Below are 49,409 nucleotides of genomic sequence, written 5' to 3' on the forward strand. Positions count from 1 at the left end.
AACTGTCTGGACAATGCTGTGATAGAAAACTTCTTTGGGCTGCTCAAAAGTGAGCTATTGTATCTGCAGGAATTTCAGTCCATGGAGCACTTCAAACAGGAGCTCATTGAGTATCTGGACTACTACAACAACCGCAGGATTAAGGCAAAGCTAAAGGGCTTGCCGCCTGCAATTCACAGACAGCAAGCCCTTTCGGCTGCTTGAACAATTTTTACTTCAGAATATTGTCTAATTTTTTGGGGTCACTTCATATGGCCGGGGCATTTTTGTTTAGAAAAACGAAACTCCCCTGTTCCCGCAGGAACAGGGGAGTTGTTTTGCAAAAAGGAGGGATTAGAGACCCATTTCCTTCTTGACTTCGGCGAAGCACTGGATGGCGAAATCCAGGTCTTCCTTGGTGTGAGCCGCAGAGATCTGGGTGCGCACACGGGCCTTGCCCTGGGGAACCACAGGATAGCAGAAGCCCACCACATAGACGCCCTTTTCCAGCATCCGGGAAGCAAACTCCTGAGCAACCTTGGCATCATAGAGCATGACAGGCACGATGGGATGGGTGCCTTCGGGGATATCGAAGCCCAGAGTAGCCATCTTCTCGCGGAAGTACTTGGTGTTCTCGTGCACCTTATCCCGCAGAGCGGTGGATTCAGAGAGCATATCGAACACCTTGCAGCTGGCGGCAGCAATGGCCGGAGCCAGGGTGTTGGAGAACAGATAGGGACGGCTGCGCTGACGCAGCAGATCGACGATTTCCTGACGAGCGCTGGTGTAGCCGCCGGAAGCGCCGCCCAGGGCCTTGCCCAGAGTACCGGTGATGATGTCCACGCGGCCCATCACGCCGCAGTATTCGGGAGTACCCTTGCCGTGCTCGCCCATGAAGCCCACAGCGTGGCTGTCGTCCACCATGACCAGAGCGCCGTATTCGTCGGCCAGGTCACAGATGCCCTGCAGGTTGGCGATGAAGCCATCCATGGAGAAGACACCGTCGGTGGCGATCAGTTTGATGCGGCAGTCTTTGGCCTCTTCCAGCTTGGCCTTCAGGTCTTCCATGTTGTTGTTCTTATAGCGCAGTCTCTTGGCTTTGCACAGACGGACGCCGTCGATGATGGAGGCGTGGTTCAGCTCGTCGGAGATGACTGCATCCTCGGCGGTGAGCAGAGTTTCAAACAGGCCGCCGTTGGCGTCGAAGCAGGAAGAATAGAGGATGGTGTCGTCCATACCCAGGAACTTGCTGATCTTGTTTTCCAGTTCCTTGTGCAGTTCCTGTGTGCCGCAGATGAAGCGGACGGAAGACAGGCCGTAGCCCCACTTGTCATAGCTGTCCTTAGCAGCCTGGATCACTTCCGGGTTGTTGGACAGGCCCAGATAGTTGTTGGCGCACATATTCACCACATTGTGAGCCTTGGTGGTATCGATGCGGGCGCTCTGAGGAGTGGTGATAAAGCGTTCGTCCTTATAGGTGCCGGCTTCCCGGATGCCTTCCAGCTCTTTGGCGTAGATCTTCAATGCCTCTTTCATGATATGAGCTTCCTCCTTTTGATAATAAAAACAGATGAAACGGGCTTATTTCTTTGTGGTCCAGTCCAGCACAACCTTACCGGAGTTGCCGGAGATCATGGCTTCGAAGCCCTTTTCGAATTCGGTGTAATGGAAGTGATGGGTGATCACCGGATGGAGATCCAGGCCGCCCTGAACCATGGCGATCATCTTGTTCCAGGTGGCGAAGATCTTGCGGCCATAGATGCCCTGGAGGGTCAGACCCTTGAGGATCACATGGTCCCAGTTGATCTTGGTGTCGGGGCCATGGAGACCCAGCAGGGAGACCTTGCCGCCGTTGCGCATCAGGCTGAGCAGCTGGTTGAGGCCGGGAGCGCTGCCGCTCATTTCCAGACCCACATCAAAGCCTTCCTTGATCTTCAGAGCTTCGAAATAGTCTTCGGGCTTTTCCTTGGCCACATTGACGCAGGCGTCGGCGCCCAGCTTCTTGGCCAGCTCCAGACGATATTCGTTCACATCGGTGATGACAACATTGCGGGCACCGGCGTATTTGCAGATGGCCACAGCCATAATGCCGATGGGGCCGGCACCGGTGATCAGTACATCTTCGCCCACCAGATCCCACATCAGGGCGGTGTGAGTGGCGTTGCCGAAGGCATCGAAGAAGGAGACCAGATCTTCGTCCAGATCCTCATCCACAGGCACTACATTGCTCTCGGGAATGCACAGGTACTCGGCAAAAGCGCCGTCCCGGTTGACGCCCACGCCCTTGGCGGTGGGGCACCACTGGCCATTGCCTTCACGGCAGTTGCGGCAGGTGCCGCAGATGATGTGGCCTTCGCCGGTGACCCGCTGGCCTACCTTGTACTTGGTGGCATTGGGGCCGCATTCGGCGATCTCGCCTACATATTCATGGCCGGTGACCAGGGGAGGATTGAGGTTGGCCTGGCTCCAGGGGTCCCAGTTGTAGATGTGCACATCGGTGCCGCAGATCGCAGTCTTGTGGATCTTGATCAGCACTTCGCCGTTGCCAGGAGTGGGAACGGGCACCTGGGTGAGGGTCAGACCTTTGACGGGGCCGGTCTTGACCAGGGCGTCCATCATTCTTTCAGACATTTCGCTCATCTCCGTATTCATAATAAAATGTGTTTTCATACAAAGGGACAAAGCTGTCCACAAACATTATATCACAGCTTTTTGACTTTTCAATGAGAAAAGACTTTCTTTTTCAAACAAAAATACCGATTTGTCCGCGTATGGAGGACAGTTTGCCGCAGGAGAAGGCCAACTTTGTGCAAAAGGCAAAAAAGGGCCTGCCCCGGTCAATGTCGGGGCAGGCCAACGATCAATTCAGAGGAGGACGGGCGGGATCCACTACCTGGGAAGGATCAAAGAAATATTTGCTGATGCGTTCCGGATGCTTGAGCATGGTGTAACCGTCCAGATTGAGGCGGTTCTGGATCATGCTGTTGCCCTCATAAGAGGTAGCCATATTGGCAGCCACAGGGCAGATGATTTTAAAGCCCTGATCCACCATATACTGATACCGGGGATCACTGGGATCATAGTGGGCGCCGAAAGGAGTGATGAGCACTTGAGTGGGGCCGGTGTAGGTGCCGATCAGTTCACGCCAGCGGGTCAGGTCGCTTTCCAGCTCCTCCATGGTGATGTCGCCTCGCCAGTAGCCGTTGTGGGTGTAGCTATGGCAGCCGATCTCCCAGCCGGTTTCCCGCAGGCGCTGAGCGATTTTCTGCACATCCTCCAGCATCTGCTGACCTTCTTCCGGGGTATACAGCTCCAGGTCGGTGATCCGGTAGCCGAAGGCTCCCTGATAGCCGGTGGGGGCCAGAATGCCCTTGGCTCCCCGGAAGGAGAATTCCGGATGCTCCTTGACAAACTGATCCACAATGGGCTGCACATCGCCGTCGTAAGTGTTGCTCACCGTGCCGTCAGGGGCTTTCACTTCGGTGACCGCATCCCCTTGTTCATTGATCACCAGCCGGGTGGCAAAGCCGTCAGGGGCCATATAATCGTAATAACTCAGATCGTCCACCGACAGGATCAGAGGCTTCTTCCCCTGGGGCAGACAGATGTCCTTCTGAGTCACAGAGCCGTCTTCGTTTACCTGGATCAGCTCATTGATATCATAGAGGACAAAATCATTTTCCAGCAGCAGGGGGAGCATCTTTTTGAATTCGCTGACAGTAGTCATCCACATATTGTAGCCTTCGGCCGGATGGCCTTCGTTGTCAAAGGCCAGCTCCGGATAGATGATCAGGCTGTGGAAAAATACATGATAGGGCATTCCTTCGTATTTCACTAGGGAGTCCTTGTCCTGCTGGCAGGTTTCGATGGCTTGCTTCACATCATCATTCACCAGCTTTTTGTCGGCGTTTTCCAAAAGCTCCAGGGCTTCGTCATAGAAATAGCCCCGGCGCAAAGTATCAGCCTTTTCCAGAAGCTGCTGACGCTGCTCTTCCAGCTGTTGAGAGTTTTCTCCCTGGCCGGGCTTGTGGTCTGAGGCGGGAGTGCCTGGCCGGTCGGTGAAGCAGGTGATAAGGGCAAAAACAGACAGGACAAAAGCGCAGCAGGAAAGAAGAAAGGCTGCGGCGCGGCGATGAGGAGAAGGATGAGATGTCATGGCAAAAGCCTCCTTTGCTGATTCGACAAAAAGATGGTTTTTTCGACGCTCCTATTATAGAATAATAAGGACGAAGATACAACCCCGGGTCAGTTACAAACAGTAAAGGAATGGTTACAAAGAAAGCGATACAGTTCTTTACAATTTGTTTTTTTTTAAGATATTGCATTTTCATAATTTCAATGGATAATAAGAAACAGAGAAGGGCGGTAAGCCTTTGAGAAAGAAAAAGGAGGCAACACTTCTATGAATGAGGATAAAATGAATCGGGAAAATGGGGAGAACACCCAAGACTTCAGTGCGACCCAAAATAGTGGTTGGGGTGAGTCCAGCCAGGAAGAGAAAAAGGATCAAATGGCTCAGTCCATTTCCCAGGCGGCAGAGCAGCAGGCCCAGACAGAGCAGAAGCCCGCTTTCATCAGCGATCAGGCCCAGCCGGTGAATAAGACCAGCGCTCAGGAAACTTCCGGAGGCTGGGGCCAGGCCCAGAATCAGGCAAGTTCCGCAAGTCAGGGCGGCTGGAATCAGAGCACCCAGCAGGGAGACGCCCAAAATACAGGGTCAGCGCCTTCCTATCACAGCTATGGACAGGCCAGAAGCACTTACGATACCCAGGGAATCTATGGCGGAAAACCCCGGCAGCCCCGGGCTCCCAAGGAGCATCGTCCCGGTGGAAAGAAGCGGGTGGCCCGTTTCTTCAAAGGGGTAGGCGCACTGGTACTGGTGGCCGCCGTTTCGGTGGGTTCCACAGTGGGCTATTTGAAATGGATCGGGTATGAGCCTTCCAAGGGCACCAGCTCCAATTCTTCCGGCAATACCACCAGCGGCACCAAGGTGATCTATCAGCCCACTTATTCGGAGGATTCTCTCACCTCCGCTCAGATCTATGAAGAAAATGTCTCCTCGGTGGTGGCCATCACCAGCCAGCTGTCCAACGGCAGCGGCGTGGGCACCGGCATTATTATGAGAGAGGATGGCTATATCATCACCAATGACCATGTGGTGGCCGATGCGCTGAGCATTACGGTGCGCACCTACGATGGCACCGAATACGAGGCCCAGGTGGTGGGCACCGATGAAAAGACTGATATCGCCGTCATCAAAATCGATGCGGACGGTTTGAAAGCCGCCACTTTTGGCGACTCCGACCAGTTGGTAGTGGGTGAGCCGGCCGTGGTCATCGGCAATCCGCTGGGCCTGGAGTTTGCCAACACCATGACTCAGGGCGCCATTTCCTCTACCAGCCGTGATATCCAGATCGGCAATTATATCATGAATGTGATCCAGACCGATGCTTCCATCAATCCGGGCAACTCCGGCGGCCCGCTGTTCAACAGCTTGGGCGAAGTGGTAGGCGTGGTTTCCTCCAAGATCAACACATCGGAAGCGGTGGGCATCGGCTTTGCCATTCCCAGCAACACCGCCCTTAAGGTGGCCAATGACTTTATCGAATATGGCGCTGTACAGGATCGGCCCATGCTGGGTATCACCGTGAAACAAATCAACTCCTATTATGGCCAGATGCAGGGCATTGCAGCCGGATTGTGGGTGGCCGAAGTAGTAGAAGGCGGTGCAGCACAGCAGGCCGGTATCCAGGCCGGAGACTATATCGCTTCCTTCAATGGAGAAGAAGTGACCACCCTGTCCGAACTGAATTATGCCAAGGATCAGTGCAAGGTGGGCGACACCGTTAAGGTAGGCCTTGTCCGAAATGGCAAGGAGATCACAGTGGATCTGGTGCTGAAAGACGCCAATCAGCTGGATACCTGATGAAAACAGAAATCATATCATTCCTCCCTCTGTGATGTGAAATAAAATTCCGTAAAGAAAAGGACGCTGGTTTTCCAGCGTCCTTTTCTGTTGTCCATTTGGGCATGAGGATAGACTTCCTGGATGGTCTGTCTGGCGCTCTATCCCAGGCCTTGTCCATGAATTAAACATGAGATCATGCAAAGATTCTTCTACATCCCAAGAATAGAGAAAAGCCCGGCCATAGCCGGGCTTTTTTAATGTTTGCCGTTGTGCTTTTTCACAATGCAGGTATAGATCAGAAGACCGATGGAGCTGACGAGCACCGTGATGGCAAAGACGATGATGGCCAGCCGGTAATCCTGAAGGCCCATGGCGTTGCCGCCCATGGTGGAGGAGATCACCGAGGGGATCCGGGCGATGGTGGACAGCACCAGAAAGGTTTTCAGCTTCATGGGCGTTAAACCGATAAAATAGGTGATCACATCCTTGGGTGTGCCGGGAATGAGGAAAAGGAAGAAGATCAGAAGTTCCAGTTTACGGCTGTTGTGGATAAATTTCAGCGAATCCATCTTTTCCCGGGAGATAAAGGCTTCCACCATCTTTACACCGAAGCGGCGGGTAAAACCATAAATGATGATGGAGCCCAGTACTGAGCCGGTGAGACAAAGAAGCAGGCCCTCCCAGGCGCCGAAGGTGAAGCCAGCGGCGATCTCCACCACTTCTCCTGGCATGATAGCCACCACCACTTGAAGCACCTGGATGCCGATAAGGGCCAAGCGGCCCAATATCCCTTGGCCTTGAGCCCAAGCCCGGAAACCTTCCGGATCGGAGGCAAAGGTGAGGATACGGCTGCCGAAGGTGAAAGTGATGAAAAGAAACACGCCAATAAGTCCCAGGAGAGAGCAAAGGCTCACTGCTTTACGCCGGCGTCGATAGCTGCGCTCTTCCTGCTCCGGGGTACGATCCGAATGCATGGGAAACACCTCCCTTGGTTGTTGAAAGCAAGTATAACAGCAAAGTGTTGCAAAATTTTCGTAAAAACCTTACAATATCCTTAAAACCCCAGGCGCTGGTGAAAAAATCCCTTTTTTTCAGTATAGCACAAATGGGCGCCGGTGGGAACCGGAAGAGAGGGAGAATAAAGTGACAAGGTATTATTATGGCCAGAACAAAGTGGTGCTGGCCGCGCGGGAACTGTTTGGCTGGCAGGAAGATTATGCCGACGAAAAATACAGCCGCTACACCGGTCTGGAGATCGCTTTGCAGGAAGATGGACGCTTCTCTGTGTGGGGAGATCTGGGCGAAGAGGACGCCGAGCTTTTGCGGGACACCAAACCCGATCACAAAAATCTGCTGCCCCGTGTGCTGGAGTTTGCAGATGAGCGGACCAAAGAATAAAGGAGAGTGAAGACCATGGCGGAAAAACCCACTTACTTGCTCATCGACAGCCAGGTGCTGCCCGATGTGTTTCTGAAAGTGGTGCGGGCCAAGGAAATGCTGGCCCGGGGAAAGGTGAAAAGTGCCGCCATGGCCGCCCGGGCCTGTGGGATATCCCGCAGTGCCTTTTATAAGTATAAAGACAGTGTAGAGCTGTTTGACCGGGGCGGCGGCAGCATGATCACCTTGTATTTTTCCCTGGCCGACGAGCCGGGAGTGCTGTCGGCTGTTCTGGGCTGCGTCTATGACGCCGGAGCCAATATCCTCACCATCAACCAGAACCTCCCGGCTGACGGTGTGGCTCCGGTAACCATCGCTTTGAAGCTGGGGGAGCAGACCACGGCGGCCCAGCTGCAGATCAGCCTATTGGGTATCCCCGGTGTGGTGCGGGTGCGGGAAATCTGAGCCTCTTACGCAAAAAGGACCGCCGGAAGGCAGTCCTTTTTTGCGCATTGTTTGGCAGTTAGCTGTCGTATTTGCAGTTTTTGCTGTTTTCAGCCTTGTTGTTCTCCATCTTGTTGTTCTTGCTGTTCTGGCTGTTCTGGCTGTTTTTGCCGTTCTGGTTCTTCATGCGCTCACCTCATTTCCTGTGCTCCTATTGTGCACCGTCTCCCCTGGTTTTATACATTGATTTTTCACCGGGAAATGTGTTAAAATGAAAAGTAGCGTTTGGCCGCTCTTTTTCGGAAGAGGGCACGAAAAAATGGAATCTATTTGAAGGATATAGGAGGGGACGAAATGTCCGGACATTCCAAATGGCATAATATTGCCAGAAAAAAAGGCGTTGTGGATCAGCAGCGCGCCAAAGTATTCACCAAATTCGCCCGTGAGATGGCGGTGGTCATCCGCAACAGCGGCTCGGCCGACCCCAGCGTCAACGGTAAGCTGCGGGATGTAATCGCCAAGGCCAAGGCCAACAATGTGCCCAATGACAACATCAATCGGGTGCTGCAGAAATATGCTTCCGGCGGCGCCGGTGAGGATTACGAATCCATCACCTACGAAGGCTATGGCCCCAAGGGCATTGCCGTCATCGTGGAGACCCTTACCGACAACCGCAACCGTACCGCCGGTGATATGCGCCATTATTTTGACAAATACGGCGGAAATCTGGGTGCTTCCGGCTGTGTGTCCTGGCAGTTTGACCGCAAGGGTATGCTGGTTGTGGAGCGTCTGGACGATATGGACGAGGATGAAGTGATGATGCAGGCCCTGGAAGCCGGCGCTTCCGATTTCTCCGCTGAGGAGGATGTGTTCGAAATCACCACTACCCCCGACGATCTGGGTTCTGTCCGGGAAAAGCTGGAGGAAAACGGCTTTACATTCCTGGAGGCCGAGGAAGCTATGGTGCCCCAGACTTACATTTCTCTGGATGACGAAGACGACATCAAGAACATGAACAAGCTTCTGGAAATGCTGGAAGATAATGACGATGTGCAGAATGTGTGGCACAACTGGGAGAACCCCACCGAAGCGTAAGAACAAAAAAGAGCTGGGCCTTTGGTCTGATGTTATTAAGTTAAAGCTACAAATGCCTCAACAGTGACAGAGAGACCTCCTATCGCAAGGATAGGAGGTCTCTCTTTTTTGCCTTATTACAAATAGATTTCTTTGAGTTTGGTTATATCCCATATAGCAACGAAGCAGGAAAAAACATACATCGAGTGAAAATAGTCTATCCAATATAATAGTTATCCCTCAGAAAAGCTGTTAGGCCGATCTGGGGGATTATTTTTGAGGAGGGGATGAATTATCGGTACGCCCCAAAATATAGTCAGTGGATGTTTTATATAAGTCAGCGAGAGCAATTAAAATATCAGTGGGGATATCTCTATAGCCTTGTTCATATCGAAAGTACTGAGGTTGTGGCATTTTGAGATATTCAGCAACTTGCCGTTGTGTAAGATCGTGATCTTCACGCAAATCACGTATTCGCTTATAATATGCCATTTTACACCTCTTAATATCCAAATGGATATCTTGACAATACACTAATTTTGTGCGAAAATGGCTATTGATATCCATACGGATATCAGCGCGAGAGGGGGGATTACTATAAAGAAGTTGTTTATGGTTTGTCAGTTGCATCAATGAAGAATAAGATAAATTGAAAAATGTTAAAAAGGAGCTGGAATAATTGTTTGCATCAGAGCAGCATAAGAGTAATAAAAAATGGTGGATTTTAACTCTGATTTTGTTTATTATTATTGCTATAATTACGCAAATAAACAGTAATGAGAGGTATGCACGAACATCTGACGGGAAATGTGATATTTGTGATGAATATGCCTCATGGAAACTTGATGGGCATGAATACTGTGATAAACATGCAGGCAATAAGATGGTTGATGATTTTTACGATACTTATGGCTAATAAACGGAAAGCAGCCTGAGTAAAACAAAAGACCGGCCAACGGCCGGTCTTTTGTTTTACTATTTCCCAAATACTTCTTTGGCCCGAGCCATGTTTTCGGTGACATTTACACCGAAGGGACAACGGCTTTCGCAGGCCCGGCAACTAATGCACTGGGAGGCATGGGCACCCAGCTCTTCATAGTGAGCCTGTACGGTGGGAGGAGGCGTTTGTCCTTCTTCCACCAGATCCAGCAGTTTGTGGACCTGGGCGATATTGATATGGGAGGGGCAGGGCAGACAGTGGTTGCAGTACATACACTTGCCCTTGAGAGAAAATTGGGGCGTGGAGGCCAGGACCACCGAATAGTCCTTTTCTTCCGGGGAAGCTGTTTCATACCGGAGGGCTTCTGTCATTTCTTCCGGTGTGCGCACACCCACCAGTACACTGCCCACCGCCGGACGATCCATGGCATAGTGGATGCATTGGATGGGGGAGAGGGCCACGCCGAAGGGGGAGCGCTGGGCGGTCAGGAGCGCTCCGGCTGCCAGGCTTTTCATCACAGTGATGCCGATGTTTTCCCGCTGGCAGGTTTCATAGAATCTGGCCCGCAGGGGATGCATTCCCAAAAGGGGCTGCTGATAGGTAGCAGGGTCAAAGAGGGGTGCGGTGGAGCCCAGGCCGTCGGGGAGCAGATCGTAGGCCGGGTTGATGCTGAAGAGGATCACATCCACGATGCCGCTTTCGATGGCCCGCAGGCCGATGTGAGGATCGTGGGTGCTGATGCCAATGGTGCGCACCGTGCCTTGTTGTTTCAGCTTCTGAGCATAGTCCGCCGTGCCGCCGGAGAAGATCTGGTCAAATTCCTGGTCGGTGTCCACACAGTGGAACATGCCGATATCGATATAATCGGTATCCAGACGATGAAGCAGATCTTCGAAGAAGAACTGGGTTTCTTTTCGTTCCCGGGTGCGGCCATATTGGCCGTCCTTCCACCGGGCGCCGAAATGGCCCTGGATGAGCACTTTGTCCCGTCGGCCCTTCAAAGCCAGGCCGATATCCCGACGCACATTGGGCTCGGACATGAACACATCCAGAATGTTGACGCCGCCCTCCAAGGCGGTATCCACCACCTGATGAATGGTTTTGGCGTCCAGGCCCTCCAGATGTTCACAACCAAGGCCGATCTCACTGGCTTGCAGCCCGGAGCGGCCCAGAGTTTTATAGATCATATGCGGCCACCTCTTTTCATGGATTTGTCTTTATTGTAGCACGGGGAAAACAGCGGGACAAGGCCTCTTAGGTTTCCGGGGGAAGCTGAGGCGGATAGAGGGCAAAGAGCTCCTCATAGGGATAGTTCCAGGCCAGTTGGCGCATTTCTTCTACAGCCTGGGGAATCTCCTGGGGCGTGAGACCGGAAGAAGAGGCCATTTTTTCGGTGATCCATTGGTTGACCTTGGGAGAATAGTGGATGGGATCGGTGTATTGTTCCAGATCGCAAATCACTTCTTCTTCCGCGCAGGGATAATAGACATGGACATTGTCACACTGGGCCAGGGCCTGCAAGGCCGCTTCCTGGGCGGAAAGAGTTCCTTCCAGCGTGCCCCTGCGGTAAACCCGATCCCAAAAGACAATGCTGTAAGGGGGAATGAAGAAATAAAACTCTGTTTCCGGATGGGCCTGCACATAGGGGAGAATGATCTGAAAATTGGCGGATGTTTCGGCAGAAAAGATGTCCGATCCCATCATAGGGGTGGGTTCTGGCCGGCCGTATACTTTCATCACCGCCTGGGGGCCCCATTCATATCGGTTTTCCCAGGCAAAAAGATCATCCACTGTGGGCACCGGGCCCCAGCGGAAGGCATAGAGCATGGAAACGATCTGCCGGAAAAGCACATCCTTGTTGTACAGATATTCCACATCATCCCAGGGGTTGTCGTTGTAAAGATAGTCGGGGAGAAGCTCGGTGCTTTCCTGGGGGAAAGCGGTGAGCAGATTGGTGTCCAAGCCCCAGAAGACCCGCTGGATCTCGTGATCTTCATAGGCCATATCCAGCGCTTTGATGAATTCGCCGAAGTTCCCGCCAGGGAAGGTGAACTTGGCCGTTTTGCAGGAAAAGGCCTCGTCAAACCAGCTGGCCCGGAAGTTGGCGGTGACAGAGGTTCCGATGAGGATGCTGTCATAATCGAAGTTTTCAGCGATCCCTCCCACCTGATGCCGTTCATCGGTGGTCACCGGGGGCAAAGAGGTCCAGGGAGCGTGATAATGGAACATGGGATCAATGACATAGACCAAGGCCCCGCAGCCCAGAAGAAGCGCAAGAAAAAGACAGAGAAAGGAAATGGAAAATTTGCGATACACCGAAGAGCCTCCTAAAACATCACATACAAAAATCCGCTGACACCGGAAAAGGAGAGAACCGACCAAAACAGCAGCAATACACAGCACACCATCAGGGGCAGACGGGGCCGGAAAGCGGCCAGCCGTTCATGGGTATTTTTCAGCTGGATGGAAGCAAACAGACAAAAGCCGATAAAGAGCAAACAGAGCATCAGGTTCCAGCGCTCCAGTGTGGGCATAAAGGAAAGGCGCAGCCAGAGAAGTTCTGCAAAGTCGAAGTGAGCGGTCAGATTGATGTCGATCACGCCCAGATCCACCCGGAAAAGGTTGCCCAGGAAGGTGAAAGCGGTGTGGAGATCGGGGGCGCGGAAAATCACCCAGGTCAGATTGATGAAGGCAAAGGTGCCCAGAAAGCGGAAGGCCGGGTGAAGTTTTTCCAGAGGTTTTTCAAAAATTCGCTCCACGATCTGAGCAAGCCCGTGGAGAAATCCCCATAGCACAAAGGTCCAGTTGGCGCCGTGCCAGAGGCCGCTGACCAAAAACACCAGAAGGGTATTTCCGTAGGTGCGCAGCCGGCCTTTCCGGCTTCCGCCCAGAGGAATATACAGGTAACGAGTGAAAAAGCGGGTAAGGGTCATGTGCCATCGTTTCCAGAATTCCCGCACGGAGAAAGCCCGATAAGGGGAATCGAAGTTTTGCGGGAGCTGGATATTGAAAAACAGCCCCAGACCGGTGGCCATATCGCAGTAGCCGCTGAAATCGAAATAAAGCTGCAAAGTGTAGCAGAGCATCACGAGAAAGGCGGTGGGGGTGTTCATGCCTTCCACCCAGGTGAACCCCCAATCGGCGGCCTGGCCAAGGGTGTCGGCCAGCAGCACCTTTTTGGCCATGCCAAAGGAAAAGGCCACCAGACCTTTGGAAAAGTTCTCCCACTGAAAAAAACGGTTTTCCCGGCAGCGAAGCTGGGGGACGATTTCGGTGTGCAGGGAGATGGGGCCGCTCATGATATAGGGGAAAAAGCAAAGGGAGCAGGCATAATCCAATGGAGCAAACAAAGGAGCCTCTCCACGGAAACGATCCACCAGGTAGGCAATTTGCTGGAAAGTGAAGAAGCTGAGTCCCAAGGGGGCGATCAGTCGGAGCAAAGGCAGATGCAGTCCGGTGAGGGAGTTGAAAGTCTCCAGGAAAAAATCAAAGTACTTAAATAGAACCAGCAGCCCGATGTGGAAAAGAAGCCCGATGAGCAGCAGCCCTTTTTTGCGGCCCTGTTTCCCCATGGCGGCGGCCAACAGGTAATTAACCACAGCGGAAGAAAACAAGATCAAAAGAAAAGGCAGACCGTGGCTGCCGTAAAACCAAAGGGAGCAAAGGAGCAAAAAAAGCCGGTTTGCAGGGGAGTGAGGCAGCAGCCGGCCCAGAAGAAAATAGCCGACGATGGCCACGGGAAGAAAGAGCAATAGAAAGAAATAGGAATCAAAAAACAAGGGGAGAAGCCTCCTGAATCAGAATAAAAAGGATAAGGCATACCCAAAAAGTATAGCACAGAAGGGAAAAAATGAAAAGGAGCGCCCTTCAGGGCGCTCCAGAAAACGGAGGAGTGTGCAATTTTATTCGGCCCAGCTCATCTGCTCGAAGCGGGTCAGGCCGGCGGGGGTCAGATTGACACCCTGGAGTTTGCTGTTGAAAGCCCGCACATTGCTGCCCTGGTACAGGGGGATCTGGGGGCACAGCTGGTTCAGAGTCTTGTTCAGCTCCACGATGGCGGCGTCACGGGCGTCATCATCAATGGTGGAGGCGATTGCGTCGATCTGAGCATCGATTTCCGGATTGTTGGTACGGGTCTGGTCGGAAGAACCGATGGAATTGCTGTGGAACACACCCTTCAGGAAGGTGACGATATCGGTGGAAGAATAGCCGCCGATGGAAGCGGTGAAGTCGCCTTCGGCCGTTACCGACACATAGGTGGCGGTATCCAGGCTTTCGATTTCGCAGTTGATACCGATTTCCTTCAGGTTGGCCTGGATCACTTCGGCCATACGGCGCTTGCCTTCGTTGGAGCAGAGGATGCTCAGCTCGATGGAGGCCGGGTCCACACCGGACTGCTCCAGCCATTCCTTGGCCTTTTCCACATCAGGGGTGTCGCCGTTTTCTGAGGTCGGCGGACATCATTGATTCCATCGGTGCAAAATGTGTCCCGTTTTTCCTGGAACAGCGGCAGTTCACGGCAAACAGCCCCGGTTCCCTGTGAAAGGAACCGGGGCTGTTTTTGCGTCACTTCATGGAGCGTGCCAGGAAGGCTGCGATCTGTGCACGGGTGCAGGTGGCGTTGGGGTCGAACCGGTTGCCGCCCACGCCCTGGGTGATTCCGCCTTCCACGGCCCAGGCCACGGCCTGCGCGTAGTAGCTGTCGGCGGGAACATCAGCAAAGCTGACCTTATCCGTTGCGGAGGGCTGACCCATGGTGCGCCACAGCATGGTGACCATCTGGGCGCGGGTGATGGTGGCGCTGGGGTTCGTGCCGTCGGAAATACCCTTATCCTTGGACCACAGCTGCGCCTTTTCGTACCAGTTGGCGCCGCCGGAGAGATCCGCGTCATTCTGCCGTGCCAGGATCGTCCACATCTGGGCGCGGGTGGCGGTGGCGTCGGGCGCGTAGATCGTGGCGCTCATGCCGTTCACCAGGCCCCGGGCGCTGACGAAGTCGATCTCGTCCTTGGCCCAATGGTTTTGGGTGTCGATGAAGTTCTTGGCATTATCCACGATTTTCACCGTTGCACTGCCGTCCACGGTGAGCCGGATGCCGTCCTCGGTGGGAATGGAATCCTTCAAAATTTCCTCGGTGCCGTCGGGACGGACAAGCACCGCCACGGTGCCGGCGTTTGCGTTGGAAACGGGAATTTCCACCTCGGTCTTGCCGGAGTTCTGGGGCAGCTCCACCTTGACGGTGGGTGCGGTGCCGGAATTGCGGCTGGCCTCCACCTCAACGGGAGCCTTGACGGCCTTGCCGTTCTTCTTGGCGTTCTCAATGGCCTTGTTGCTGACCTTGGCATTCGCCTCGGTCTGGCCGTTCTTGTCGGTTTTCACCGTGCCGGTGGAGCCGTCGGCGGCCTTATTTTCGGTGACGGAGCTGCCGTCCTTCTTGGTCTCGGTCTTGGAAATGGAGCCGTCCTTGGCGGTGGTGGTCTGGGTCACGGTGCCGTCTTTGCGGGTCTCCGTTTTGGTGGTGGAGCCGTCCGGATTGTTCTTCGTCTCCGTTTTGATGATGGGGTTGCTGTCGTAGCTGCCGGAGCCGCCGGAGGAGGAACCGCCGCCGGTGCTGACGGAGTAGAGAGTGATCGTGCCGTCGGCCGTGGTGTAATTGTCCGCGTCCGCGCCGGTCGGGGTGAAGATCCACTTGTAGGCGATGTTTGCCTTGACCTCGGTGGTGTTATCCAGCTCCCACTTCACCGTGCCGGTGGGCCAACTGGTATTGGGCTTCAGCTCGGCTTCCTTCAGCATCTTCTTCGCGGCGGTGATCTTGGTATAAATAGGCTCGCCGGTGGGCTTCGCCTTATCTATATGTACGGGAATGCTCTGCACCGCTGTGTTGCTGTAACCGCTGTCACCCACGACCTTGTAATAAACGGTATAGTCACCCGCATTTGTTGCCATGGGGATATCCGTGCTGTACTCACCAGTTTCACTCAGACAGTACTTCATGGTGCCGCCTTCCGTGACGGTGCCCCCGGTGATGAGCTTCTGAGCCTGACGGTTGTAGGTCGGGGTTTTGGCCTTGGGCGGGGTGTAGACTGGGTCTTTTAGGGGGGCGGCGACGGCCTTGACGTTGATGGTCAGGGTGATGTCCTTGTAGTTTTGCGTTTTGGCCGTGACCTCCCCAGTGCAGATTGTATTGCCAACCTTGACGCTATCCGCAGGCGCGATGGGCAGGGTCAGCGTACCGTTTAAAATACTCATGTCGCCGCCGTTGTAATTGCCCAAATTGAATGTGCTGCTGTTCGGCTTATATGTTATCTCACCGTATTTGCAGCCGTTAGGCAGCGTCGGCAGCAGATCGTTCAGATTGAGCGTATATGTATCCTTTTTATTGTTCACGACATTCAGGTTGTGGGAAATCGTCCCCTGCGGCGTGGGGGCCTGGGTGATCTTGCCCTGCATGCTGACCTGCGTGGTCAGCTGATTACCGGCGAAGGTGTAATTTCCGTTCTCCGCCAACTTTATGATGATGTCAGCGTTCTGTATGCCGGCATTCGCGTCGGCGTAGGTCACGCTTTCAATCGTGTAGTCTCCACTCTTCAAGGTCACGCTGTTGCTCGACCCATTCGTAACCGTTACGCTGGTGACATCGCTGCTGCTGCCATTGCAGGTCCCATCGTACTCCTTGTCACGGAGGGTCACATCACTGACGGTGACGGTGAGCGGCGTGATTTTCCACTTCTTCTCCACGCTGCCCGTGTATTTGCCCGTACCGGTGATCTTCAGGGTGTAGTCCGTGGCATCGGTGCCGCTGCCGCCGGTGACGGTATAATCCTCGCCCAGCTTCAGCATCTTGTCGTTATATTTCACTTCATACGCTACCGTGATGGGCTTGCCGGTGTATACGAGATCGGCGCTTTTGGACATGAGCGTAATCACTGCTGAGTTCGTCAAATCTATTTTCGGCTTGGCTTTCAGCACCAATTGCGTTTGTTCACTGTTGGCCTTAATCTCATAGCTGTCATTGTCGCTCTTGAAGTAGCTTAGGTAACCGTGAGCATTCTCTGTAGGCGTGGTGATGGCAATGGTAGAATCCTCCGTGGGAGCCATCGCCGAACCCGTAGTCACGCCGATATCGGTGCCGTTGGTCAGTCCACTACCGATGGTGATGGTCTTGCTCGCGAGCAGATAGACATTATCGGTGACTTTGTTTCCCTCGCTTCCACTCGTGTTTTCACTAACAATCGGTTTGCCGGACACGGTGAATGTCCCGTTATCCACAAACACGCCGCCACCGGCGGTGTTGGCTGTGTTGCTTTTGATCTCGCCGCCGTTCATGGTGAACGCGCTGTTGCTGGAGGAGGCGACCTTTGTCACATACACGCCGCCGCCGTTGGTTTTGGCTATGTTGCTTTTGATCTCGCCGCCATTCATGATGAATGTGCCGCCGCTCACATACACCCCGCCGCCGGCATAGGTAGCCGTATTGCCGGTGATCTTGGCGCCGGCGTTCATGGTGAACATGCCGCCATTACCAATATTTACGCCGCCGCCGTTACTTGTAGCCGTGTTTCCGCTGATCTCGCCGCCGCTCATCTCGAATGTGCCGCCGCCCATAGATACGCCGCCCTTGTTGTTAGAGATCGTGCCGCCGGACATCGTGAACTCGCAGTATTGTGTCAGAGTCACACCTGTGCCCGTGTTGTTACTGATGGCACCGCCGTACATATTGAGCTTGGTTGTTTTGCCTACGCTTCCGTTAACCTCCACGCCTATACCGTTGCCGGTGATGGTGCCGCCGTGCATATTGAGCGTATAGCCTTTATATACTTTCACGCCATAATTTTTGCCGCCGGCGATCTGGCCGGCGCTGCCGCAGTCGGTCAGAGTCAGCGTCGATGCAGTATTGGCATAGACCCCAATCACGCAATCAGGAGCCGGGCTTCCGCATGTGATCTGCTTACCGTTCAGGCAGAGCGTGACATCGCCGGTGATCATAATAGGATGCTGAGTAATCTCAATATTACTGCCCAGATAGTAAGTGCCCTCCGGAAGCTGATAGACAGTCTCCTTATCTTCATCTCTGGAACCCCAAACCGCTATAGGTTTAGCTGTCCACGGGTCGTCGCCCTTCTTCAGCGTGCCGTCATCCACCCACAGCTTTGTGGCATCGGTGTGGCTTGGATGGCCCGTGCCATCCGCCGCCTGCGCCCCATCCGCCGCCAGCGCCGCCGTGGGCAGCAGCGTCAGGCACAGGGCCAGCGCCATAAAACAGCTCAAAATTCGTTTTTTCATAGGTCTCCTCATTCACTTCATTCCCTGCCGGGGGCATAGCTCCTGCGCGCAGGGGTATCCCGTAGGGAGTTCTCCCTACGGGTCCGGGGGCGCCCCCGGATCGGTTTGCAGGTTTATGTGCTGAGTATAGCATATTTTTCGCGGTTTGTGCGGTCAACTGCACGAAATGTACTTATTTCGGCCTGAAATGTCACCGGAGCGGCCCCGGCTGACGTTCCGCCTGCGTTTCTGTCCCTTTTCTGTATGATGGAATGATACACCGTACCGCTTTCCTCCCAGCAGCGTCTGACCCACTTTTGACCCAGAACGGAACCGGAGCAGGCAGGGCTGGATGGAAACAATGGAAAAATCCGCCGAACGAATGGCGGTAAAAAGCACAAATCGGAGCCGAAATGATTCCGATTTGCCCTTGAGACAACCTACGGACCAGAAGGCCGGGGGTTCGAATCCCTCACGGCGTACCAATATAGAACTTCTTCCCATCCATACGGGAAAGGGCTTCGGCGTGAACGGCTTCACAGAGCTTCGGGAACTTCTCGGCGGCGGGGTCTTCGGGTTCCTCGGTCTTCACATTCAGGAAGATATACCATACCGCAGCTTGCCGACAATAGAATGAGCTGAGATCCCCAATACTTTATTTGAGGCGGCCAAGCGTTCCGTTTTGCCACCTCTGCTTTGCTATACTCTTTTCCTGCCTATAACTTTTCTTTTAATTTGGGCTTGACTTTTTAGCAGGTTTGGGTCTGTTTTTTAAGAACAATAATTTTTGCAAAATTTTAATATCAAACTTTGTAAAAACATTCTTTTACGGACGAAGCGATAAATATTTCTGGAAAGCTTATGAGAAAGGTCATAGTCAAACCTTTTGTCACAGCATCCGTGCTGTAGACAAGAAGGCACCCTCTTTTCCATAGAATGCTCGAAAAGTGGGTTTCATTCAGTTTACACTTGCGGATAAAATCGGTATAATTACATACAAGCCAAAACCGTTATAGACAAAGAAGTCTGTTGAAGCGCATCGGAGGGTGGAACCATGCCAAAACCGAAATGGAATCTGAATACCATTTACATATCCGAGCGGCTGCAGGAGAGCCTGCGGCCCATCTCCCGCTGCGCCATGACCACGGTGGTGGCGCCCATGGGCTACGGAAAGACCACGGCGGTGAACTGGTATCTGAGTGAGCGCGCCAAAGCGGAGACACTGTGCACCATCCGCATCAGCGTATACTCCGACAATCTTGCCATCTTCTGGAAAAGCGTGCAGGAAGCGTTTTCCCGGGCCGGGTTTGACATTCTGCGGGACTATCCCTGCCCCACAGACGCCGCAGGCGGCGGACTGCTGGTGGACGATCTCTGCCATGCACTGGCGGGCGAAGTCCCATGCTGCATTTTCATCGACGATTTTCACCTGCTGACGGACAAGCGCGCTTCGCTGTTCCTCTGTATGCTGGCAAACCGGCTACCTTCGAATGTGCATCTGATCGTTGCCAGCCGGGACCGTTTCCTGCCCGCCGCGGAGGCGGTGCGTCTGGGGGCAAAAGTCTATCAGATCGGCACGGATCAACTGCGCCTTAACCATACGGAGCTGGCTGTCTATGCCCACCGCTGCGGCACGGAGCTTTCCGACGCGCAGGTGGAACGCCTACTCTATTCCAGTGAGGGCTGGTTCTCCGCCGTATATCTGAATCTGCGGACGCTCTCCGAGCGCGGCGTGCTGCCCAGCCGCCATTCCGATATCTACGCCACCTTTACCGCCGCCATGATCGATCCGCTGCCGAAACAGCAGCGGGAGTTTCTGGCGGTCATGGGGCTTGCCGATGAATTTACCATCGAAATGGCACAGTATGTCACAGGCGATGGGGATGCGGGGCAGATTCTCTCTGCGTTGACGGAGCAGAACGCCTTTGTCACGCGTCTGCCAGACGGCGCGACCTATCGCTTCCACCACATGATGAAGGAGTGCGCCGAGCGCAGCTTTCTGGCGATGCCAGCGGAAACGCAGCAGCGCTATTGGAAGCGCTTCGGCCTGTGGTATGAGCAGCACCGGCAGTATCTCCACGCCCTCGCCGCTTACCGGAAGAGCGGGAATTACGACGCGCTGCTGCGGGTCATCCGCAGCGATGCGGGCATCCTGCTGGCGTCGCTGAAGCCGGAGGATGTGCTGACGGCGCTGGACAACTGCCCCGCCGAAACGCTGAAGGCCTACCCCTTTGCCATTCTGGTGCTGATGCGCCGGATGTTCACCTGGCGGCAGATTCCGAAGATGCTGGAACTGAAAGCGCTGCTGCTGACGGCCATCAGGGAGCATCCGGAGATGTCCGAAGAAGAGCGCGGCAACCTGCTGGGGGAATGCGATCTCATTCTGAGCTTTCTTTGCTACAACGACATCAGCGCCATGAGCCGCCTGCACCGCAGCGCCAGCGCGCAGATGTCCCGTCCCGCCATCAGCATCCAGTCGAGCGGCGGCTGGACCTTCGGCTCACCGTCCGTTCTGATGATGTTCCACCGTGCACCGGGAGGGATGGAAAGCGAGCTTGCGGAGATGGACGAGTGCATGCCCCATTATTACAAGGTCACGAATCACCACGGGCAGGGTGCAGAGACCATCATGCGCGCCGAGGCGCTGTTCTGTCAGGGCCGCTTCACGGATGCCCACATTGAACTGGAGCGGGCCTATGCACAGGTGAAGGACAACGGACAGATCAACATGGCGCTGTGCTGCGATTTTTTGTCGCGGCGGCTCTCACTGTATACCGATGTGGAGCAGCGGTACACCTTCGAGGAGCGGTACGCGGACCTGCTGCGCTATCACGACGCCTCGTGGATCAACCTCTGGAGCGCCGCCAGCGCCTACTACCATGCCCTGCGGGGCGAAACGGACAATGTCCCGGAGATTTTCTCCCAGCACCGTCTCTCTGATATCAATATGCTCGCGCCGGGCAAGCCCATGATGGAGATGATCGAAAATCAGGTGTATCTTGCTCAGGGCGCTTATGCCAAGGTCATCGGACACAGCGCGCAGCTTTTGGCTGTATGCGAGGCCATGCACTATGCACTGGTGGCCCTGCACATTCGCATCCAGACGGCGGCAGCCTATGCACAGCTGGGAAAGAGCGAGGAAGCCTGCACATGGCTGAGACAAGCCCTTTCCAACGCCGCACTGGACGGCCTTGTAATGCCGTTTGTGGAAAATTACGGTTTCCTGAAGCCCCTGCTGGCGCGGGAACTCAAAACTGACCTGATTGCAAAGATCACCGAGCTTGGCGAAGGGGCAGGGGCGCGAAACGCGGCGAGCACCCACCCAGCGGCCTTTGACGCGCTGACGCCGCGGGAATTTGAGATCGTGGAACTGATGGCGCAGCGGCTGAGTAACCGCGAGATCGCGGAAAAGCTCTACCTCTCCGAGGGGAGCGTCAAGCAGTATGTGAATCAGATCTATTCCAAGCTTCATATCGAGGGCGATACCCGAACCAAGCGGAAGCGGCTTGCCACGCTATTCGGGCAAAAGACCTAACCTTTGGTTAATGGTTATCCCATCGCGTCCACCGTACAATATTTGTACGGTGGATTTTTAGTTTTGCGGAAAGGAGGGCACGCACTTGAACCGAAGGTATCTCACAGCCGTCACACCGCTGCCCGACCATGTTTTGCAGGTGGACTTTGTGTCCGGCAGTCGGCTTTTGCTGGACATGAAGCCGCATCTGGACAAGATCCGGTTTCGCCCGCTGGCAGATGCGAGGGTATGGAACAGCGCTGTGACCAACGGCATCTTTGTCCGCTTTGGCGATGTGGAGCTGAGCCACGATGAGATCTTGTCCATGGCGGAACAGGAATGCTGACACAGAAAAGAACAGGAGGAGTCATCTGTATGAAGAAAAACCAAGTCATTTGGCGGCGGAGCATCAGTGGCTTTTTGGCCCTGCTGCTGTGCCTGACCCTGCTGCCCGCAGCGGCGCTGGCGGCGAATACTACAGCACCCCGCATCACCGCCATCGGCGGTCAGGAAAACCTGAGCATCAGTACAAACGATCATGGCAACGGCTGGAGCTATGACGCCGCCAGCAAGACCCTGACGCTGAATGGATATAACGGCGGCAGGATCGAGGTGGTGGGAGACGAAAAACAGAGTTTCACCCTGAAGCTGGTGGGCAGCAATACGATCAAAAACAGCGGCTCCGGCTATGGCCTGACAGTAACCTCCGCGGATGCTTCTTCTCTTGACAATCCGGATAACTACATGAATTTTACCATTACGGGCGATTCAGGTGCCAGCTTGAAGGTCAACGGCATTGACATTGTCAGAAGGGTCAAGCTTGTCATCGGCGGCAGCGCCAATGTTGTGTCGGAGACAACCGCAAAAAACGTCTGTGCGCTGAAGGGCGGCGGCGAGGGCAACTGCTCCGTTACCATTCAGGACAACGCGAACGTGACCCTGAAAAGCGGGATCGAGCAAACGCAGAACACCTTCTGTCTGGTGCCCATTATGGGAAACCTGACCATCGACACCAGCGGTAAGATCATGATCGATGCCAGCAGCACCGGCGGCCCCGCGATCCGGCTGGGAAACGGGAATGTATATACCTATCTGCGTCGTGTAAAGGAAATGACGCTCAAGTGGAATACAGGCGCTAATTACCTGCATAGGCACAATACAACGCCCTGTGTCGAGAATACGGGCACTACGGATACCGGCGAAGCAATCACGATCTACCGCACAGGACCATACGTCTGGGTGTTGTTTAGAAATAACTCCGGTACGCCGAAGTATCTCAATGCCACCGTACCACATTATGACAGAAAGTTTATGAAGGGCGACATGATCACCATCTTCGCAAAGGCACCAGAGGCAGGAAAGCGGTTTACACACTGGACATGGGAATGCGTAGACAAAAGCGGTAACGATATACCCCTGGAATTCCTGAACGGCACCAGTGCCGCCTCTGCCAATGCTGAGATCAAAATTCCGGACCCGGAGAACATCAAGCTTGCCGCCGGTGATCACAACCTCTATTTCACCGCCCACTATGAGGACATCCCCACCACCGGCGTGACGCTGAGCAAAGACACCCTTGCACTGGTGGTCACGGGCAGCAGCGAAACGCTCACCGCAGCAGTCCAACCGGCTAAGGCGTCCCAGAGCGTGACATGGGCCTCCAGCAACACAGCCGTGGCAAAGGTGGACGAGAACGGCACCGTCACCGCCGTGGGCGCCGGCGAAGCGACGATCACGGCTACGGCTGCGGTCGCGGCTGAAGGCGGCGAGAAGCCCTCCGCCAGCTGCACCGTCATGGTGACGGAGCCCACATACACGGTAACGCTGAACCCCAACGAGGGCACGATCGCCGATGGGAAAAATGTGACCGGCTATACCAGAGGCACGGGCGCAAAGTTGCCCACAGCTGCCGACATCACCCGGGAGGGCTATCTTTTCAAGGGCTGGTACGAGGATGCTAATTTTTCCGGTCCTCCGGTGACGGCCATCACTGCCACCGACACGGGTGACAAGACCTTTTACGCCAAGTGGGCGTTGGCGCACACCGTCACCGCCTATGGCCTTTACGGCGGAGTCATAGGGATCACCCCCGGCGAGACCTTTACCGAAAAGTACGCCGCTGGGGATACGGTCGCTCTCCAGATCGGCAAGCGGGACGGCTATACCCTGCGGAGTCTGACGCTGGAGGGGATCAGCGAGGATGCTCTGACCTGGGCTGCAAAAGGCGAAGAGAATCAACAGAGGGGCATCCACTTTGCAATGCCTGAAGGGGATGTGACCGTGACCGTCAACTGGCGGTCCAACTCCAGCGGCTCTTCCTCCAGTTCCGGCAGCAGCTACGCCGTGTCCGCCCCCAGCGCGAAGAACGGCGATGTGACTGTCAGCCCCAAGAATGCCTCCAAGGGCGACCGGGTGACCATCTCCGTCAAGCCTGACAGCGGCTACGAGGTCGGCTCCGTCACCGTGCTGGACAACAAGGGCAATGAGCTGAAACTCACCGACAAGGGTGACGGCAAATATACCTTCACCATGCCCGGCAGCAAGGTCACCGTCACCGCTGAGTTTGTCGAGGAGCAGGCGGCTTCCATCTTTGCGGATGTTCCCGCCGATGTTTATTATGCCAAGGCAGTGGAATGGGCTGCAAAGAAGGGCATCACCAACGGCAAGGCCAACGGTCTGTTCGGTTCCAACGATCCCTGCACCCGTGGCCAGATCGTTACCTTCCTGTGGCGTGCCGCCGGTTCTCCCGCCCCCAAGGGTACAGCCAAGGTTCCCGCCGATGTGCTCCCCGGCAGCTATTGCTATGACGCAGTGGCATGGGCGCTGGAAAACGGCATCACCAATGGTCTGGATGACGGCACCTTCGGCGTCAACAGTACCTGCACCCGCGGCCAGAGCGTGACGTTCCTGTATCGCGCCATGGGCACCGCTCCCACCACGGTGAACGGCTTCACCGATGTGGCGGCCGGCGATTTCTACGCCGAGGCTGTGGCCTGGGCCGTGGAAAACGGCGTGACCGACGGCACATCTGCCTCCACATTCAGCCCCAACAATGGGTGTACGAGAGCGCAGATTGTCACCTTCCTGTTCCGCACCATGAACTGACCCACCTGATTGTTCTTTCTCATTCCTAACTCTCGGTTAGAGCGGGCTGGCCAGTGCCATGAATGAACCCTGATATTGCAAATAACGCGTTTATCCATCAAAGAGCGCCTGCAGTAGGTATCTATCGGACATGTGTATCAGAAAATTTTATCCCCTATAACACACACGGGGCGCACCGCATTGGTGTGCCCCGTGTGTGTTTGTATTGCTTAGAGTGCTGCATTTCTTTTTTGTAGGAATCCCGAAAATGCTAATGGCAGAGGTGGCTTGCGCTATGAAAAATTCCACTCACACAATGCCATATCTGCACCCATCTACCCGATGGATACTGATCATTTTTTCTCGCTCCGGCAGAAACAGCGCATATAGTCCTCATGCTCTGCTGGTTCTGATTTTCTGCACAATCTGTTCTCCGGTCAGCTCACTGATGCGGTGGATATTTTGGCAAAAGGGCTTCAGGCTGAAATCCATACCCGCGTTTCCCTGGACCAGCAGGATGCCTGTGATCGTGAAGCGGCGGGCAGATTGTTCCTCCCGCAATTCGGAGATATACTCCGGCGGCAAGTTAGCAAAATGGCACTGCATTACGAAAGACAGAGAGCGACCATTTTTTATTTGTAATTACAAATCCTCTCTGACCCACTTTTGACCCAGAATAGGATCGGGGCGGGCAGGGCTGGACGGAAAAACGGAAAATCCAACCAGCAAACAGCATCAAACAGCTTAAAACGGAGCCGTTTCGGCTCCGTTTTTTCTTCGAGACAACCTACGGACCAGGAGGCCGGGGGTTCGAATCCCTCACGGCGTACCAAGATGTGTTGATGAAAGATGCAGCACGGAAAACGCCGCACGAAAGTGCGGCGTTTTCACATATTTCCACCCACTCTCCGGCACAAAAAGTTCTGAAAATCGAAATTTCCCGCTTTTCAAATTTTTGCGGCGAGAGGCGACATAAAAAGATGCAGGAACGCGTTTTCGGAAAGTTCGGGTGACTCGAACCACCAGGCTGATAAAAGAGAGAAAAACAAGGCATCAAGCCGTCATTTGCTTCCCCACGGGGGATGCAAATGGCGGCTTTTTCGTTTTTCGGCGCCATTGGTGCTTTCGCTTCGTTTGTCTATCATTCCTTGGTGGTGTTGGTAATAGCTTTCACTGAAACTTTCGGGTATGCTTGCGTTGCAAAAAAACGAAGGAGGTATCCGAGAATGGCAACCACCAAAAACTTGTGCGCTCAGATCCCCATTGACCTGCATGAGCGGGTCAGCGAAGAACGAGAATGGCTGGGTCAGACCACCAGCGAGTACATCGCCAACCTCATCCAAGACTATTACAACATAATGGAAAAACAGAAAGGCGGCATTCAAATGACTGAAAAAGGCAGAACGATGGCATTCCAGATTCCCGAAGAACTCTTCCAGCGCATCAAGCGTCACCTGGAGCGCGAGACGCTCCGCACCGGCAAAAAGCTCACTCAGCGAGACTTCGTGCTGAACCTGATCACGCAGGCACTGGACGAAGCAGATGCAGAGAGCGCTGCAGAGCAGGGCGCCCCCGCACAGCCCCCTGTCGCGCCCTGTGTGACCGAGGAAGCCGCTTCTGCGGACATGGGCACCCCCAACGAGAATAACGCCGTGTAAGCCAGCACAAACGCCAAAACAAAAGAACACACTTTAGAAGAAAGCCGGTCATGGCATCCGAACAGTTCGGGTGCCATGACCGGCTTTTTGCATTTTGCGAGAAAGGAGGAACTCACCGTGGCAAGCGAGATCAAAAGTCGCTTTACAGACACCGAAATGCAGATTGCCAGGGAAACCGACCTGCCGGATCTGCTGACCCATCTGGGCTATCAGGTTAAGCGCATTGGCCAGTATCACACCGCCGCAGAAATGGACAGCCTGCGGATCAAGGACCGGCGCACCTGGTTCCGCTACTCTCAAGGCATCGGCGGCGATGCGATCACATTCCTGCAGCAGTTCTGCGATAAAACTTTTCCGGAGGCAGTAGAGTACCTGCTGACCTTTCAAGGCAAGGCCAGAGACGCTCCTGTCAAAACAAAACCAGTCACCAAGCAGGACGAGCCGCCAAAAGAGTTTGCATTGCCACCGCGCAATGTAGATGACCGCCGCGTATTCGCTTACCTGCGCAAGCGCGGCATCGCTCCGCAGGTGATCCTGCAATTTTTGAACAGCGGCCTGCTGTACGAGGACGCCGAGTATCACAATTGTGTTTTTGTTGGGAAGGATGCGACCGGACAAGCCAAGTATGCCGGACTGCGCGGAACCTACGACCAGAACGGAAAAGGCTTCCGTGGAGATGTGACAGGCAGCGATAAACGCGTCGGCTTCGCGCTCCCGTATGACCGCAGCTCAGATCAGGTTTTCGTATTCGAGGCGCCCATCGACTTGATGAGCTATCTCACACTCCACCGGAACACACAGAACGCGCTGGCCCTCTGCGGCCTTTATGACGGCGCGCTGCAAGCCTATCTTCGGAACAATCCCCAGATCAAGCGGATCGTTCTTTGTTTGGATATGGATACACCGGGGCAAGAAACGGCGGAACAGCTCCGGAAAAAATACGCGGAAATGGGATATGAGATATCACAAGAGAAGCCCCGCATCGGAAAGGACTGGAACGAGTACCTGCAAAAAAGGAAAGTGCTGGAAAGGGGGCGGTGAACTAAGTAACATCAACTGCGATCCCAGCATCTCTATACCCAAAAATTTTAAGGAGGAATTCAGCACTTGAACAAAAATCATACACTTTCGCGCCGAGCTATTGCCATGCTGTTGGCACTGGTAATGTGCCTCGGCATGATCCCCAGCGCCTTTGCCGCACAGCAGAACAGCTACCATGACCCCGCGGAACACTGGCAGCAGGCGGTTGGTCGCACCAATGAACTGGACGCCAACAGCGTTGTTACCTATGAGACTTTCCAGTGCGGCGAATGCCGCAAAGCGACATCCTTTGCCGTGTTCCGTGTCCCTGAATATACCAGAGACGGCAAGACTGCGCTGAGCCGCAATGTGAAATACTCGGACGGTACCATGGTGGATGGCGTCGGTAAGGGTTCCGTGTTGGACGGCACCCCCGGCAGGGACGCCTATTATACCGGCTACCATTACACCAAAGCAGTCTGCGAAACCTGCGGCAGCATCAACACCAATATGGGTAAGAGCGAGTACGGCTATCCGCAGCGGAAACATCATGCCGTTCGTCCGTCTGTGTATATAAGTACTTTAGCAGCAGGAGAATGCGTCGCTGATTTTCGTTTTTTGCCATCGTTCGCTTAATCCACCAATCCGTATTTGACCTTGATGCGGTCGAGCTTTTCCAGCATGGGTTCCCCGGCAAACCAGAGGAAGATCCATGTGGCCGCGGCCTGAATGCAGTCCATGGGGAAGCCGGAGATATAGTAGCTCAGGATGATCTTTCCGTTTAAGTCGCTGGACCACATGAGGGCGGAGGCGGGGTTCATAATGCCGCCGTAAATCACAATGGCCGCCAGCGCACCGAACACACACAGGGAGAGCCGGGACCGGCGCAGCAGCCCCTTCCGGAACAAAACCCCCGCCAGGAAGCCGATGATGCCCATGCAGAACATCTGCCACGGCGTCCACGGTCCCTGAGAGAACATGACATTGGAGGCCAGCATGATCATGGCCCCCACCAGAAAGCCCGTCTCCCCGCCGAAGGCCACTCCGGCGATGATGGTGATGGCCATAATCGGCTTGAACTGGGGCAGCATGAAGAACACTGCCCGTCCGGCCACGCCCAGAGCGCACAGCACCGCGATGATGACCAGTTCCCGGGCCTGGGGCTTCCGCCCTTCAAATACCAGGAAGAAGGGCAGCATGGTCTCCAACAAAATCAGGAGAGAGATGAAATAGTACTTCTTCCCGCCCAGATAGTAGATGCCGATAAACAGCGTCAGGGGGATGAGCAGCAGGATCATCACGGCAGCCGCTGCCGTGCGCTTCCGCAGCTTTCGCTGCTCCTTCGGCGTCTGCACCAGATAGCCCGGACGATTGGACTTGCGGCTGACGGCAGCGGCCAAAACGAGCAGCGCTGCGATAAATCCGCCGTACAGCAGAAGCTGGGCGGTGCTCATACCCGTCAAACCATCCGGCGAAATGATGGAGGAAAGGTCGGTAATGCCGATGGCGTACAGGAACAGCACCACAGCTACGGCACCGGAGGCGGCGGCCAGTGCCTTCCGCCACAGGGGCAGCTTGGGTGGCTTCCAGTCCGCCGAATTCTCCTGCGGCTCCGGCAGAGGCGGAATGTTCTCCGGCAGGGCCGGTTCCGGCGGCAGGACGCCGCCGCAGGCGGAGATCACATCCTCCGCCGTCACCGCCTCCGGACTCAGGCTGCGGGCCATGCGGTTGGCGGAGGTGGTATAGAAGTTATTCCCGGAGAAGAAAACCCGGGGGGGCGCCTCTGTGACGATATTCCCGTCAAAAAACAGGGCGCAGCGGTGGGCATACCGGGCGCAGAATTCAATGTCATGGCTGACCATGAGAATGGTCACGCCCCGGCGGAGCAGGGTCTCCAGAATGCCCGCGATGGTCCGCTTGAACTCCGCGTCCAGCCCCTTGGTGGGCTCGTCCATCAGCAGAATGTCCGGCTTTAGCAGCAGCACCTTCGCCAGCGCCGCCCGCTGCTGTTCACCGCCGGAAAGGTCATAGGGGTGCCGGTCCAGCAGATTTTCCAGCTGGCACAGGGCGGTCACATAGGCCACCAGCCCGTCCCGCTCCGCCCGGTTCTTTTTCTTCCCCTTCAAAATTTCATAAAGGTCCTCCCGGACGGTTTTTTTCACAAACAGCGCCTGGGGGTTCTGGGGCAGCACCCCCACGCTGCCGTGAAGCCGGATGTCCCCGCGATAGGGCTTGCACAGGCCGGACAGCAGCTTCAGCGTGGTGGTCTTGCCGGTGCCGTTTCCGCCCAGCAGGGCGAGGAATTCCCCTTTCCGGACTTTCAGGGAAAGCCCCTTCACCACATCCGGCAGGTCCTTTTCGTACTTAAACCAGAGGTCAGAAGCCTCAATGACCGCCTCCTCCGGGTAGGTATGCTTCGGCTCCGGAGGCAGGGCATTCAGGGGATGCTCTGCGGCATAGGTGTGAAGCCAGTCCCGCCCTTCCCGGACGGTGACCGGGCAGGCATTGTCGTTTTCCACCGCCGCCCAGATGCGCATGGCGGTGGGCATGGCAAGGAACATGGTGTGGCCCTGCTCCTTGAGCGTCACGCCCACCTCCTCCGGCGTGCCGGTGCAGAGGAGGCTTCCCTGGTCCATGACCGCCACTGTGGTGGCCAGCGGGAACGCCTCCTCCAGCCGGTGCTCCGTCAGGATGATGGTGGTGCCTAGTTCCCGGTTGATCTTCCCCAAAGTGGCCAGAAAATCGCTGGCGGCGATGGGGTCCAGCTGGCTTGTGGGTTCGTCCAGAATCAGGACGGAGGGCTGCATGGCCATGACAGAGGCCAGATTCAAAAGCTGCTTCTGCCCGCCGGAAAGCTCCGTCACATTTTTATAAAACCAGGTCTGAATGCCGAAAAAGCTGGCCATCTCCGCCACTCTGCGGCGGATGGTGGGGGTGTCGCACCCGAGGCTTTCCAGCCCGAAGGCCAGCTCGTGCCACACCTTATCGGTGACGATCTGGTTGTCCGGGGACTGCTGCACGAAGCCGATCTTCTGGCTCTGGGTGCGCTGATCCAGTTCATCCAGAGGGGTTCCCTCGAACAAAATCTCCCCCACGCGCGTCCCGTGGGGGGCAAGGACGGTCTTCAGCTGCCGCAGCAGGGTGCTTTTTCCGCAGCCGGACGGTCCGCACAAAACGAGAAATTCCCCAGCCTCCACCGTCAGGTTAAGCTCCCGGAGCGTCCGCTTCTCCTGCTCCGGGTAGGAGAAGTTCAGGTCCCGGATCGCAAAAGTTTCCACTTTTTATCCTCCCAACGGTTCAGAATCACAGGGGTCAGGCACAAGGCCAGATAGACGATCTGGAAGCTGACGGTGAACGGCGTCACCGCCGCGCCCCGGATCGTCGGATAGTAGCGCCAGGAAAAGCCGCCCGCAGCCCAGCCGCTCAACAGATACACGCCGCAGAACAAAAGCCACAGCAGAGCCGTTTTGTCCCGCTCATCAAAGCGGTAGATAGAAAAGGCCGTCCGCCCCGGCAGGCCGTAGCCCCGGCTTTTCATGCTGTCCGCCGTCTCGATGGCGTTTTCCAGCGCCCAGGTGATCATGATGGAAAAGATCGTAATGGCGTTTTTCGCCCGCTGCAGAAGGGAGCCTTCCGAGGTGTCCCGGCCGATGCAGTGCTGGGCCTCGCTGACCACCTGCAGCTGGGCCTTGAACTTGGGGACAAAGCGCAAGGTCATGCTGAGCACCAGGCTGAGCGCCGGGATCACCCGGCCGAAGAGATAGACGAACTTATCTGAGGTCATCACCGCATTGTAGCAGGAAAACCAGGTGATGACGGCGGCCAGCATGAGGGCTGCCGTGAGGCCGTAGAGCATACTCTCCATGGTCAAAGGGTTCCCGGAGGGCAGGTAGGTCAAAATGGTCGCGCCCTCGTGGTTAAAGGCCGGGTTCAGGACCGCTGCCAGCAGCATCATGGGCAGCAGGAACCGAAGGCTGAACCGTACCGCCTTCCGCCCGTTGAGGTAGATGGCGTAGCACAGCGCGCAGCCCAGGGAAATGAGCAGGCTGACCGGATGCAGCAGGAACATGGTGAACAGAAACACCAGCCCGAAATATAGAAAATTGATCCCGGGATGATAACCGGAAAAGGTATCTCGGTTCTGCAACAGATCACTTCACTTTCAAAAGAGGGGCGCAAAGCAAATGCCGCGCCCCTCCGGATTTAACCGCCGGTAGAATAGAATCCGCCCACATCTACGCCAAGATTACAGGTATAGACCCAGCAGACCGTGTCGCCGTCCTTCAGCTGATAACGGCTGCACCCGTAGTTGGGGAACCAGTCGTTGACTTTGTACATCCAGCCGGACAGTTCTCCGCAATCGAATTCGTACAGGTTATGAATGCCCTCAATATAAGCGGAGTTATACATGGGGGTATTTTCAAATTCCATATGGATCTTCTTCTGCTTGCAGGTGCGCTGGAGCACATTGAACACGCTTTCGCCCTCGTAGAAGGTGACGGTGGTAGGCTTTAAGATCCAGCCGTCCTCCGGTACCAGCTCCACCTTTTCCGGATCCAGCCAGTCTATATTGTCCAGAATGGTGGCACAGGAGATGGACAGCGTACAGGTGTACGCCTTATCCGTAATGGTTACATCCTGGGGTTCCACCGGCAGGGGTTTCCCCTCCGGTACCGGATCTGTCAGATACTTATCCTTTCCGGTGCTGGGGTCAATGGCCATACCGTTGGACTCGGAGTAATCCTTATCCCCTTTAGAAACACCGGCGGAAGAACCTCCGGCAATGGCTTCTGCGGCGTGGACCTTATCCTCCGCAGACATCCCACCCTCCGTATCGCTGGGACGGGATGCAATGCCGCTTTCCGGTTTCGCGGTGTTTTCTGTTTCCTCCGGGTTTTGGGGTTCATCGGTATCGGCAGGGTCCGGTGCATCCGGCGTGTCATTCGGGGTATCCGGCTCTGTATCGGGCGCGGTGTCAGACGGTTTCGGCGCTGCCGTTTCCGTGGTTTGCGGTTTTTCTGTTGTCCAGCCCTGCAAGCCGGGGGAATTCCCACCATACCAGAACGACGCCGCCAGAATGACTGCAATCAGGGCGGGGACGATGACTTTCCATTTGTTCTTTTTCCACCACATAATGGTTCGCTTCTCCTTTACAGAAGATTGGACTTTGCCAGCAGGTTATAGAGCATCTGTGCGACCTCGCAGCGCTTGATGGCCACCTTCGGCTGGATGTTCAGATCCGAGTCGTCCAGAATCCCGTTCTGGTAGCAGAATGCAAGGCTTTCCCGCGCCCATGCGCCGGTAGTCACATAGTCCCCGAACTGTGCCAGGGTATCCCGCATCGCGGCGTTATCCACTGCGGTATCCATGCCGCAGAGCTTGGCCGCCCGGGCCACCATGGCGGCGGCCTCCTGCCGGGTGATGGTGCCATTGGGGTTAAAGGTGGTGGCACTGGTGCCGTTGACGATTTTGTAGGTATAAGCAGTGCCGACATAAGAGGCAAACCAATCGGAGGATTTAACATCTGTGAAATTGGAAGTAGTTTGCAGCGGCAGGCCCAGACCGCGCACCACGATGGCGGCAAATTCCGCGCGCGTCATGTTGGCGTCCGGGTCAAAGCGCGTCTCTGTTTTGCCGTTGATGATGCCTCGGACAGCCATGGCCTCAATGGCAGGCTGGTTCTTGTGGGCATGAACGCCGGAGATATCATCAAAGGTCTTGCCGGGAGAGACAACCGGCATCACCTTGACGGCGGGGTCTTTTCCGGGCAGGCCCTTGGTGTTGTCCGAGCCGTTGCTGCTATCCGGGACGGTGATGGCGTCTCCCATGCGGTACAGGCTATTCTTGCCTTGGCGGGCGCGCTGCACGGCAACCAGGCCATAGAAGCCCTGCTCACTGGCCATCTGGTTGCTGCCGGAGCCGTCCTGGGTGTGCAGGAAGCCCTTGCCGGGGAGGTGGAAGGTCATCAGGTTATCCAGCATGGTCTTGCCGTTTTTCACAAACCGGGCATCATCCAGGGAAATGCCCAGTTCACACAGCGCCACAATCATCTGCACGCAGCTTTCGGAGTTGGCCGTGCCCCAGGAAGCAAAGCCGCCGTCGGCGCTCTGCTTTTTGGACATACAATCCAGCGCCTTTTCGCAGGCTTGTTTCACCGCGGGCTGATCCTGATATTTGGCCAGCGCCTGCAGCGTCATACCGGTGATATCCGGGTCGGAGGTGTTGTCTCCGGAGGAGGCGGCAGAGGTGCCGCCGAACAGGCTCCAGCCGCCGTCCGGAAGCTGGCAGGCCAAAATGTGGTCTACATACATCTGCCGGGTGGCCTGGGTCTTGGCCTCCGGGTTCTTGGGCATGGGATAATTGCGGCTGTCCAGCGCGATCAGCGCCCAGATGGGACCGTTCAGGCCCTGCCAGATGGTCTTATCATAGTCGCCCAGGGCTTTGGTCAGGTCATAGCCCGCCACATTCCGGGCGTCCTTGCCGATGGAAGAAAGGGCCACGATCAGGCGGCTGTACTCCGTGTACTTTTTTTCGTGGAGCACGCCTTTGCAGGCGGTGACATACTTTTCCACCGTGGCATAGTAGTTCTGATAATAGCTGTTCGGGACGGCATAGCCAGATCTGGCCAGGCCGATCACCGCCCACTCGCCGCCGATAGAGCCGACCTGGGGGCTTTGCACCGTCTGGTACATATACTGCGCGGTGTCCGTGACGGCCTTTGCCAGCGTATCGTCCGATACGGCGGCAAAGGCGTTGACGGAAAGCCCCAGTGCAAGCACCAGAACCAGCAGGAGACTCAGACTTTGTTTTTTCAGTTGGTACATATTACGCCCTCCATATCCATTCCTCAACACTGAATTTCTATCGATATGTACTAAAATATCCGATATGTACTAAAATATCTCTCCTATTACGGCAGAGATACATCATTTTCAAAGGGAAGCCCCATAGGGGGAAAGGTTGTTCTTTGTGCTTGATATATGCTGGAGTTTGATTGGATTTGGACAAGCTGCCGCGGGAAAGGAGGGCATACCTCCGTTCCCGCAGCGCTTTTTCTGTGGGAATGTGCTATGCGGCGGGAATGTCCGGGAAGCGCCGCAGCGCTTCCCGGACGGCTACGCGAATCGGGGAACTTGCCTGCAAATCAGGCCGGATCACTTTGCCAGATAGCGATACAGGAAGGTCACCATCTGACCGCGGGTGCAGGTCTCATCCGGCGCGAAGGTCGTGTCGGTAGCACCCTTGGTGATGCCCTGCTGGAAGGCCCAGGCAACGGCATCTCTGTAGTAGGCATCCGTCTCCACATCGGTGAAAGATGTGCTTCCCGTCACAGCCGGGGACTTGGCGCTCCGATACAGGAATGCCGCCATCTGGCCGCGGGCGCAGACCTCATCCGGGCTGAAGGTGGTATCCGTGGTGCCCATAGTAATGCCGTTCTCGATGGCCCACAGCAGTGCCTTGTAGTAATAGGCATCGGCCTTTACATCGGTAAACGGATTGGTCTTTCCCGTCGGCTCCGGAGAACCGGCAGCACGCCAGAGGAAAGTCACCATCTGGCCGCGGGTGCAGCCTTCGTTGGGACTAAAGGTTGTATCCGTAGTGCCGTTGGTGATGCCCTGCTCCACCGCCCACTTCACCGCGTCGCAGTAATAATCGCTCGCTTTGATATCGGCGAAGGGAAGTCCGGTGTTCAGCTTGGCGAATGCCGCTTCCGCTTCGGTCAGCACATTATAGTTGCCGACCAGCTTCTTCTGGGCATCCGTCAGCTTGTCATAGGCGCTGCGCGCAGCCTTGATTTGATCGCCGCTGTCCTTGGTGACCGTGCCAATGGCAGAGATCAGGCCGATGACCTCGCCGGCCGCTTCCTCGTTGGGGTTCTTGCTGATAGTGCCCGCGGAGGTGTGGGTCAGCTTGGACAGCCGTTCCACCAGAGCGTTGTAGTTCTTGTAATCGCCAATGGTGATGTAGCCCTTTTGCTCATCGCTGAGCGCCCTATAGGCTTTATCCGTGGCCTCGATGTCGTTCTTGGCCGCTAGGACCTGGGCATCCGTTGCCTTGTCGCTGTTGGGCAGCGCCGCCAGCATGGATTTCACCTTGTCGATCTCCTGGAACTTCTTGACCGCCGCTTCCGCCGCCGTCAGCTTATCGCTGTTGGTGACTTTCGCCTTGGCGTCAGAGGACAGTCCGTCATAGGCTGTGCGGGCCAGTGCAACCTGATCCGCCAGATCCTTGTAATTGGAATAGGTGACCATGGGGATATTCTTGATCATCTGGATCACACTGTCCGCACTGGAGCTGTCCGTCACCTTGATGGTGTACCAGGTACCGGTGTATTCGATGGCCTCCGTGCCCTGATTATTCATGCTGGGCCAGGAGCGCTCACCAACGCCGATGTAAATGATATCGCCCACCTTGGCGGGGATCGTCTCGTCCTGACGGTACCAGTTTTCGCCAGACTTCTCGTTGAGATAGATCCGCATCTGGTAGTTTTTGTTGGCCGCCACGGGAACCATGCTGATGCTGCCGGAACCGGGCGTCAGCACATAGCTGAGGGTTCCGGAGGCAAAGTTGGGAGACAGCGTACCGCCGTTGACGGTCAGGGTTTTCAGGCTGGTGTCGCTATTGCCCCAGGTGCCGCCCAGGTCTGCGCCCAGATCATCCGTGTACATGATGTGAATCTGGTCGCCGTCCGCCAGACGGTAGTTGCGGTCCTTGGCCTTTACCGAGAAGGACTGGAAGCCCTCATTGGTAAACCAGTTGTTCAGAGTGCCCATCCAGCCGGACTTGGCGCTGCCGGTAAATTCACCCAGCGTTTTGCCATCCTTACTGATAGAGGCCAGATAGGTAATGGTCAGGTCGTTTTTGTTGCCCCCGCTGCCGCCGGTGCCGGTCCAGTCGTAGCCCTCTTTTGTCAGGGCGTTAAGGATCACCGTCATCATCGTGTCGCTTTCATTCAGCGCCACATCCGTGCTCAGGATTCCTGCCTCGCCGTAGAACGGCTGCTTGGGGCAGGTGGTGTTCTCCATGATCACATGGACGGTGCCGTAGTCGCCAACGGTGGTGGAGCCGGAGCTATCCTGCTTCAGCGTTTTCACTGCGGCCATGGCGGCAATTGCCGTCTCCTTGGCCTGCAGGATCGCCTCGCTGGTTTCCGCCGCCTGAATGGCGTTCACGCCGATCTGGTATGCGCTGCTCAGCTCCTGCCAATTCGTGGAGGAATACTGAGACTTCACATACCCCTGATAGGCTTTGGCCAGATCGCTTGCCGCAGCGCTGCGCACACCCTCCAGATCCGCCGTCTTGGAACGGACGAACAGTCTGATGGTCACATCGTTGTGGGGCATCCGGTTGATCTCGATTTGCTTCTCGAACCAGACAGAAGATCCACCCGGCTTCGGCCAGGCGTTGGGATAGCCGTTGCTGATGCCGGATTCGCCGTCCGCGCCCACGATTTGGATGTCGTAGAGCTCATAGGCCTGGTCATTCAGCGAGGTCCCGTCTTGGGTAAGAGAGAGCATTTTGAAATACTCGCCGGGCGCTACCTCTTCCGTGCGGGTGCCATTCTGGAAATAGATGGGCCACTTGCCATAGGCGTCCTGACTGTTGCCGAGAAGCACGGGGTTTGTCATGTCCTCCGGCTGCAGCCCCACATACTCCAGCTTGATGGAATAGGTGGTGCGCTGTTCCAGTTTCAGCTCGCCCCTGTTGTGCTTTCCGTAGACATCCACCAGCGCGTTGTACTGGGCCTGTTCATTGGCGGTCAGGAGGTTTTCCGTCTGGTAGGCGGTCAGATCGTAATAGGCGTTGATCAGATTCAGGATGTTATCCAGATCGCCGGTAATGACCTTGCCTGCCTGCACTTCCTCCAGCGTCGGGCAGACCCGCGCCTTGCTGCGGTACTGAGAAACGGCTTTCTGGTTTGCGGTGTCCGCTCGCTGGATGGCGTTTTCAATCACTTTCTGCGCCTGCAGCAGGGCGTCGTTCATGGCCTGCAGCGTGTCCGCTTTGGCGATGGCCGTCTTTGCGGTGGCGTAGGCTTCCTGGGAAACCGTCCAGGGGTTAATGGTGATCTGAACCACTTTGCCGCTCTCGTCGTAATCGTAGTAGCTTGCCTGGAAGTCCATGGCGTCCTTGCTGCAGCGGGCAAGGAGGGCATCCAGCGTGCGGAGCATACTCTGCCGCTGCTGTTCCATCTCGTCGCTGCTCAGGGTGCCAACAGTCACTTCCATGCGCGCGCCGCCGGGCAGGTTGGGGAAGGTCTCGCCCCGCACCGCCGCGGTGGTGTCCACCGCCGTCAGTACATACTTACCGGCGGCGTACAAGGTCACATCGGCATTGCCGTTCTCATCCGTATAGAAGCCGGTGAGAACAGGCGCTGCGGGGTAGCTGCCGTCCTCGTTCTGGGGACCGTAAGCCACGATCTGCTTGGCCTTGGTGGCGCTCCAGGTGTTGCTGTAGTCCTCAAAAGTGGCCAGAGCGCGCTCCACATGGACGGTAAAGGGCTTGCCCTCCTGGGCGTTCAGCTGCGCGCTGTCCGTGGTGAAGCGGAGCAGCTGGATATAGTCCCGGAAGGTGTCCAGGGTCGCGTAGGTGCCCCAGACATAGTAGGAATCCTCCGGAGACAGGCAGCGCACGAGGGTGACCTGATCTTCGTCACGCAGCTGGCGGATCTTGGAATCCAGTAGGGCGATTCCCCAAACGGTGGACTCGCCGTACCGATCCTGGCTGTCAAAACCAAACTCTGACTTCGGAATGCCGCCGGCAACCAGCTGGCCGTTCACATAGACCATGGCCAGCGGGGCGATGCTTCCGTTGCCGCTGCCCTCCGCGGACCAGTCGAACCGGGCGGCGCTGCTCAGGTCGTTAAAGCTGTGGGCGCCGTCTGCCAGCGTTACATCCCCGTCAAAGAGGGCGGTGGCGCTGTTGGTCAGGGCGTACTTGGGATACAGTGCGCCGAAGTTATCGGTCACTGTGACATGAACGGTGATCTCACCGTTTTCCGTCAGACCATAGGCCGCGGAGTAGTACCGGGCCATGGCAAGGCGGAAGCTTCTTGCGGCCGCGCCGGAGGGGATGCTGTCGCCGTTGGGGTACTGCGCCATCAGCCGGTGGGCTTCCTCCCGTGCTGCCGTAAAGGCGTTCCAGCTGGCGTCGGTGTAGTTCCCCTGGGCTTCTGCCGGGAATGCCTGATCCACCTTGGCGGCCAGCTGCCGGGCGGTCTGAACCGCGTCCAGCTCGCTGTTGGTGCGCATGGATGCGCAGGCATCATAGATGCCGGTCAGCGCGCCCGCCAGATCTTCATTGGTGATGGCGTTCTCTGGCTTGTCGCCCTTGCGGGCGGGACCCCAGTTCCGATCGGTGGGGGTTCCGTCCTTATTGTACAGCGCCGCCAGCAGCTCCTGGGCATGGGTCAGCGCGGTCTCCATGCGTGTCCAGTCCGCTTCCGGGTAATTGACCTGTTCCAGGTCCGTGTAGCTGTTCGCCCCGTTGGGAACCATGTTATAGCCCTTGTCCGTCTTTTGGAGCTTGGACAAACGCTCGTACAGTTCCGTGGCGTTGACCTGGGTGGTGGGGATCAGTTTGGCGATTTCTGTCTTAAGGTCTGTAGCAGCCGTGTTAATCGCGTCTACAGTGGTTGCAGAGTCGAGGATTTTTTGAGCTTGCTCCCGCGGGCCGTTTGTTGCTGTGAACTTCTTCCAGAAGCCACTGTTGTGGTCTGTGATGGTATCAGACGAGTTGCCGTTGAAACGATCATTTTCCTGATACCAGTCTGATTCATGTTCACCAGTAACTGTTGCCAGCAAGGAGGAAAGAGGTTTCTTTTCATCATCTGTTAAGGGAGCGTCTGGTAAAGAGCCATCCGGGGTAACTTCAATGAGAATAGCATACCCCATGTTGGTTGGCTTGCTGGCTGTGCCAGCATTTTTGAAATAGAAGAAATAGTACTTTTCTGTCTGCGTGCTAAGTTTCTCTTTCGGATACCCTATTCCTGTTAAGATGGAAGAATCCTCAAAGGAAAAACCTTGTCCCCAATCTGTGATTTCTTGAGCAGTTCGTTTACCGTTTTTAGCAAAAGTTTTTGCTTTTGCTTGCAATACACCAGTGTAATTATACAAGCCTACTTTAGTAGAAATAGGAGCACCAGTGTTGTTTTTCATACTGAAGTTGTCATCAGCAAGCGATATTATATATGTTGTAGAGACGGTAATTTGGCTTTCGCCACTGCCAAGCGTTAATGTGTCCGTATATTTTTCACTATAGTCGCTTGTCACACCATTTGCATCAAATTCAATAGTGTCGTTAGCGGCAAATACTGTCGTTGGGAACAATCCTAATAGTAAAACGACAGCCAAGGCTAAGCTGAGAAAATTGTGAACAAATTTCCTTGCAATAACTGAGGGGAGCGGCTTATGCCGCTCCCCTTTCCATCCATCTACTTTTACCATGGCCATTATGCAGAGAGTTTCAGGAGTGTGACAAAAGCTTCGGCAGTTCCACTCTGGTTAATAATTTGCACCAGCGTGTCATCAGTTGTGAGAGGAACAGTCGAAGAAGCCGTTGCGGCACCATTCATATAAACATAAGTTCCGCCAGAGGCTTGCACAGCAAATTCATCACCGCACACAGAACCCAACCCAGAAATAGTGATGATTTGCTGTTTATCAGAGACAGAAGTAGTGGTTACATTGACATCCCAATCATTGACCAATTCGTCCAGACTCATATTGTCAATTGTGATAGTCGGAGCAACGGCAGCGCCGCTACCGCTCTCCTTTGCCACAAACACGCCGCAGACTTCAGCAGAGGTCTCGCCAAAGATGCCGGGGGTGGGCAGTGCGGTCAGGTTGTTGGGGTCCAGCGCCGCGGAGGTGTAGACCCGGACATACTTGATGCTGGTCAGAGGCACCGGCTCGCCGTTCCCGTTGACCGCCCAAGAGATATCAAAGCCGTCGCCGCCCACATCGCTGCGGGTGCCGGTAGAGGGAACGCTGGCGTAGGGATTGCAGGCCGTGCCATCGGTGGTGCTGCCGGTGATGCGGACATCCGCATAGCCGAACAGGTAATCATCGGTGGTGTCGCTGTCCTTTACCAGGTTCAGACCGGAGTAGGTGATGGTGGGATTGCCGGAAGCATCGGTACCGCGGGTCACATTGGAAGCCGCGAGGCTGCCCTGGAAGGGCGTACCCACACCGGCTACATCCATGTAGCCCTCATCCTCAGCCTCGGGCCACCAGGCCGTTGCGGCCTTGAACCGCGTCTCGGCTCCGCCATTGATGGAGTAGTAAACACCGTCGCTCTTCTTGGTGTAGGTCAGCGTGGCGTTGTGAATGGTCTCGTCATTGTAATAACGGGAACCGGCCAGCTCGTACCAGTCTTCGCCGTTGCTGGAGACCTGCACGGAAGCGGCTTCGGGGTTGCCCACGAAGGGGTTGCCGTAGATCACAAAGTCGATGCCGTACTTGTTGTTGGGATCGTTCTGCACGGCATCCTCGAACTCAAACTGGACATAGCCGCCGGGAGCACCCAGAGAAATGCCCGTGGAGGCCATGCCGCTGGTGATCTTGGTGGTGGAACCCTTGGTCACAGTAGAACGGCTGTACTGGGCACCGTCAGAATAAATGCTGCCCCAGGCCTGACCGCTGGCATACTGGCCGATGGGCAGGTAGCCGTTGACATAGGTAGGAGCAGTGCCGCCAGCTGCCACAGCCTGCTTGGGAGCCAAGAAGCGCACGGTGGTGGTACCGGAAGGACCGGTGAGGGTCACATTACCGCCGTTGGTGCCCAGCTCCACCGTATAGATAGCAGAACCGTTGATCGTCGGGGTGATGGTGGTGTAAGAAGTTTTATCGCCGTCAGCATTGTAGGTGGCGAAAGAGACATCGCCGCTGGCAGTCAGCTTGGTAGCACCATCGGCCTGCATGGTCAGGACATCGGGATAATAATTCTCCTTGGAACCCATGTAGGTGGCCGTGTAGGTGTCCCCACTGCCCTCAAAGCTCATGTAGCACTCCGGCTCCGTGTTGGGATACGCGGGATCGCCGAACCGCAGGGTCATACCATGGGTCTTAATGGGGTTCTTGTAGGTGCTTACCGTGTAGTTAAACACATAGGAATCCAGATAGCCCCATGCATTGACCACATCGTGGTGTACATAGGCTCTTCTGGTTCCAACGCCATCCGTCAGCGCAATGGGGAAAGTCAGGCTTGCAGCAGACGCGACAAACCCGGGCTGCTGGATGGAGGGAACATTGGAAATGACGCAGCGTTCCGCTGCGGTATCAGCCTTCACGAAATTGGCTGTTACCGTTGCGTCCGCTGCGGTAGCGCCGGAGAGAACGATGTTATAGGTGTAGGTATAGTTGATTTTCCCGTTGTTCAAGGTCACGGAAGTGACCTCCACAGAACTGCTGAGGACGGATGCGCCTGTGATCGAAAGACCAGCCACATCTTCGCCGTATGTCGTCAGTTCATAACTGCCTTCTACCGCCAGTGCGCTCACGCTCATCACGGAAACGACCATGACCAGCGCCAGCAGCATAGACAGCAGCTTGCGTGAAGCTTTCTTCATGCTGTTTTCTCCTTCTGTTTTGAAATTTTCCCTGTGATGCAGTTTCGCGTCCGGGAAATCTGACGCGGACTGCTGCGGAACTTGTTCCTTGGCTTTGCATCTGCCTCCGGAACCACAGGCCGAACGCTCCACGCTGCGCCCGTCCTCCGCAGGGAACGGGTCGGAGCATGGCGTGTCCCGCCTGCTACAAGCTGAGCCGGATTTGACGCATCGCCAAAAATAGTAGGGATGATAGGGAATTTGCGCTTGCGCCACGCTTCGGTACCGGTTCCTGCACTCCCGTCCGCCGCGACGGTGACCGCGTTTTCCTGCTTCTTGGCACGCTCCTGTCATCGCATACTTCCCCGAAGCCGGTATCTTCTCCCGATGTGGCTATTCAATTGTCGGCGCGAGTCGCCATATGGAAAACGGGAAACTCCCGTATCAATCGAATTTTGCTGCGCAGACCTGCTGCCTTTGCAGATAGTTTTTCAGAGTTTTGGGACTGAGCTTCATATTATTTCGCAGCGGCAGTCCGGCCAAGTGCAGCACCAACGGCCAGCTGCCAAAGCGCTCCCGGATGTAGATCCCGCCGAGGACCTCTCGCTCCAAGGGGGACTTTTTCTGCCCGTCCGAACATTGACGGACATATTCCAAAAGCTGCTCGTCCGTGTCCGCGCTGTGGCTTTCACCCCACTCCGCGTCCCGCGCCGTGCGGGCGCGCAGGTCTTCCTCCAGCCAGACTTTGTGCGCCTGGAATTTTGCTGCCCGTTCCTCCCGGAACAGCCGGGCATGCTTCCGGAACAAATCCTTATAAAACTGTGTTCCACGCAGGCTTTCCAAGCTGCCAGTGGGGGCAGTGCCTTCTTTTTGCAATTCCCGCAACTCTCTGCGGATTCGCTGTTCCACCTGTTTTTGGAGCCAGCGGTCTCCATGAAAGCGCTCATCCGCCACAGAACGACCTCCTTCATTTGGGCGCACTGCGCCCGTGAAATTGTGAGATCGTACAGAGGGTCGCGTCCGGTAGATTTCAAATGCTTTCCTGTAGGTCTTCTGACTCATGCGGATCGCCGCCGCGGCGCCTTCTCGCAAAAAGCAATGGTCTGTGCCGCAGCGCCGCATTTACAGCAGCGCGTCTGTGCCGGAGTTGCACCGGCTTCCCTTGTTCAGCTCTCGGGGAGCCACAGGAAATCCACGATATAAAAATAAAAAGACAGACATATTTCGCATACGCCCGTCTTTGTTTCCGAAAAAGAAAAAAGCGAATACAGGTTCTGTATCCGCTTCCGTTTCCATCGGAAAGGTGCAAGAGAAGTGCCGCAGTGCGCCTCTCTTACATCTGGCATTTTTTATCAGGGCAGCCCCGGAATACCGGGGGTAAGCCCTTAGTAGGTCTTCTGACTGATGTGTTCAGACGGCAGCTGGCTGCTATCGCCAACGCATATCCGCCGCCTTCCCAGCTAAGCCATTACGACCGCCAGTGACCTGCTTTTGCAGAAAACGGGTATGCTCCACACTCACAGCTATAGAATCGCGCGTGATCAAAGCTTTCGCTCGGGTCAGCAGACCGCGAAACATGTCCAGGAATTTCACCTGATTCCCTTGTTTAAGCAAACAAGGATGCGTGCCCGAACCGGAAAACCGGAACGGGTCGCGCATTCACCACAAAAGCCGGATGTGATATGAAATTATAAATGGTATAAGCTGCTTGCCGCCCTGCCATACTATTGGCAGCAGAGGCGGTTTGTTTTTCGTAAAGTCCGTCACTCTCTGAAAGAACCGTGGCAAAGTAGAACACGCCTTGCTCTTACGCTCCTGCAGACCAGATTTTTGACGGCAGATTTTCTTTTGACTCGCCGATCCCTATAGAGGAAATCGTGCTGACGGCGCACAGGAAGCGCCGCTTTTGCTCCATGCTTGGATGCACATAGATTTGCAGCGTGGTTTTGACGCTGGAGTGTCCCAGAATTTCACTCAGAGTTTTGGCGTCGGCGCCCTGCTCAACACAGCGTGTGGCAAAGGTGTGGCGCAGCGTGTGAAAATGATGATCCCGAAGCTGGTGCTTTTTCAGAAAACTGTGGAACCGGTATTGCATCGTCCGCGGCTCCATGGGCAAATCTGCCTGCCGCGTGAGTACATAGGCGTCCGCAGGCGCTGCCCCGCGCAGTCGGGTAAATAAATGGATCAGTTCCGCCGTCAAAGGAATTGTCCGTTCGGAAGCCTCGCTTTTTGGCGTTTGCACCGCCAGCTGCGTCCGGCTTCCCACTTTGAGCCGAAGCACCGTGCGGTTGACCTGTAAAAAACCCTCATCAAAGTTAAAATCCGACCATTTCAGGCCGCAAAGCTCTCCCAAACGCAGGCCGGTATTCAAACAGAGCAAATAGGCCGCGCCGGAAAGATCCGGCTTGGTCAGTACCGCACGGGAAAGCCGGGCGGTTTCCTGTTCCCCCAGCGTTTCTACCGTTCTTTGTCGGACAGCCGGGGGCTTGACCTCCCAGATGCCGCTGTCCGCAATCGCATATCTCTGATGTGCCAGACGCAGCGCGGATTTGCACAATGCTACCAAATCATTGACGGATTTCGGCGCCAAACCACCCCGGCCATCCAACTTGCCGGTACGCAGTTTTTGTACAATGAATGCATTCAGCGTTTCCGCTGTCAGACTGCTGACGCGCAGCGCCCCCAATTCCGGGATAATATGCCGCTGGGTAAGGGCAGCATAACGATGATAGCTGGATGGTTTTATTTCTTGCTGCTTTTTATACAGCCATTGCTCAAAAAGCTCTTTTACCGTCATCGGGCAGCGTTGCCGAGGGATTGTTTGTTCCATTTTCTTTTGCTGTAAACTCGCTCGAACTTCTGTGTAGGTTTTGCCGTAGACGGAGCGGTATTTCGCCTGTCCGTCTGGCTTGCGCTCATAGATATAGCGTCCCTCCCAGCGCCCATCGCGCCGTTTATAAATATTTTCCCCTTTCCTTGCCATGGTGAAATCTCCTTTTGACCAGTTTATTGACGGCAGATGCCGAAAACTTTTGGGTTGTGCATCCATCCGTTTGTCTTTCTTGTTGCTATTATCGTGATAAAACTGACTTGCATGGTACAGGAACAAACATTTTTTATCGGGATTGAAAGATATGATTGACATTCAAAACCGGCATGTTATACTAATAACGAGGAAAAAACCTTCGTAAAATGACGGACTTTACGAAAATTTTTTGCTATACTGCGTGCAGAAATTTGCCAAGTAGTCAGTTCTAAATTTATTGTAACATGATATTTTGTCAGTTCCTGTCGAATCGTTCTTTAGAAAACTGTTTTAGGATCATAAAAAGCGAGGTGTTCCCAATCGGGGACACCTCGCTTTTGCTATCTTGTATATCGGACAAGCATCTGTTATACTGAAATTGTTTTCAAGAAAGAGAACACCGGAAGGAGGGAAAGACATTGGAAGAAACCTTTGGCGGCTTTGTTCGTGAGAAACGCCGTGCCTGTGGACTAACACTGCGGGGGTTAGCAGCAAAGCTGGAACTCTCGCCTGTTTACATGAGCAATATTGAAAACAGCCGCAGAGCCGCGCCGACGCATGAGTACCTGGATCGGTTGGCCGAGATCCTGCAATTGGATAAAGCGGATCAGGAACGGCTGCTGGATCTGGCTGCAAAGTCCCAGCATAATCGGGTATCTGCGGATCTTCCCAATTATATCATGGATCGGGAGATCGTTCGGGCGGCGCTTCGGACGGCGAAGGAAGCAGACGCCACGGATCAGGAATGGCAGGATTTCATTGACCAGATCAATCGACGCATGAAAAATTCCGGAGAGGACAAGGGTAGCGAAGCATGAGAACACCGTACTATAGAGAACAGATGCTGGAGCGGATCGCCCGGGATATCATTACGGCCTATGATCCGAAACTCTACTACGGCAGCCCCAGCATGATCCCCATTGAAAATATCATTGAGGCACAGGGTGTTTCTTTAGAATACCAGTGTTTGCGGAAAACCGGGTGCATACTGGGCGAGACGATTTTCGATGATGGGTTGGCAGCTGTCTATGATTTGGAAAAATGTGAATATACCCTGATTCCCGTAAAAGCGGATCCTGATCGACAGTTCCCTGTGCAGTGAAGATGCATCCACGGGCCGCCTGCGATTTACCTGCGCTCACGAATTGGCACACTGGATCCTGCAGAGGAACGGGAGAAAGCGCCGCCATGTTGTCTGCTGGCAATCGCAGTTCCGCACAGAGCAACACACTGGAAGTGCAGGCAAATCTGTTAGGAGCGATTTTACTTCTGCCGCTTCCCCAGGTAAAGCGCTGCTTTTATGAGCTTCACACCGGGCGAAATCCCCAGCAATTGGTCGCTGACATGGCAGCGGTTTTTCAGGTTTCCAGGCAGGCCATGCGCATTCGGTTGGAGGAGCATAATCTGTTGTGAAAGCTTCAAAAAATTTTTAAGGTAGTGTTCTCGAAAAAGAGAACACAGGAAAAAGAGAACACAGAAAGAAATCGAGGTACTATGGGAAAAGAAAAACATAATATTCTTCGTTGTCCACTCTGCGCAAAGGGGCGTGTCGCGGATATTCCGGCGCGTACAAACCCTGCTCAATATCAGCTGTTTCCGATGCAGCCCAACGATCACGCAGATCTTATCTCAAAATGCCCAAAGTGCGGGGAGCAGATTGGAATTGTTATTCTGCACCGCACTGTGAATCCCCAAGCCTCCGTGCCGCCTGTCAAAGCGGTCAGGGCATAATGAAAACGCAATACTGTAAATCATGATCTGACTTCGCCAAGCGCACCAGCCACTTGCCCCCAACACGGGAGCACTGCGTTAGGAGCCTTACAAGTAGCTTTTTAGCTATGTGTAAGGCTCCTTTTTTTGCGTCCTTTCCCCATGGCTGAAAAACGGAAAGGGCTCCATGCACAGACACTGGCAAAGCTACATCGCAAAATATCCATGACCCGGTCTCAGATTTTAAAAAATTCTGAGATTGGAGTCATGAACCATGCAAAAATGGCAGGAAAGCCGAAATTACAAACGAATCAAAGACGAAAACGGCGAAGTTCTCGCATACATTATCACGGTAGATGGGCGTGATATTGAGGTAGCGGAAGAAGTGTACCAGGCCTATTCCCAGGCAGACCGCCGGGAGCGCTATGTGCGGGAGGAAGTGGAACCGGGAAAGAACCTCTCTTTGGAGAAGCTTCTGGAGGATGAGGTGACTTTGGAAAAACTTGGTGTGGAGATGTCCCCCAGCGCCGAGGAAACGATGCTCGGGCAGGAAGGTATCCGTCAAACTGAGCAGCAGCTGAAAAGACTGGCAGATGCACTTGCCAGTTTGAACACCGCAGAGCGGCAGCTTTTGCAGGCTCTATACTTTGACTGCCTCTCTGCGCGGGAATACGCCAGACAGCTTGGTGCGTACCATCGCACGATCCTCTATCGCAGAGATAAACTGCTGGAAAAACTGCGTGGTAAGATCTGTGCGTAATGTGGTCGTCTGAGGCTGCGGATCCATAAGGAAAAGGGCCAGACAAAGCTTTGTGCTTCGTCTGGCCCTTTTTGAAATGACTATCTTAGAATAGTGCAACGCGGTCAAGCAGAAAGTCAATCAGATTGCAATGGAAGATGCCGTTGTCATCATAAAAGTTATGAGGGATATCCATGCGTATGATAACTTTTTTGAAGAAATCTTTCGTCAGCAGCAGAGAGGTAAGTTCAGAGGTTTCCTTTTTGTCGGAGTCCATGCGGAATGCAGATTGAATATAAACCTTCTTATCTGCGTCGTTGACAATGAAATCAATCTCTTTCTGAGTGTTGCCGCCGCCTGTCCGATCCGTAACAACACCCACATCGACAGAATACCCTCGGCGGAGGAGTTCGTTGTAGATGATATTTTCCATGATATGCCCGGGGTCATATTGTCGATAGTTCAGCCTTGCGTTACGAAGTCCGACATCCGTGTAATAGTATTTATTGGGATATCTGAAGTAGGTTTTCCCTTTGACATCGTATCGCTTTGCCATAGAGATCAAAAAAGAATCAATGATGTGCTGCACATAGTTGGAAACCAGTGTAACGCCGATTTTTTCATTTTTCATGCTGGACAATGCATTAGCAATATTGGAAGGGTTCGTAAGAGAACTGATTTGTGAGGCCAAAAAATCCAGAATATCGTTCAGGATATCCTCACGCTCAATACCATTTCGTTCTACGATGTCTTTGACATACAGTTCGCTGTACAGCGATGTCAGGTAGTCCTTTTTGTCTTTTTCATCTTTCAGAGCCAGCAGCCGCGGCATACCGCCATAAAGCATATAGGTATCCAGTGCTTTACGCTCATCTCCGCCCGCATAGGAAAAGAATTCCGCAAAGGACAATGGAAACACATGGATCTGGGTGGCGCGTCCCCGGAATTCGGTGGCAATATCTTTTGACAGCCCCTTGGAATTGCTGCCTGTCACATACACATCCAAATTTTTATAGGCTTTCAGTTCATTGAGCATATCGTAGATCGAAACTTCGATATTGCCATTTTCTCTGTCGACAACTTTGGCGGTAAGTTGCACCTCATCGATGAACAGATACCATTTTTCGTTTTCATCTGTCCCTACAATTTCTTCTACATATTCGCAGAGGGTGATCGGATTCCTGAATTTATAATACCGCCGCTGGTCCAACTCAAGTTTCAGAATATGATTTTCCGGCACGCCTTTGGAAAGCAGATATTCGTAGAACAGATCAAAAAGCAGCACGGATTTTCCGCATCTACGGATCCCTGTAATCACCTTGACCTCGCCATTCCACATATTGCGAACCAGCCGTTGTAAATAAGAATCCCGTTTTACCATTCGTCTCACCTCACACTTGCGACGCTTGCGTCGCTACTTTCTTATAGAGTATACCACATATAGTAAAAAATATCAAGTCATGCAGGTGATTTTCACAGTAAAGTAGCGACGCTTGCGTCATTATTTTACTGTGAACGAATCTGCATAACAAGGAATAAAAAATGGCTTTTTCTTTATCCATCCTACGCTTATCCGGGAGGGAGAGTGAGGGGATTGAATTTTTGTTCTCCTCACGGCTCCTTGAAAAGTACATACCAGCAATATGGGTAACGACCCGGATAGCGGAGCGTTTGCATCCTGTGCGCCATGACCCGGAGATGATCTTATCTCCGGTGAGCGATTCCACAGGGTGACAGAGCGGCGTTGGCAGCACCGCTTCGCATCGATGCTATCCGGGGCAAATAATGAGACACACCGCACTGGCCAGCAAAAACGGCTGGGCTGCCCTGGGGTTGAAAACAGCAGAGATCCCAGGAAATTGCCCGTGAAGGTCTTGCCGGACCTTGCCCATATTGTTCCCTTTTTCTATCGGGGTGCGAGCTGCAAATACGATAGAACGCAAAGAGATAATGTACAATAAGGGACCTGTTGACAAAGTGGCGCGCAGATCCTTTCTGTGGCAAAATAGTTATAGGAGGGATGCAGCATGATGGGACACCAAAGCAGACAAATGGCAATGCTTTTCGTAGATATAGAGTCACTGATTCCAGAAACCCACCTGCTGCGGAAGATCGAGCGGATGGTAT

34 protein-coding genes, 1 pseudogene and 2 riboswitches are annotated in these 49,409 nt (G+C 54.7%); of the genes and pseudogenes, 16 read left to right on the plus strand and 19 right to left on the minus strand.

Features of this window, described 5'->3' with window-relative positions; all coding sequences use genetic code 11:
* Positions 1-204, plus strand: a 204-nt coding sequence (locus tag KQI26_RS11115) for an IS3 family transposase (RefSeq protein WP_216503868.1), incomplete at its 5' end; no start/stop codon positions are given.
* Between the two features lie 129 nt (positions 205-333).
* Here KQI26_RS11115 and KQI26_RS11120 read toward each other — a convergent pair.
* The 3 genes from KQI26_RS11120 to KQI26_RS11130 all read right to left on the minus strand — a co-directional run bounded on the left by KQI26_RS11120 (position 334) and on the right by KQI26_RS11130 (position 4,135).
* On the minus strand, positions 334-1,515 hold the full coding sequence (locus KQI26_RS11120; RefSeq protein WP_216504464.1) for a glycine C-acetyltransferase: 1,182 nt from the start codon (positions 1,513-1,515) through the stop codon (positions 334-336).
* Between the two features lie 45 nt (positions 1,516-1,560).
* The gene (tdh, locus tag KQI26_RS11125) at positions 1,561-2,595 is read right to left on the minus strand and encodes an L-threonine 3-dehydrogenase (protein WP_371744138.1); all 1,035 of its coding nucleotides are present in this window, start codon (positions 2,593-2,595) and stop codon (positions 1,561-1,563) included.
* Between the two features lie 244 nt (positions 2,596-2,839).
* Positions 2,840-4,135, minus strand: coding sequence for a polysaccharide deacetylase family protein (locus tag KQI26_RS11130; protein WP_216504466.1), 1,296 nt, complete (start codon positions 4,133-4,135; stop codon positions 2,840-2,842).
* 246 nt (positions 4,136-4,381) lie between these two features.
* Here KQI26_RS11130 and KQI26_RS11135 point away from each other — a divergent pair, with 246 nt between their 5' ends.
* The gene (locus tag KQI26_RS11135) at positions 4,382-5,905 is read left to right on the plus strand and encodes a S1C family serine protease (RefSeq protein ID WP_216504467.1); all 1,524 of its coding nucleotides are present in this window, start codon (positions 4,382-4,384) and stop codon (positions 5,903-5,905) included.
* 236 nt (positions 5,906-6,141) lie between these two features.
* Here the strand turns inward: KQI26_RS11135 and KQI26_RS11140 are convergent, their stop codons facing one another.
* Positions 6,142-6,861 (minus strand): TVP38/TMEM64 family protein, encoded by a 720-nt coding sequence (locus KQI26_RS11140; RefSeq protein WP_216504468.1) that lies wholly within the window; start codon positions 6,859-6,861, stop codon positions 6,142-6,144.
* A 169-nt stretch (positions 6,862-7,030) separates the two neighbouring features.
* On the opposite strand from KQI26_RS11140, the gene KQI26_RS11145 reads away from it, so the two are divergent.
* From KQI26_RS11145 to KQI26_RS11155, 3 genes are all read left to right on the plus strand, one after another.
* Positions 7,031-7,285, plus strand: a complete 255-nt coding sequence (locus tag KQI26_RS11145) for a hypothetical protein (protein ID WP_216504469.1) — start codon at positions 7,031-7,033, stop codon at positions 7,283-7,285.
* Between the two features lie 15 nt (positions 7,286-7,300).
* Positions 7,301-7,729 (plus strand): ACT domain-containing protein, encoded by a 429-nt coding sequence (locus KQI26_RS11150; RefSeq protein WP_216504470.1) that lies wholly within the window; start codon positions 7,301-7,303, stop codon positions 7,727-7,729.
* 333 nt (positions 7,730-8,062) lie between these two features.
* Complete coding sequence (locus tag KQI26_RS11155; RefSeq protein ID WP_216504471.1) at positions 8,063-8,803, plus strand: YebC/PmpR family DNA-binding transcriptional regulator; 741 nt, start codon at positions 8,063-8,065, stop codon at positions 8,801-8,803.
* A gap of 249 nt (positions 8,804-9,052) precedes the next feature.
* Here the strand turns inward: KQI26_RS11155 and KQI26_RS11160 are convergent, their stop codons facing one another.
* A complete protein-coding gene (locus KQI26_RS11160) occupies positions 9,053-9,274 on the minus strand; it encodes a helix-turn-helix domain-containing protein (RefSeq protein WP_118428086.1) in 222 nt (73 codons plus the stop codon).
* Between the two features lie 187 nt (positions 9,275-9,461).
* Between KQI26_RS11160 and KQI26_RS11165 the strand changes: the two genes are divergently transcribed.
* On the plus strand, positions 9,462-9,698 hold the full coding sequence (locus tag KQI26_RS11165) for a hypothetical protein (RefSeq protein ID WP_216504472.1): 237 nt from the start codon (positions 9,462-9,464) through the stop codon (positions 9,696-9,698).
* Positions 9,699-9,757: 59 nt separating this feature from the next.
* On the opposite strand, the gene KQI26_RS11170 is transcribed toward KQI26_RS11165, so the two are convergent.
* The 5 genes from KQI26_RS11170 to KQI26_RS11190 all read right to left on the minus strand — a co-directional run bounded on the left by KQI26_RS11170 (position 9,758) and on the right by KQI26_RS11190 (position 18,005).
* Entirely contained in the window at positions 9,758-10,909 is a 1,152-nt protein-coding gene (locus tag KQI26_RS11170) for an aldo/keto reductase (RefSeq protein ID WP_216504473.1), read from the minus strand.
* Positions 10,910-10,976: 67 nt separating this feature from the next.
* Positions 10,977-12,038 carry a hypothetical protein gene (locus KQI26_RS11175; protein WP_216504474.1) on the minus strand — a complete coding sequence of 354 codons (1,062 nt, stop codon included), beginning with the start codon at positions 12,036-12,038 and terminating at the stop codon, positions 10,977-10,979.
* 11 nt (positions 12,039-12,049) lie between these two features.
* Positions 12,050-13,501, minus strand: coding sequence for an MBOAT family protein (locus KQI26_RS11180; protein ID WP_216504475.1), 1,452 nt, complete (start codon positions 13,499-13,501; stop codon positions 12,050-12,052).
* A gap of 123 nt (positions 13,502-13,624) precedes the next feature.
* Positions 13,625-14,146: an ABC transporter substrate-binding protein gene (locus tag KQI26_RS11185; RefSeq protein WP_216504476.1), complete on the minus strand. Its 522-nt coding sequence runs from the start codon at positions 14,144-14,146 to the stop codon at positions 13,625-13,627.
* Positions 14,147-14,288: 142 nt separating this feature from the next.
* On the minus strand, positions 14,289-18,005 hold the full coding sequence (locus KQI26_RS11190; RefSeq protein WP_216504477.1) for an S-layer homology domain-containing protein: 3,717 nt from the start codon (positions 18,003-18,005) through the stop codon (positions 14,289-14,291).
* 331 nt (positions 18,006-18,336) lie between these two features.
* On the opposite strand from KQI26_RS11190, the gene KQI26_RS11195 reads away from it, so the two are divergent.
* From KQI26_RS11195 to KQI26_RS11225, 7 genes are all read left to right on the plus strand, one after another.
* Complete coding sequence (locus KQI26_RS11195; protein ID WP_216504478.1) at positions 18,337-18,621, plus strand: hypothetical protein; 285 nt, start codon at positions 18,337-18,339, stop codon at positions 18,619-18,621.
* A gap of 417 nt (positions 18,622-19,038) precedes the next feature.
* Positions 19,039-21,519, plus strand: coding sequence for a LuxR C-terminal-related transcriptional regulator (locus tag KQI26_RS11200; protein ID WP_216504479.1), 2,481 nt, complete (start codon positions 19,039-19,041; stop codon positions 21,517-21,519).
* An 85-nt stretch (positions 21,520-21,604) separates the two neighbouring features.
* Complete coding sequence (locus tag KQI26_RS11205; protein WP_216504480.1) at positions 21,605-21,844, plus strand: DUF2442 domain-containing protein; 240 nt, start codon at positions 21,605-21,607, stop codon at positions 21,842-21,844.
* 29 nt (positions 21,845-21,873) lie between these two features.
* Positions 21,874-24,603: an S-layer homology domain-containing protein gene (locus tag KQI26_RS11210; protein ID WP_216504481.1), complete on the plus strand. Its 2,730-nt coding sequence runs from the start codon at positions 21,874-21,876 to the stop codon at positions 24,601-24,603.
* A gap of 1,205 nt (positions 24,604-25,808) precedes the next feature.
* Positions 25,809-26,240: a translation initiation factor 2 gene (locus tag KQI26_RS11215; protein WP_216504482.1), complete on the plus strand. Its 432-nt coding sequence runs from the start codon at positions 25,809-25,811 to the stop codon at positions 26,238-26,240.
* A gap of 117 nt (positions 26,241-26,357) precedes the next feature.
* Positions 26,358-27,281: a DUF3991 and toprim domain-containing protein gene (locus KQI26_RS11220; RefSeq protein ID WP_371744136.1), complete on the plus strand. Its 924-nt coding sequence runs from the start codon at positions 26,358-26,360 to the stop codon at positions 27,279-27,281.
* Between the two features lie 66 nt (positions 27,282-27,347).
* A complete protein-coding gene (locus KQI26_RS11225; protein WP_216504483.1) occupies positions 27,348-27,896 on the plus strand; it encodes a hypothetical protein in 549 nt (182 codons plus the stop codon).
* Here KQI26_RS11225 and KQI26_RS11230 read toward each other — a convergent pair.
* From KQI26_RS11230 to KQI26_RS11265, 8 genes are all read right to left on the minus strand, one after another.
* Complete coding sequence (locus KQI26_RS11230; protein WP_216504484.1) at positions 27,893-30,538, minus strand: ECF transporter S component; 2,646 nt, start codon at positions 30,536-30,538, stop codon at positions 27,893-27,895. The genes KQI26_RS11225 and KQI26_RS11230 overlap by 4 nt on opposite strands.
* Positions 30,511-31,407: an energy-coupling factor transporter transmembrane component T gene (locus KQI26_RS11235; protein ID WP_256447876.1), complete on the minus strand. Its 897-nt coding sequence runs from the start codon at positions 31,405-31,407 to the stop codon at positions 30,511-30,513. Before KQI26_RS11235 ends, KQI26_RS11230 begins: the two co-directional genes overlap by 28 nt.
* 56 nt (positions 31,408-31,463) lie before the next feature.
* Positions 31,464-32,393, minus strand: a complete 930-nt coding sequence (locus KQI26_RS11240) for a DUF4430 domain-containing protein (protein ID WP_216504485.1) — start codon at positions 32,391-32,393, stop codon at positions 31,464-31,466.
* 17 nt (positions 32,394-32,410) lie between these two features.
* Positions 32,411-34,084, minus strand: a complete 1,674-nt coding sequence (locus tag KQI26_RS11245) for an S-layer homology domain-containing protein (protein WP_216504486.1) — start codon at positions 34,082-34,084, stop codon at positions 32,411-32,413.
* 330 nt (positions 34,085-34,414) lie between these two features.
* Complete coding sequence (locus KQI26_RS11250) at positions 34,415-39,154, minus strand: S-layer homology domain-containing protein (RefSeq protein WP_216504487.1); 4,740 nt, start codon at positions 39,152-39,154, stop codon at positions 34,415-34,417.
* 557 nt (positions 39,155-39,711) lie between these two features.
* On the minus strand, positions 39,712-41,829 hold the full coding sequence (locus tag KQI26_RS11255) for a hypothetical protein (protein WP_216504488.1): 2,118 nt from the start codon (positions 41,827-41,829) through the stop codon (positions 39,712-39,714).
* Between the two features lie 423 nt (positions 41,830-42,252).
* Positions 42,253-42,870: a homing endonuclease associated repeat-containing protein gene (locus KQI26_RS11260; protein ID WP_216504489.1), complete on the minus strand. Its 618-nt coding sequence runs from the start codon at positions 42,868-42,870 to the stop codon at positions 42,253-42,255.
* A riboswitch (cobalamin riboswitch) is annotated at positions 42,834-43,012 on the minus strand. (Overlaps the previous gene by 37 nt.)
* 165 nt (positions 43,013-43,177) lie before the next feature.
* A riboswitch (cobalamin riboswitch) is annotated at positions 43,178-43,443 on the minus strand.
* A gap of 172 nt (positions 43,444-43,615) precedes the next feature.
* Positions 43,616-44,791, minus strand: a complete 1,176-nt coding sequence (locus tag KQI26_RS11265) for a site-specific integrase (RefSeq protein WP_216504490.1) — start codon at positions 44,789-44,791, stop codon at positions 43,616-43,618.
* A 461-nt stretch (positions 44,792-45,252) separates the two neighbouring features.
* Here KQI26_RS11265 and KQI26_RS11270 point away from each other — a divergent pair, with 461 nt between their 5' ends.
* The 3 genes and pseudogenes from KQI26_RS11270 (at position 45,253) to KQI26_RS11280 (ending at position 47,303) form a co-directional block, all read left to right on the plus strand.
* On the plus strand, positions 45,253-45,651 hold the full coding sequence (locus KQI26_RS11270; RefSeq protein ID WP_216504491.1) for a helix-turn-helix domain-containing protein: 399 nt from the start codon (positions 45,253-45,255) through the stop codon (positions 45,649-45,651).
* Positions 45,648-46,246 (plus strand): annotated as a pseudogene (locus KQI26_RS11275) (ImmA/IrrE family metallo-endopeptidase). Before KQI26_RS11270 ends, KQI26_RS11275 begins: the two are co-directional and overlap by 4 nt.
* 571 nt (positions 46,247-46,817) lie before the next feature.
* Positions 46,818-47,303 (plus strand): RNA polymerase subunit sigma-70, encoded by a 486-nt coding sequence (locus KQI26_RS11280; protein WP_216504492.1) that lies wholly within the window; start codon positions 46,818-46,820, stop codon positions 47,301-47,303.
* A gap of 85 nt (positions 47,304-47,388) precedes the next feature.
* Here KQI26_RS11280 and KQI26_RS11285 read toward each other — a convergent pair whose 3' ends face one another.
* Positions 47,389-48,663 carry an ATP-binding protein gene (locus KQI26_RS11285; RefSeq protein ID WP_216504493.1) on the minus strand — a complete coding sequence of 425 codons (1,275 nt, stop codon included), beginning with the start codon at positions 48,661-48,663 and terminating at the stop codon, positions 47,389-47,391.
* Between the last annotated feature and the right edge of the window lie 746 nt (positions 48,664-49,409).

Origin of the sequence: Intestinimonas sp. MSJ-38 (genome assembly GCF_018917925.1) — a bacterium.
In the GTDB taxonomy this organism is placed as follows: domain Bacteria; phylum Bacillota; class Clostridia; order Oscillospirales; family Butyricicoccaceae; genus Pseudobutyricicoccus.

Bases quoted from the DNA above. Each gene is read 5' to 3' on its own strand.
- KQI26_RS11250 (WP_216504487.1), bottom strand. From the start codon at position 39,154: ATGGGGTATGCTATTCTCATTGAAGTTACCCCGGATGGCTCTTTACCA.
- KQI26_RS11285 (WP_216504493.1), bottom strand. From the start codon at position 48,663: ATGGTAAAACGGGATTCTTATTTACAACGGCTGGTTCGCAATATGTGG.
- KQI26_RS11170 (WP_216504473.1), bottom strand. From the start codon at position 10,909: ATGATCTATAAAACTCTGGGCCGCTCCGGGCTGCAAGCCAGTGAGATC.
- KQI26_RS11265 (WP_216504490.1), bottom strand. From the start codon at position 44,791: ATGGCAAGGAAAGGGGAAAATATTTATAAACGGCGCGATGGGCGCTGG.
- KQI26_RS11255 (WP_216504488.1), bottom strand. From the start codon at position 41,829: ATGAAGAAAGCTTCACGCAAGCTGCTGTCTATGCTGCTGGCGCTGGTC.
- KQI26_RS11160 (WP_118428086.1), bottom strand. From the start codon at position 9,274: ATGGCATATTATAAGCGAATACGTGATTTGCGTGAAGATCACGATCTT.
- KQI26_RS11195 (WP_216504478.1), top strand. From the start codon at position 18,337: ATGGAAACAATGGAAAAATCCGCCGAACGAATGGCGGTAAAAAGCACA.
- tdh (WP_371744138.1), bottom strand. From the start codon at position 2,595: ATGGACGCCCTGGTCAAGACCGGCCCCGTCAAAGGTCTGACCCTCACC.
- KQI26_RS11260 (WP_216504489.1), bottom strand. From the start codon at position 42,870: ATGAGTCAGAAGACCTACAGGAAAGCATTTGAAATCTACCGGACGCGA.
- KQI26_RS11190 (WP_216504477.1), bottom strand. From the start codon at position 18,005: ATGAAAAAACGAATTTTGAGCTGTTTTATGGCGCTGGCCCTGTGCCTG.
- KQI26_RS11120 (WP_216504464.1), bottom strand. From the start codon at position 1,515: ATGAAAGAGGCATTGAAGATCTACGCCAAAGAGCTGGAAGGCATCCGG.
- KQI26_RS11150 (WP_216504470.1), top strand. From the start codon at position 7,301: ATGGCGGAAAAACCCACTTACTTGCTCATCGACAGCCAGGTGCTGCCC.
- KQI26_RS11140 (WP_216504468.1), bottom strand. From the start codon at position 6,861: ATGCATTCGGATCGTACCCCGGAGCAGGAAGAGCGCAGCTATCGACGC.
- KQI26_RS11135 (WP_216504467.1), top strand. From the start codon at position 4,382: ATGAATGAGGATAAAATGAATCGGGAAAATGGGGAGAACACCCAAGAC.
- KQI26_RS11215 (WP_216504482.1), top strand. From the start codon at position 25,809: ATGGCAACCACCAAAAACTTGTGCGCTCAGATCCCCATTGACCTGCAT.
- KQI26_RS11155 (WP_216504471.1), top strand. From the start codon at position 8,063: ATGTCCGGACATTCCAAATGGCATAATATTGCCAGAAAAAAAGGCGTT.
- KQI26_RS11280 (WP_216504492.1), top strand. From the start codon at position 46,818: ATGCAAAAATGGCAGGAAAGCCGAAATTACAAACGAATCAAAGACGAA.
- KQI26_RS11130 (WP_216504466.1), bottom strand. From the start codon at position 4,135: ATGACATCTCATCCTTCTCCTCATCGCCGCGCCGCAGCCTTTCTTCTT.
- KQI26_RS11245 (WP_216504486.1), bottom strand. From the start codon at position 34,084: ATGTACCAACTGAAAAAACAAAGTCTGAGTCTCCTGCTGGTTCTGGTG.
- KQI26_RS11210 (WP_216504481.1), top strand. From the start codon at position 21,874: ATGAAGAAAAACCAAGTCATTTGGCGGCGGAGCATCAGTGGCTTTTTG.
- KQI26_RS11240 (WP_216504485.1), bottom strand. From the start codon at position 32,393: ATGTGGTGGAAAAAGAACAAATGGAAAGTCATCGTCCCCGCCCTGATT.
- KQI26_RS11200 (WP_216504479.1), top strand. From the start codon at position 19,039: ATGCCAAAACCGAAATGGAATCTGAATACCATTTACATATCCGAGCGG.